This window comes from Streptomyces acidiscabies, assembly GCF_020010905.1.
Classification (GTDB): Bacteria; Actinomycetota; Actinomycetes; order Streptomycetales; family Streptomycetaceae; genus Streptomyces; species Streptomyces acidiscabies.
This window is the reverse complement of record NZ_JAGJBY010000001.1, coordinates 1512989-1570659: the sequence shown is the minus strand read 5'-3', so window position 1 is coordinate 1570659 and position 57671 is coordinate 1512989. Positions and strand designations below refer to the sequence as shown.

The 57671-nt window shown below is 69.2% G+C and carries 51 protein-coding genes, 1 tRNA gene and 1 riboswitch (2 of these 53 running past the window's edge); of the genes, 16 read left to right on the top strand and 36 right to left on the bottom strand.

Annotation, left to right across the window (positions count from 1 at the left end):
• A protein-coding gene (locus tag J8M50_RS07530) for a hypothetical protein (RefSeq protein WP_075661564.1) crosses the window boundary here: on the bottom strand, positions 1-268 show its 5' portion. Its footprint begins 317 nt before the window's first position; 268 of the gene's 585 nt are visible here — the first part of the coding sequence; it begins with the start codon at positions 266-268; its stop codon lies beyond the left edge, outside the window.
• A gap of 674 nt (positions 269-942) precedes the next feature.
• Positions 943-1785: a MurR/RpiR family transcriptional regulator gene (locus tag J8M50_RS07525; RefSeq protein ID WP_010352330.1), complete on the bottom strand. Its 843-nt coding sequence runs from the start codon at positions 1783-1785 to the stop codon at positions 943-945.
• A 220-nt stretch (positions 1786-2005) separates the two neighbouring features.
• Here J8M50_RS07525 and J8M50_RS07520 point away from each other — a divergent pair, with 220 nt between their 5' ends.
• The 3 genes from J8M50_RS07520 to J8M50_RS07510 all read left to right on the top strand — a co-directional run bounded on the left by J8M50_RS07520 (position 2006) and on the right by J8M50_RS07510 (position 4942).
• Positions 2006-2692 (top strand): carbonic anhydrase, encoded by a 687-nt coding sequence (locus tag J8M50_RS07520; protein ID WP_010352329.1) that lies wholly within the window; start codon positions 2006-2008, stop codon positions 2690-2692.
• A gap of 109 nt (positions 2693-2801) precedes the next feature.
• Entirely contained in the window at positions 2802-4469 is a 1668-nt protein-coding gene (locus tag J8M50_RS07515) for a SulP family inorganic anion transporter (protein WP_010352328.1), read from the top strand.
• Between the two features lie 35 nt (positions 4470-4504).
• Positions 4505-4942, top strand: a complete 438-nt coding sequence (locus tag J8M50_RS07510) for a hypothetical protein (protein WP_010352327.1) — start codon at positions 4505-4507, stop codon at positions 4940-4942.
• On the opposite strand, the gene J8M50_RS07505 is transcribed toward J8M50_RS07510, so the two are convergent.
• Together J8M50_RS07505 and J8M50_RS07500 are read right to left on the bottom strand one after the other, a co-directional pair.
• Complete coding sequence (locus tag J8M50_RS07505) at positions 4848-5282, bottom strand: DUF6924 domain-containing protein (protein ID WP_029183655.1); 435 nt, start codon at positions 5280-5282, stop codon at positions 4848-4850. The two genes, J8M50_RS07510 and J8M50_RS07505, sit on opposite strands and share 95 nt — an antisense overlap.
• Before the next feature lie 451 nt (positions 5283-5733).
• Positions 5734-7122, bottom strand: coding sequence for a cystathionine beta-synthase (locus J8M50_RS07500; protein ID WP_010352325.1), 1389 nt, complete (start codon positions 7120-7122; stop codon positions 5734-5736).
• Positions 7123-7260: 138 nt separating this feature from the next.
• Here J8M50_RS07500 and J8M50_RS07495 point away from each other — a divergent pair, with 138 nt between their 5' ends.
• Complete coding sequence (locus J8M50_RS07495) at positions 7261-8256, top strand: SGNH/GDSL hydrolase family protein (RefSeq protein WP_010352324.1); 996 nt, start codon at positions 7261-7263, stop codon at positions 8254-8256.
• Here J8M50_RS07495 and J8M50_RS07490 read toward each other — a convergent pair.
• Entirely contained in the window at positions 8253-8972 is a 720-nt protein-coding gene (locus J8M50_RS07490; protein WP_010352323.1) for a class I SAM-dependent methyltransferase, read from the bottom strand. The two genes, J8M50_RS07495 and J8M50_RS07490, sit on opposite strands and share 4 nt — an antisense overlap.
• A gap of 84 nt (positions 8973-9056) precedes the next feature.
• Here J8M50_RS07490 and J8M50_RS07485 point away from each other — a divergent pair, with 84 nt between their 5' ends.
• Positions 9057-9812, top strand: coding sequence for a maleylpyruvate isomerase family mycothiol-dependent enzyme (locus J8M50_RS07485; protein ID WP_010352322.1), 756 nt, complete (start codon positions 9057-9059; stop codon positions 9810-9812).
• Positions 9813-9871: 59 nt separating this feature from the next.
• Here J8M50_RS07485 and J8M50_RS07480 read toward each other — a convergent pair whose 3' ends face one another.
• On the bottom strand, positions 9872-10378 hold the full coding sequence (locus tag J8M50_RS07480; RefSeq protein ID WP_010352321.1) for a GNAT family N-acetyltransferase: 507 nt from the start codon (positions 10376-10378) through the stop codon (positions 9872-9874).
• 200 nt (positions 10379-10578) lie between these two features.
• Between J8M50_RS07480 and J8M50_RS07475 the strand changes: the two genes are divergently transcribed.
• Positions 10579-11799: an acetyl-CoA C-acetyltransferase gene (locus J8M50_RS07475; RefSeq protein ID WP_010352320.1), complete on the top strand. Its 1221-nt coding sequence runs from the start codon at positions 10579-10581 to the stop codon at positions 11797-11799.
• A gap of 294 nt (positions 11800-12093) precedes the next feature.
• Positions 12094-12891 (top strand): hypothetical protein, encoded by a 798-nt coding sequence (locus J8M50_RS07470; protein ID WP_010352319.1) that lies wholly within the window; start codon positions 12094-12096, stop codon positions 12889-12891.
• Between the two features lie 127 nt (positions 12892-13018).
• Here the strand turns inward: J8M50_RS07470 and J8M50_RS07465 are convergent, their stop codons facing one another.
• On the bottom strand, positions 13019-13330 hold the full coding sequence (locus tag J8M50_RS07465) for a hypothetical protein (protein WP_010352318.1): 312 nt from the start codon (positions 13328-13330) through the stop codon (positions 13019-13021).
• A 121-nt stretch (positions 13331-13451) separates the two neighbouring features.
• Here J8M50_RS07465 and J8M50_RS07460 point away from each other — a divergent pair, with 121 nt between their 5' ends.
• On the top strand, positions 13452-13679 hold the full coding sequence (locus J8M50_RS07460; RefSeq protein WP_010352317.1) for a DUF4287 domain-containing protein: 228 nt from the start codon (positions 13452-13454) through the stop codon (positions 13677-13679).
• 80 nt (positions 13680-13759) lie between these two features.
• Here J8M50_RS07460 and J8M50_RS07455 read toward each other — a convergent pair whose 3' ends face one another.
• The 3 genes from J8M50_RS07455 to J8M50_RS07445 form a co-directional block, all read right to left on the bottom strand.
• A complete protein-coding gene (locus tag J8M50_RS07455; protein WP_010352315.1) occupies positions 13760-14647 on the bottom strand; it encodes a Bax inhibitor-1/YccA family protein in 888 nt (295 codons plus the stop codon).
• A gap of 1233 nt (positions 14648-15880) precedes the next feature.
• Positions 15881-17053: a 4-hydroxybenzoate 3-monooxygenase gene (locus J8M50_RS07450; protein WP_010352314.1), complete on the bottom strand. Its 1173-nt coding sequence runs from the start codon at positions 17051-17053 to the stop codon at positions 15881-15883.
• Positions 17054-17229: 176 nt separating this feature from the next.
• Positions 17230-17313 (bottom strand) — tRNA-Leu (locus tag J8M50_RS07445).
• Positions 17314-17732: 419 nt separating this feature from the next.
• Between J8M50_RS07445 and J8M50_RS07440 the strand changes: the two genes are divergently transcribed.
• Both J8M50_RS07440 and J8M50_RS07435 read left to right on the top strand, forming a co-directional pair.
• Complete coding sequence (locus J8M50_RS07440) at positions 17733-18506, top strand: ABC transporter ATP-binding protein (protein WP_010352312.1); 774 nt, start codon at positions 17733-17735, stop codon at positions 18504-18506.
• Entirely contained in the window at positions 18506-21034 is a 2529-nt protein-coding gene (locus J8M50_RS07435) for an ABC transporter permease (protein ID WP_010352311.1), read from the top strand. Before J8M50_RS07440 ends, J8M50_RS07435 begins: the two co-directional genes overlap by 1 nt.
• Before the next feature lie 118 nt (positions 21035-21152).
• Here the strand turns inward: J8M50_RS07435 and J8M50_RS07430 are convergent, their stop codons facing one another.
• The 11 genes from J8M50_RS07430 to J8M50_RS07380 all read right to left on the bottom strand — a co-directional run bounded on the left by J8M50_RS07430 (position 21153) and on the right by J8M50_RS07380 (position 36655).
• The gene (locus tag J8M50_RS07430) at positions 21153-22442 is read right to left on the bottom strand and encodes an SAM-dependent methyltransferase (protein ID WP_010352310.1); all 1290 of its coding nucleotides are present in this window, start codon (positions 22440-22442) and stop codon (positions 21153-21155) included.
• 361 nt (positions 22443-22803) lie between these two features.
• The gene (locus tag J8M50_RS07425; protein WP_141655558.1) at positions 22804-23289 is read right to left on the bottom strand and encodes a hypothetical protein; all 486 of its coding nucleotides are present in this window, start codon (positions 23287-23289) and stop codon (positions 22804-22806) included.
• A gap of 96 nt (positions 23290-23385) precedes the next feature.
• Positions 23386-25665: a hypothetical protein gene (locus tag J8M50_RS07420; RefSeq protein WP_010352309.1), complete on the bottom strand. Its 2280-nt coding sequence runs from the start codon at positions 25663-25665 to the stop codon at positions 23386-23388.
• A gap of 76 nt (positions 25666-25741) precedes the next feature.
• Positions 25742-26194 carry a hypothetical protein gene (locus J8M50_RS07415; RefSeq protein ID WP_010352308.1) on the bottom strand — a complete coding sequence of 151 codons (453 nt, stop codon included), beginning with the start codon at positions 26192-26194 and terminating at the stop codon, positions 25742-25744.
• Positions 26195-26206: 12 nt separating this feature from the next.
• On the bottom strand, positions 26207-27403 hold the full coding sequence (locus J8M50_RS07410) for an ISAs1 family transposase (protein WP_079187963.1): 1197 nt from the start codon (positions 27401-27403) through the stop codon (positions 26207-26209).
• 616 nt (positions 27404-28019) lie between these two features.
• Entirely contained in the window at positions 28020-28616 is a 597-nt protein-coding gene (locus tag J8M50_RS07405) for a hypothetical protein (protein WP_075661560.1), read from the bottom strand.
• Positions 28617-28658: 42 nt separating this feature from the next.
• Complete coding sequence (locus J8M50_RS07400; protein WP_010357777.1) at positions 28659-30941, bottom strand: DUF6571 family protein; 2283 nt, start codon at positions 30939-30941, stop codon at positions 28659-28661.
• Entirely contained in the window at positions 30938-31372 is a 435-nt protein-coding gene (locus tag J8M50_RS07395; protein ID WP_010357778.1) for a hypothetical protein, read from the bottom strand. The genes J8M50_RS07400 and J8M50_RS07395 overlap by 4 nt, the downstream gene beginning before the upstream one ends.
• Before the next feature lie 161 nt (positions 31373-31533).
• Positions 31534-32826, bottom strand: coding sequence for a type VII secretion-associated serine protease mycosin (gene mycP / locus J8M50_RS07390; RefSeq protein ID WP_223786178.1), 1293 nt, complete (start codon positions 32824-32826; stop codon positions 31534-31536).
• Positions 32827-34433: 1607 nt separating this feature from the next.
• Positions 34434-34922 carry a DUF2563 family protein gene (locus J8M50_RS07385; protein WP_050987355.1) on the bottom strand — a complete coding sequence of 163 codons (489 nt, stop codon included), beginning with the start codon at positions 34920-34922 and terminating at the stop codon, positions 34434-34436.
• 350 nt (positions 34923-35272) lie between these two features.
• Positions 35273-36655 (bottom strand): NAD(P)/FAD-dependent oxidoreductase, encoded by a 1383-nt coding sequence (locus J8M50_RS07380; protein WP_010357782.1) that lies wholly within the window; start codon positions 36653-36655, stop codon positions 35273-35275.
• A 590-nt stretch (positions 36656-37245) separates the two neighbouring features.
• Between J8M50_RS07380 and J8M50_RS07375 the strand changes: the two genes are divergently transcribed.
• Complete coding sequence (locus tag J8M50_RS07375; RefSeq protein WP_010357783.1) at positions 37246-37689, top strand: hypothetical protein; 444 nt, start codon at positions 37246-37248, stop codon at positions 37687-37689.
• 49 nt (positions 37690-37738) lie between these two features.
• On the opposite strand, the gene J8M50_RS07370 is transcribed toward J8M50_RS07375, so the two are convergent.
• From J8M50_RS07370 to J8M50_RS07315, 12 genes are all read right to left on the bottom strand, one after another.
• Positions 37739-38686 (bottom strand): Ppx/GppA phosphatase family protein, encoded by a 948-nt coding sequence (locus J8M50_RS07370; RefSeq protein WP_010357784.1) that lies wholly within the window; start codon positions 38684-38686, stop codon positions 37739-37741.
• A gap of 144 nt (positions 38687-38830) precedes the next feature.
• Entirely contained in the window at positions 38831-39349 is a 519-nt protein-coding gene (locus tag J8M50_RS07365; protein WP_010351408.1) for a DUF501 domain-containing protein, read from the bottom strand.
• Positions 39350-39421: 72 nt separating this feature from the next.
• A complete protein-coding gene (locus J8M50_RS07360; protein WP_010351407.1) occupies positions 39422-39898 on the bottom strand; it encodes an FtsB family cell division protein in 477 nt (158 codons plus the stop codon).
• Positions 39899-39998: 100 nt separating this feature from the next.
• Positions 39999-41285 carry a phosphopyruvate hydratase gene (gene eno / locus J8M50_RS07355; RefSeq protein ID WP_029183526.1) on the bottom strand — a complete coding sequence of 429 codons (1287 nt, stop codon included), beginning with the start codon at positions 41283-41285 and terminating at the stop codon, positions 39999-40001.
• Between the two features lie 278 nt (positions 41286-41563).
• A complete protein-coding gene (locus J8M50_RS07350; RefSeq protein ID WP_010351404.1) occupies positions 41564-42277 on the bottom strand; it encodes a LysM peptidoglycan-binding domain-containing protein in 714 nt (237 codons plus the stop codon).
• Between the two features lie 4 nt (positions 42278-42281).
• A riboswitch (cyclic di-AMP (ydaO/yuaA leader) is annotated at positions 42282-42440 on the bottom strand.
• A gap of 222 nt (positions 42441-42662) precedes the next feature.
• Complete coding sequence (locus tag J8M50_RS07345) at positions 42663-43724, bottom strand: LysM peptidoglycan-binding domain-containing protein (RefSeq protein ID WP_010351403.1); 1062 nt, start codon at positions 43722-43724, stop codon at positions 42663-42665.
• 197 nt (positions 43725-43921) lie between these two features.
• A complete protein-coding gene (locus tag J8M50_RS07340; protein WP_010351402.1) occupies positions 43922-45157 on the bottom strand; it encodes a cytochrome P450 family protein in 1236 nt (411 codons plus the stop codon).
• Entirely contained in the window at positions 45154-48219 is a 3066-nt protein-coding gene (locus J8M50_RS07335) for a tetratricopeptide repeat protein (protein ID WP_010351401.1), read from the bottom strand. Before J8M50_RS07335 ends, J8M50_RS07340 begins: the two co-directional genes overlap by 4 nt.
• Before the next feature lie 603 nt (positions 48220-48822).
• The gene (locus J8M50_RS07330) at positions 48823-49230 is read right to left on the bottom strand and encodes a hypothetical protein (protein WP_010351399.1); all 408 of its coding nucleotides are present in this window, start codon (positions 49228-49230) and stop codon (positions 48823-48825) included.
• Between the two features lie 106 nt (positions 49231-49336).
• Complete coding sequence (locus J8M50_RS07325) at positions 49337-50323, bottom strand: nucleoside triphosphate pyrophosphohydrolase (RefSeq protein ID WP_010351398.1); 987 nt, start codon at positions 50321-50323, stop codon at positions 49337-49339.
• Between the two features lie 93 nt (positions 50324-50416).
• The gene (locus J8M50_RS07320) at positions 50417-51049 is read right to left on the bottom strand and encodes a SurA N-terminal domain-containing protein (protein ID WP_010351397.1); all 633 of its coding nucleotides are present in this window, start codon (positions 51047-51049) and stop codon (positions 50417-50419) included.
• Between the two features lie 184 nt (positions 51050-51233).
• A complete protein-coding gene (locus J8M50_RS07315) occupies positions 51234-52064 on the bottom strand; it encodes a glycoside hydrolase domain-containing protein (RefSeq protein ID WP_029183524.1) in 831 nt (276 codons plus the stop codon).
• Between the two features lie 186 nt (positions 52065-52250).
• On the opposite strand from J8M50_RS07315, the gene J8M50_RS07310 reads away from it, so the two are divergent.
• The gene (locus J8M50_RS07310; protein ID WP_029183523.1) at positions 52251-52658 is read left to right on the top strand and encodes a hypothetical protein; all 408 of its coding nucleotides are present in this window, start codon (positions 52251-52253) and stop codon (positions 52656-52658) included.
• Positions 52659-52661: 3 nt separating this feature from the next.
• Here the strand turns inward: J8M50_RS07310 and J8M50_RS07305 are convergent, their stop codons facing one another.
• Positions 52662-53351, bottom strand: coding sequence for a DUF2625 family protein (locus J8M50_RS07305; protein WP_010351394.1), 690 nt, complete (start codon positions 53349-53351; stop codon positions 52662-52664).
• 230 nt (positions 53352-53581) lie between these two features.
• Between J8M50_RS07305 and J8M50_RS07300 the strand changes: the two genes are divergently transcribed.
• The 4 genes from J8M50_RS07300 to J8M50_RS07285 all read left to right on the top strand — a co-directional run bounded on the left by J8M50_RS07300 (position 53582) and on the right by J8M50_RS07285 (position 56739).
• A complete protein-coding gene (locus J8M50_RS07300; protein ID WP_010351393.1) occupies positions 53582-54280 on the top strand; it encodes a hypothetical protein in 699 nt (232 codons plus the stop codon).
• A gap of 82 nt (positions 54281-54362) precedes the next feature.
• Positions 54363-54893 (top strand): hypothetical protein, encoded by a 531-nt coding sequence (locus tag J8M50_RS07295; RefSeq protein WP_010351392.1) that lies wholly within the window; start codon positions 54363-54365, stop codon positions 54891-54893.
• A 77-nt stretch (positions 54894-54970) separates the two neighbouring features.
• A complete protein-coding gene (locus J8M50_RS07290; RefSeq protein WP_010351391.1) occupies positions 54971-56077 on the top strand; it encodes a sensor histidine kinase in 1107 nt (368 codons plus the stop codon).
• Positions 56074-56739 carry a response regulator gene (locus J8M50_RS07285; protein WP_010351390.1) on the top strand — a complete coding sequence of 222 codons (666 nt, stop codon included), beginning with the start codon at positions 56074-56076 and terminating at the stop codon, positions 56737-56739. Before J8M50_RS07290 ends, J8M50_RS07285 begins: the two co-directional genes overlap by 4 nt.
• Here J8M50_RS07285 and J8M50_RS07280 read toward each other — a convergent pair.
• Positions 56660-57382 (bottom strand): hypothetical protein, encoded by a 723-nt coding sequence (locus tag J8M50_RS07280; protein WP_010351389.1) that lies wholly within the window; start codon positions 57380-57382, stop codon positions 56660-56662. The two genes, J8M50_RS07285 and J8M50_RS07280, sit on opposite strands and share 80 nt — an antisense overlap.
• Positions 57367-57671, bottom strand: partial view of a hypothetical protein gene (locus tag J8M50_RS07275; protein WP_063870998.1) — the final stretch only. It continues 1288 nt past the right edge of the window; only the last 305 of its 1593 coding nucleotides appear in the window; its start codon lies off the right edge, out of view; it ends in the stop codon at positions 57367-57369. Before J8M50_RS07275 ends, J8M50_RS07280 begins: the two co-directional genes overlap by 16 nt.

Below are 57671 nucleotides of genomic sequence, written 5' to 3'. Positions count from 1 at the left end.
TGACCGCGCGGTCCTGGAGGGCGTCGTGCTTGCCTGCGCGTGCCGCGGCTTGGGCGAGGATGGTGTACCGCTTGCGGTGGGTGTACGCGGTGATGGCGGCGGCAAGGATGAACAACGCGGCACCGGCGAACACACCGACCCGTCGCCCGGTAACCCCCGGCACGAGCACCCCGACCCCGGCCGCGAACACCCCACACCACCACCACGGCCCGGCCCCCGCCCTCACGACGACGGCCACCCGTGCCAGTCCCTGTCCTCCACGCACCATGCCACCCGCCTCCTAGTCACCGACGTTCCATTCCACGGAAGCTACCGAGTGAACGTGAGACGAGTCTGAGAGTGGGGGGGGGGGGACGCCTAATAACTCGGGTGGCATCGGTACGTAGGCGAGTGCGGCAGCATCGTGGCTGATCGCGCAGTTCCCCGCGCCCCTTTAGGCCGGACCAGTCCCCGCCACTCACAACGCCCCGCACCACCACAGTCGGACCAGCCCCCGCCACGCACAACCACCCGCACCACCACGGTCGGACCAGCTCCCACCACCCGCACCACCGCCTACCCGCCCCACCCCGCTCCCGCAGCTGCGACCAGCCGCGCCACCCCCACCGCCCCGCACCCGTCCACCCAACCCGCGTAGCTGCGGGCAGTCGGGCCACCCCCCACGGACCCGCACCCACTTCACTCGCCCCACCCAACTGCGGCCAGCCGTGCCGCCCCCACCGCCCCGCACCCGCTCCACTCGCCCCGCGTAGCTGCGGGCAGTCGTGCCGCTAGGGGCGGCACGGGTGGGCGCAGCGGCACCCCGCAAGCGCGGGTGAGCGGCAACGCCCCTACCCCAGCCACCCACCGCACCCACCGCAGCCACCCACCCGACCCGCAGCCGGAAGCCTCAGCAGCACCCCCCACCCCCGCCGCCCGAATGCACACACCCCCCAACCCGCCTCACTCCACGAACAACCCCCGCGCCAACGCCCCCGCATCGAACTCCTCCAACCGAGCCTGCGCATCCGGCAAGTCGTCGCACATCGCCTCCAGCAGCACCCGACCCAGCAACATCGGCGCACACGCCGTGTCGAACGCCAACCCCGTCCCCACCGCCGCCGGCAGCAGCAGATCCGACGCCTTCGCCACCGGCGCGAACGCCGAGTCGGCGACCGTGACGACCGTGAGGCCCGCCCCCTTCGCGTACGTCAGGGTGTCCAGGACCTCCTTCGGGTGACGCGGCAGCGCGAAGCACAGGAGTGCGCTCGCCCCCGCGCGGACCACCGCGTCGATGCGGTCCTGGAGCATCGAGCCCCCCTCGTCGAGGAGCCGGACATCCGGGTGGACCTTGGCCGCGAAGTACGAGAACCCGTACGCCTGGGAGGCCGCCGCCCGCAGACCGAGGACCGGCAAGGGGCGGGACGCCGCGAGGAGTTGACCGGCGCGACGGACGGGCCCGGGGTCCGCGAGGACCTCCGCGAGGTGCCGCAGGTTCTCGATCTCCGCCTCGACGGCCTGCTGGTAGGCGTTGTAGTCCTGGGAGGAGGCCGCCCGGTCACCCGGCGCGACCTCGCGAAGGTGGCGCCGCAGAGCGGGATACCCGTCGAACCCGAGCGCCACGGCGAACCGCGTCACGGACGGCTGGCTCACCCCCGCCAGCTCCGCCAGCTCGACACTCGACAGGAACGGCACATCCGCGGCCCGCCGGACCATGCTGTGCGCGATCCTCCGCTGCGTCGGCGTGAGCCGGTGCCCCTCGAAGAGCGTCTGGAGCCGGGCGGCGGGGCCCTCGGACACGCTCATTCTTGTGCTCCCCCTGGCTATTCAGGCTGCATGGTTCCTGCATGTTGTTATACACCCGGCGCCGAGGCCGTCACCCCGTCAAGCCCCCGTATCGGACCGGCGATGATCTGAACACGAAAACACAAAGTGTCGTTAAACAGGCACACACCGTGATGAATCAGGCGCATACCGTGAACAGACCCTCCGCCGAGGGTTCTTGGTACGACCCCGAGGATGCGTCATGCCCTCCAACCGCCGGGCCTTCCTGACGGCCACCGCCGTCGGCGCCCTGGCCACCGCCCCGGCCGCAGCCGCGACCCGCACCCCGCGAAGAAGCCGCCCCCTCCGCACCGGCCCCCCGACCACGGCGTCCGCAGCCCTGACCGAACTCCTCGCCGGCAACAAGCGGTACGCCGAGGGCCGCTCCAGCCACCCCCACGAGGACCGCCGCCTGCGCCACACCCTCGCGGGCGCCCAGCACCCGTACGCGATCGTCCTGGGCTGCATCGACTCCCGCGTCCCGCCCGAGCTGATCTTCGACCAGGGCCTCGGCGACGTCCTGTGCATAAGGACGGCGGGCCAGGTCCTGGACGAGGCGGTGCTCGGCTCGATCCAGTACGGCGTGACCGAACTCGGCATCCCCCTCGTCCTGGTCCTCGGCCACGAACGCTGCGGCGCGATCGCCGCCACCCTCGACCACCTCCGCACCGGCGACGAGGTCCCCGGCCACCTCGAACTCCTCGTCGAGGAGATCACCCCGGCGGCCCACCGCACCCGCGCGAACCCCGGCGACTGGGCCGAACACACCATGACCGCCCACACGACGTGGGTCCGCGACGCGATCCGCACGGATCCCGCGTTCGCGGAGGCCCAAGTGACGGCGGCGCGCTTCGACTTGGACACGGGGCTGGTGTCGCTGCTGCCGTGACAGGCGGAACGACGGTACGGCGTACGGGAGTTCGCCAACTGCCGTACGCCGAGCACCCGTACGCCCCCAACCCACCCCACCGCTCCTCACCCCGTGAAGAAGCACCCCCATGAACCTCCCCCTCCCCACTCTCACCGACCTCCGCACCCTCACCCACGACCCCCGCCGCAACCTCCTCTGCGGCCTGACCGTCGCCGTGGTCGCCCTCCCCCTGGCTCTCGGCTTCGGCGTCAGCTCAGGACTGGGCGCCGCGTCCGGCCTGGCGACCGCGATCGTCGCCGGCGCCCTCGCGGCACTGTTCGGCGGCAGCGCACGCCAGGTCTCCGGCCCGACGGGCGCGATGACGGTCGTACTGGTCCCGATCGTCCACCACTACGGCCCCGACGGCGTCCTCACGGTCGGCCTCCTCGCGGGCCTGATCCTGATCGCCCTGTCCTTCGCGAGAGCGGGCGCGGCGATGGCGTACGTCCCGGCCCCGGTGATCGCGGGTTTCACGGTGGGCATCGCGGCGGTGATCGCCCTCCAGCAGATCCCGAACGCGCTAGGAGTCCCCGTACCGCACGGCGAACAGGTGGCGGCGGTGGCGGCAAGGGCGGCGGAGGAGTTCGAGGCGGCTCCGCACTGGCCAGCGCTGCTCCTGTCGACAGGTTCGGCGGCGCTGGTACTGGCGGGGGCAAGATGGAAACCGACGATCCCGTTCTCGCTGGCGGCGGTGGGGATCGCGACGGCCGTAGCGGAAACCCTGCACCTGAACGTAACAAGAATCGGCACCCTCCCAGCGTCCCTACCGACTCCGTCGCTCGGCTTCCTGGACGTAACCCGAATCCCAACGCTCCTGGCCCCAGCGGTAGCAGTAGCCGCCTTGGCGGCACTGGAATCGCTACTCTCCGCATCGGTAGCAGACGAAATGTCAAAGAACCGGCGTCCGGAAGGGTCTTTCAGGGGCGCGGGGCTGCATCAATTTGCGGCTCCGCCGCGGGGCGCGAACAACCACGACGGCGCCGCACCCGCCCACAACCCCTCAAAAGAACTCTTCGGCCAGGGAATCGCCAACCTAGCGGCCCCCCTCTTCGGCGGAGTCCCAGCAACAGGCGCAATCGCCCGCACAGCAGTAAACGTAAGAACCGGCGCCACCTCCCGCCTAGCAGCCCTAACCCACGCAGTAATCCTCGCCGGAATCGTCGCAGCAGCCGCCCCCCTGGTCTCCCGCATCCCGCTGGCAGCCCTCGCCGGAGTCCTCCTGGCAACAGCCATCCGCATGGTGGAAACCGGCCCGGTAAGAGCCATGGCCCGAGCCACCAAGGGCGACGCTCTCGTCCTCCTCCTCACCGCAGCCTCCACCCTCGCCCTAGACCTGGTCCGAGCCGTCCTCATCGGCCTGGCCGTCTCCACAGTCCTCGCCCTCAAGGCCGCGGCGACCACCACCCGCCTGACCCCCGCCGCCACGAACGAACACCCCGGCACAGAATCGATCAGCCTCCGCTACGACGGCCCCCTCCTCTTCGCCGGCGCCCACAGCCTCCGCAGAGCCCTCACGGACGTCCACGGAGTGAACGAGGTGGAGCTGAAACTCTCGGGGTTGACGGCGATGGACGCGACAGGCGCGCTCGCGCTGAAGGACGCGGTGGGAGAGCTGCGCGGCAGGGGCGTCGACGTACACCTCAGCGACATCGGCCCCGCGCACAGGCACACGCTGGAGTCCGTGGGCCTCCTCCCGGCGCCCCCCACCCCGAAGAGGGGGGCTATCCCCCGTGCGGCCGAGGCCCCCGCTCCCTAGCCTGGAGAAGGTTCCAGGGGATTGAGGAGACAACGATGACAGCGGGCCGGGACACCGAACTGAAGAAGGAACTGGACGCGACCCTGCACGCGCGCAGGGAACTGGGCGAGGAGTACGACTCGGCGCTGGTCGAGTCGTTCCTGGAAAAGGTGGACCAGCGAATAGACGGCGCGGTGGAACGCCGGGTACGCCGCCAGTTCGCGGAACAGCAGATGTCCGCAGCAAGGGACTCACGCACCCCCCACGCCACGGACTCCTGGGGCGAACGCTTCGGCTTCGGCATAGTCTCCCTGGTCCTGGCGATCCCACTCTCAGCAATCGGCGCGGTAAACGCAGACCTCCCGGGCCTCCTGATCACGTGGACGGGCATCGTGGGCGTCAACGCGGTCCACGCGTTCCGCTCCACCCCCGAGCTGCTGGAGGCGCTGCGGGGACGCCGGAAGAAGCGCGGGGAGGACCGCTGGGAGGACTGACCGCCTGGCACAGGTAGTCCTCCAGCTCGGCGGCGCCGGACGACAGATACGCCGACACCTGCGCGAACACCCCGACCGGCACCCGCAACGTCGCCCCCACCAGATCCGCCAGGTCGAGGGCCAGCAGCAGGTGTTCGCGCTGGGCGAGGCCGTCCGCGAGGAAGACGTGATGCAGATCCTCCGAGAGCAGCGCCCCGACCTCGACCCCGTCGTACCGGACATCGTCCACACACGTGGCATCGGCCCCCAGCACCGCACGCAGCGCTTCCCACGCACGGTCGTCAGTGAAGTCCGTACGCAGGACGAGCGAGGTCAGCCCGTTGGGCTGGGGAAGCGGCATACGAAACATCCTCGCAGCAGCAGAAGACCGGCGAAAAACCCGCAACCATCAATTGAGCAACCCCCACGGCGCCCAGCCACCTCCGCGAGAGCGGCGCCGGTTTAGGCGCAAAGATAGGCGGGGACCGCCGCACCCCCGGTAAGGGGGGCGGGACGACGGCGGTCCCCGCGGGGGACGCGAGCTAGGCCCTGCGTCCTGGCGTCTGTGGAGGTCCGGGAGCCGCTCCGGAGGTCCGTGACGCCGTTTTGGTTGCCGGTTCGGCGGGGAGCCGCTCCCGCCTGCCGACATCCCCTAATGTGCCGGACTCGTGTTAAGCGTGTGCTGCGCGGACGTGACGCGCTCGTACCACTTCCGCGAAGTCCGTCGTGCGGGCGGGCGAAGCGGAAGTCCGGCGGCCGGCCCGGGGGTTCACCGCAGGTTTCCCCGCCGTACACCCCCGGCGCCGTCCGGCTTACTTGCCGCCCTTCGCGAGGAACGCCAGCAGGTCCTGCCTGCTCACGACCCCCTTCGGCTTGCCCTCGACGAGCACGATCGCCGCGTCCGCCTCGCCCAGCACCGACATCAGGTCGGCGACCGGCTCCCCGGAGCCGACCTGCGGCAGCGGCGCGGACATGTGCTTCTCCAGCGGGTCCACGAGCGACGCCCGGTTGTTGAACAGCGCGTCGAGCAGTTCCCGCTCGACGACGGACCCGACGACCTCCGCGGCCATGACGTCCGGGTGCCCGGCGCCCGGCTTCACGACGGGCATCTGCGAGACCCCGTACTCGCGCAGCACCTCGATCGCCTCCCCGACGGTCTCCTCGGGGTGCATGTGCACGAGGGACGGGATCGCGCCGTGCACCTTGTCGTCGAGGACGTCGCTGACGCGGGCGCTGGGGCCCTCGTCCTCCAGGAAGCCGTAGTCGGCCATCCACTCGTCGTTGAAGATCTTCGACAGGTACCCGCGCCCGCTGTCCGGCAGCAGCACGACGACCACGTCGTCGGGACCGAGCTGCTCGGCCACCCGCAGCGCCCCCACGACCGCCATCCCGCAGGACCCGCCGACCAGGAGACCCTCCTCCTTCGCGAGGCGGCGGGTCATCTGGAAGGAGTCCTTGTCGGAGACGGCGACGATGTCGTCCACGACGGTCCGGTCGTACGCGGTCGGCCAGAAGTCCTCACCGACGCCCTCGACGAGGTACGGCCGTCCCGAGCCGCCGGAGTACACGGAGCCCTCGGGGTCGGCGCCGATGACCTGGACCTTGCCGTCGCTCGCGTCCTTCAGGTACCGGCCGGTGCCGGAGATCGTGCCGCCCGTGCCGACGCCGGCGACGAAGTGTGTGATCTTCCCCTCGGTCTGCTCCCACAGCTCCGGGCCGGTGGAGTGGAAGTGGGAGAGGGGGTTGTTCGGGTTGGAGTACTGGTCCGGCTTCCACGCGCCGGGCGTCTCGCGCACCAGCCGGTCGGAGACGTTGTAGTACGAGTCCGGGTGCTCCGGGTCGACGGCGGTGGGGCAGACGACGACCTCGGCGCCGTACGCCCGCAGCACGTTGATCTTGTCCGTGCTCACCTTGTCGGGGCACACGAAGATGCAGTGGTACCCCTTCTGCTGCGCCACGATCGCGAGCCCCACGCCGGTGTTCCCGCTGGTCGGCTCGACGATGGTGCCGCCCGGCTTGAGCGCGCCGCTCTCCTCCGCCGCCTCGATCATCCGCAGGGCGATGCGGTCCTTCACGGAACCGCCGGGGTTGAAGTACTCGACCTTCGCCAGAACGGTGGCCTGGATGCCCTTGGTGACGTTGTTGAGCCTCACCAGCGGGGTGTTGCCGACGAGGCTGATCATCGAGTCGTGGAATTGCACCGTTGTCTCCGGTTGCTTGCAAAAAACGTGGTCGTGATGGTCGCCAGCCTAAACGTGTTCACTCCTGGGTGAGATTGGCCGACGGGTCGTACGGGGCAAGGAGAGGTTGTACGGCGACGAGGGAGGTGGCGGACAGGTATGACCAGCATGTCGAGGGCACGGGTGGCCCGGCGGATCGCGGCGGGCGCGGCTTACGGCGGCGGGGGCGTCGGGCTGGCCGGGGCCGCGGCGATGGGGCTGCTGCTCGCGGAGGCCCGGTGGGCGCGCCGCCATGTGGAGAACGGCACGTCCGCGCGGGTGCCGCAGGCGGACGGCCTGTACGGCGGTGTCTACGCGACCGGCGAGGAACCCCTGCGCCTGGTTCTCCTCGGCGACTCCACGGCCGCCGGGCAGGGGGTCCACCGGGCCTCCCAGACGCCGGGCGCGCTGCTGGCCTCCGGCCTGGCCGCCGTCGCCGAGCGCCCCGTGCTCCTGCGCAACGTCTCCCTCCCCGGCGCCCAGTCCGACGACCTGGACCGGCAGGTGGCGCTGGTCGTCGGCTCGGCCGAACAGGTGCCGGACATCTGCGTGATCATCGTCGGCGCGAACGACGTCACCCACCGCATGCCGCCGACCCGTTCCGTACGTCACCTGTCCTCGGCGGTACGGCGCCTGCGCACCACCGGCGCGGAGGTGGTCGTCGGCACGTGTCCCGACCTCGGCACGATCGAGCCCGTCGGCCAGCCCCTCAGATGGCTGGCCCGCAGAGCGTCCCGCCAATTGGCGGCGGCGCAGACGATCGGGACGGTCGAGCAGGGCGGCCGTACGGTCTCGCTCGGCGACCTCCTCGGGCCCGAGTTCGAGGCGAATCCGCGCGAGCTGTTCGGGCCGGACCACTACCACCCGTCGGCGGAGGGGTACGCGACGGCCGCGATGGCCGTCCTCCCCACGCTCTGCGCGGCCCTCGGGCTCTGGCCGCAGGAGGAGGAGCGGCCGGACGTCTCGCGCCGCGAGGGGTTCCTGCCGGTGGCGCGCGCGGCGGCGGAGGCGGCGGCGGAGCCCGGGACCGAGGTCACGGCGGCCATGCCGACCGGGCCCCGGGGGCCGTGGGCGCTGCTGAAGCGGCGGCGCAGGAGGCTGCCGCAGACGGCTTAGGCGGGGCGCAGGTAGAGGTTCAGTACGCCCGTGTCCTCGCCGGTGACCTCCGTGACCTTCAGGCCGGCCTCCGCCGCGAGGTGCTCGAAGTGGTCGCGGGGGTACCAGTGCAGCACCCACGGGCGGTCCTCGACGACGCTGTCCTCGCCGTGGTGGCGTTCGTACCGCAGGACGGTCGTCTGGGTACGGGCCCGCTCGTCGCGCCGCTCGGACACGATCGATACGCGCAGTTCGGCGCCGTCGGGGGCGGTGACCGTCCGGACCTTGCCGATCTCCTCCGAGGGGGCCGGCGTGAACAGGGGGATCAGGGCGGTGCCGTCCTCGGCGAGGTGCTTTTTTATGCCGCGCAGCGCCGCGAGGGCCGTGGCGTCGTCGGGGAGCAGGTTGAAGGTCGGGCCCGCGAGGAAGACGGAACGGTAGCGCCGGGGCAGGTCGAGGGACTCCATGCGCTGGTGGTACGTGGTGACGCCGGTCCCCTGTACGTCGGCCCTGTGGCGCAGGCGGGCCAGCATGTCGGCGGAGGAGTCGACGCCGTCCACGTCCAGGCCGCGCCGGCGCAGTTCGAGGAGGGGGTCGCCGTCCCCGCAGCCCAGCTCCAGCGCCGGGGTGCCGGCCTGCCGTACGAAGGTGTCGTAGAGGTCGGGGTCCTGGGAGTGCGCCTTCAGGGGGGCGTACAGGTCCGCGACGATGCCGGTGTAGAAGTCAGCTGGGTCCACGCGGGGACCTTACGCGGGAGGCGTTCATCTGCTCACCCGAATAAATCACTGTCTCTTCTGTCATGCCCGGTGCTAAAAAACAGCGTGCACACGACACTCGCCTTCCCCGACCTGCTGCGCCTCCTCGACGAACGCTCCACCGCGTTCCGTACGGCCGTCGCCGCCGCGCCCAGCCTCGACGTACAGGTCCCCACGTGCCCCGAGTGGACGCTGGCCGACCTGGCCCACCACATCGGGGAGGGCCGCCGGCGCTGGGCGCTGATCGTGAAGGCGGGTCCTGCGGACGGTCCGCAGCCGGTGACGGCCGAGCTCCCCGAGGGCCGGGAGGCCATCTCGGAGTGGCTCGCGGAGTCGACCCGGCAACTCCTGGACGCCCTCGCGGAGGCGGGCCCGGACCAGGGCTGCTGGACCTGGTGGGGCCCCTCCCAGTCCCCGCCGACCACGGGCGCGGTGGCCCGGCACCAGCTCCAGCAGCTCCTCATCCACACGTACGACGCCCAGCTCACCGTGGGCGCCCCGCACGCCCTCCCGGCGGAGATAGCCCAGGACGGCGTGGCGGAATTCCTGACGACCTGCTGCGCGACGACGGGCCCCTGGCCGCACGCACCGGCCACCCTGGACTTCCTCACGACGGACGCCCCGGCCTGGCGCCTGACACTCTCCGCCGAGGGCGCGCAGGCCACCACTCCACCTCCGGCCACCCCGCCGACGGCCTCCGTCGAGGGCACCGCCGAGGAAGTGGTCCTGTACCTCCACGGCCGTAACCCTGTGACGTCCCTGAAGGTCTCCGGGGACGTCAAGGTCTTCGGGCAGCTGGAGGAGTGGGAGCCGGAGGTCTAGAGCGGGTCCCGGTGTGCGGTGCGGGCGGACCCACTGGGCCGCCCGCACCGCTGTGTCCGTCAGGCCCGCCGCCCCGCCCTCGTGTCGAACGAGATCCACGTGTCCGGCGGCAGGTCGGGGTTGCCCACCCGGTGTTCCTCCGTCCAGGAATCCGCGGCCGTCGTGGCCACCCGGCGCCAGAAGTGGACCGCCTTCCTGTTCGTGTCCTGGAAGGCGATGTCCCAGCGGCCCGGGTGGCGGGAGATGACGTCGAGGGCTGTGGTGAGGCCGAGGCCCTGGCGGCGGGCCGCGCGGACTATGAAGAACGTGTTCATGATGGCCGTGGGGGTGTCGAGGGCGCGGACGAAGGAGAAGCCGAGGGGGCGGTCGTCGGGGGTGAGGAATAGGTACGGGGCCCAGCCGGGGGCCGTGAACGCCGAGTGCACGCGCTCCGCGCGGAACGTGCCGTCGGGGAAGGGGAGGACCTCGTGGAAGCCGGAGAGGTCGTGGCGGAACATCAGCCAGAGGCGGTCGATCAGGGGGCGGTCGGAGGGGACGGCCGTACGGATCTGGATCTGTGTAGGCATGAAAAAAGCCTCCGCGGCGGGGAGTTCACGCCGGGAGGCTTGTCGGTGGCGTAACCATAGCAGTGCGGCTCGGGCTCGCACCGTCCAAGCAAGCGCTTAGACAATTGCGGCCAGGGTCACACCACCACCCCCGTGACCAACCCCCTACGTACGGGTAACTTCCAATCACCAGCTGATCCGTGAACGTCAATGGAGCCGTGATGCCCGAAGCCGTGATCGTCTCGACCGCCCGCTCCCCCATCGGCCGCGCCAACAAGGGCTCCCTCAAGGACCTCCGCCCGGACGACCTCACCGCGACGATCATCCAGGCCGCGCTCGCGAAGATCCCCGAGCTGGACCCGCACGACATCGACGACCTGATGCTGGGCTGCGGCCTGCCGGGCGGCGAGCAGGGCTACAACCTGGGCCGCATCGTCGCCGTACAGATGGGCATGGACCACCTCCCGGGCTGCACGGTCACCCGTTACTGTTCGTCGTCGCTCCAGACGAGCCGCATGGCGCTGCACGCGATCAAGGCGGGCGAGGGCGACGTCTTCATCTCGGCCGGCGTCGAGATGGTCTCCCGGTACCGCAAGGGCAGCTCGGACGGCCTCCCGGACACGACCAACCCCTTGTTCGCCGAGGCGCAGACGCGTACGGCGGAGGTCGCGCAGTCGACGGGCTCGACGTGGCACGACCCGCGCGAGGACGGCCTCGTACCGGACCCGTACATCGCGATGGGTCAGACGGCGGAGAACCTGGCGCGCGTGAAGGGCGTGACCCGCCGGGACATGGACGAGTTCGGCGTCCGCTCGCAGAACCTGGCCGAGGAAGCGCTCAAGAACGGCTTCTGGGAGCGCGAGATCACGCCGGTGACGCTGCCGGACGGCACGGTCGTGTCGAAGGACGACGGCCCGCGCGCGGGCGTGACGCTGGAGGGCGTGGAGGGCCTGAAGCCGGTGTTCCGCCCCGACGGCATGGTGACGGCGGGCAACTGCTGCCCCCTGAACGACGGCGCGGCGGCGGTCGTCATCATGTCCGACACGAAGGCGCGGGAGCTGGGCCTCACCCCGCTCGCCCGGATCGTCTCCACCGGCGTCTCCGGCCTCTCCCCCGAGATCATGGGCCTGGGCCCGGTCGAGGCGAGCAAGCAGGCGCTGAAGCGCGCGGGGCTCGGCATCGGCGACATCGACCTCGTCGAGATCAACGAGGCGTTCGCGGCGCAGGTGATCCCCTCCTACCGCGACCTCGGCATCGACCTGGACCGCCTGAACGTGAATGGCGGCGCCATCGCCGTAGGACACCCCTTCGGGATGACCGGCGCGCGGATCACGGGCACGCTGATCAACTCCCTCCAGTTCCACGACAAGCAGTTCGGTCTGGAGACCATGTGCGTGGGCGGCGGGCAGGGCATGGCGATGGTCGTCGAGCGGCTCAGCTAGCCGGTGTCCCGACGGCCGGATGACAGCCGTACGTAGTCGAATTGACACTTGACGTAGTAGTCGGCCCGGAGTATGGGATTCCCCCGAACTCCGGGCCGATTTGTGATCCAATCTCACCCAGGATGTGACCTATCTCCCTGGCCGCCACAATTCCCCAGCTCAGGGCCGTTCCACCTACCCTCCCCGGGCCCAAAGTCCTGTCCGTTTCGTGACGTTACGCACTGACAGTGGGAGAGTCCGCCCGCCAAGCTGAGGTAGGAAGTCGGGGGTCGACTTTGAACCGGGAGTACGTCAGTGAGCGCCTTGCCGATCGCCCTGCTGGTCACCACGGCCGCCACCGGTGCCGTGGGTGTCGCCGTCCTGCGCACCCTGCTGGCGCTGCGCCGCCAGGTGAAGGAGCTGAGCCTCCAGCTCGCGGACGACCACGCCGCCCTCGCGCATGGTCTCGTACCCGCCGCGCGCAGCTCCGACACCGACGGGATACGCGCGGCTGTCGCCGAGGCGCTCGCGGAGGAGCGGGAGCGGGAGCTGGCCGAGGCGCGGGCGTTCTGGGCCGCGCAGGAGGCGCGTGACGTCTCCGACGCGCCGTCGCTGCTCGGGCTGCCGGACAGCGAGCTGTTCCTTCCCCGGCAGAGCGACTTCGTCGGCTTTGAGCCGCTGGGTCTGGAGCCGGTGGGTGAACTCCCCTCGGACGCGGACGAATTGACGGCGGGCGACTCCCCCGAACTCGCCGCCGCGCGACGCCGTCACCCGTCCCATCCCGACTTTGTGCCGGTCCAGTCTCCGGTCATGGGTGACCACGAGCGGACGGTCAGCACGCTGGAGGAGTTGGCGGCGGCGCGAGTGGAACTGACGGACGTCCGCCCCGGCCCGCTGGGCACGCTGGACGTCTACGTCTTCGCCGACGGCACGACCCTGTGCATGACGCCGGGCCACAGGGAAACAGCGGAACGCCTGGCGTCCGCGCTGACCGCCGGGTACGCGCCGATCCTGCTGGGCGGGTCGGGGATCTCGGGGGCGTACACGCTGACGTTCGAGTGCGGGGAGGAGACGGTGTACATCTTGGCGGACAGGGTGATAGCGAGCTTGTGAGGGGGGTGGGGGAGGAGGTGGGGGGGGTAAGTGACCGTCGCTTTTCAACACACGGTGACCATCGTTTTTTAGGGGCGCGGGGAACTGCGCGACCAGCCCCCCACGGCGGGTCAGCCGCGTACAAACCTCAGACCCCCGCCCTCTTCCGCGCCTCCTCCACCACCCGCACCGCCTCCTCAACCTCCTCCGCACTCCCCAGCACCACCGCCAGATCATGAGCCGCAACAGTGATCTGATCGGCAACAGCGAACATCCCCGCATCAGGCATCACCCGAGCCTCAACCCCCGGCTCCTCAACAGCCTGCGCCCACGAGGCCAACTCCTGACCCAACCGCAGAGCCTCAGCGGCAGCGCCCCGCTGGAGCCGACTCTGCGGCGCAGCCCGAAGCCGATCCGCAAACAAATCAACCGCACGCAACAACGGCGTCGTATCCACCACGCGGCGAGCCTACGCCACGCCTCCCCACCACTCCCCCGGGACGGGACTGTTGCCAACAGGCGAACCCTCAGGCACGGTGACTTGAAGGACCGGCTTACACCCGAACGCCCCGGAGGCGCCGATGTCCCAAGTCTTCTCCGAGGAGACCCATCGCAACCTGCTCGCCCGCATCCCCCACTGCACCGGTCGTGAAATAGCCGACTGGCTGCGCACCGTAGACGAAGGCCCCGCTCTCCGCTTCGAGGAGAAGGTCAGCTGGCTGCGCCACGAACACAACCTGGCGTACGGCCACGCGAAAGCCCTCATCCATGAGTACGACCTGAGGAGGGCCGCGCGCAAACTCCGGTAGCCACGCGCCCACGTACGAAGGGACCCCGCGGATCGCTCCGCGGGGTCCCTCTCAGGTACTACCTACCGACTACCCCAGGACTAGTCGTCCCCGCCCTGGAGGATCGCCAGGAGCCGCAGGAACTCCATGTAGATCCAGACGAGGGTCATCGTGAGCCCGAACGCCGCGAGCCACGCCTCCTCGCGGGGCGCGCCGTACGCGATCCCGTCCTCGACCTGCTTGAAGTCCAGCGCGAGGAAGCACGCGCCGAGCAGGATGCCGATGATCCCGAAGACGATGCCGAGGCCACCGCTGCGGAAGCCGAGGCCGTCACCGCCACCGAAGACGGAGAACAGCAGGTTGATCGCCATCAGCAGCACGAAGCCGAGCGCGGCGGCCATCACGAAGCCGTAGAACCGCCGGTTGACGCGGATCCAGCCGGCCTTGTAGGCGACGAGCACACCGGCCGAGACGGCCATCGTGCCGAGCACGGCCTGGGTGACGACGCCGGACGAGATGTACGTCGACACCGCCGCCGAGATGACGCCGAGGAAGACGCCCTCGAAGGCGGCGTACGCCAGGATCAGCGCGGGGGCCGGACGCTGCTTGAAGGACTGGACGAGCGCCAGCACCATCGCGATCAGACCGGCGCCGACGGCGATGCCGTACGACTTGTTGAGGTTGGCCTCGTCGACCGGCAGCAGGAGCCACGCGAGGACCGCGGTCACGACGACCGTGCCGAGCGTCATCGCCGTACGCGAGACGACGTCGTCGATCGTCATCGCTCCGGACGCGGCCTGCGGCGGGGCGCCTTGCTGGGTCTGCTGGGCGTACGGGTTCGTCGCGTAGGGGTTACCCGCCTGCTGGGCATACGGGTTCGCCTGCGTGGCGACAGCGGGTCCCCCGGCCTGCGGCGCGGCGTTGAAGCCCGCATAGCCGTTGTCGCGGCTGAAGCCCCGTCGCGAGAAGACCGGGTTTCTGCTCCTCATTTCACTCCTCCATAGGCCACCTGGCGCGGCCGTTGGCCTCAAGAGTAATAGAACGGCAAAGAAATGACCCTAATGCTTGAGGAGGATCTTTCTCCACCACGCTTGCGCCAACACGCTACGCGGTCCCGCGATTCCCTGACCTCCCACCCTCCCTTCATGACCAAGTCGCGACACGTCCGGAACCGGGGGGAGACCATCCACTTATCCGACCAGTACACGCATAACCCCCGACACCCGACGCCCCCCTACCTGGCCTGCCTCCCGAGACGACGGGAAACCATCCGGGTGACGTCCGACGGGACGGCGAGGCTGTACGACGCTGACGAGCCCACCAGCGTCCAGAAGCGCCTCCGCCCCACGCGAGGAAGCGAGGTCAACCTCGGTTCCGGGGCACCGCCAGTTCTGTTCAGCCATCGCGTCGGGGGCAGCGAGCCGGTCAACTGCGAGGCCCTGCGGTCCCGCGTTCAGCCCACGGGGTGTTCCCCCGGGGAACACCCGACTCCACTGTCGGCCAGCCCCCGCGCGCGGGGGGCGCCGTGGCCGACAGCATCGCGTCGAGAACGTCCGCCTCAGCCCCCGCGCCCGGGGAGGGGTGCCGCTGGTCGTCGGGCGACACCCTGTTCCGCACCGTCAGTCCGCGCGCGGGGAGGCAGCCCAGCGAACTCACCCTCACCCAGCACGGAGCAGCCAACCCCCGCGCGCGGAAGGGACGGCCTGCCCCACGCTCCGACCCTCGGCTCAGCCCGCCGCGCGCGGAGCGACGAGTGCCGTCGCGCCCCGCCCGCATGGTGCCCGGCCGGCGGCACAGCCACAGCCCCACCGGCCAGGCACCGTCCCGACGGAGTCGCACCTCACGTGAACGCCGCCCCCCTGCCGGGCACCGGGGCCGTCCCCGGCGCGGGGCGCCCCTCGGGACCGGAGCCTCCCCGGAACGCCCTCGCCTCCCTCGGATCCTCCGCCGAGCGGCATCACACGCCGCGGCCCTCTCCGCCGCACTCCCCGGGCCACTGCCTCAAGATGCCCCGGACCCGGCGACGCCCAACGCCTCAGATCTCCCCGCCGTACGCGCCCCTCCGGCCGCCGCCCTGAGACACCCCGGCCCGGCAGCACCCAACGGCCACAGCCTGCCTCGCCGTACGTCCCTCCGACCGCCACCTCGAAGATGCCCCGCCCCGGCATCTCCCTAGCCCCGCAGCCCCCTCCCTCTCAGGTACCCCCCACCCGAGTCACCCCTCAGTACGGGAACCCCGTGTACCCCTCCGCCAGTTCCGCCTCCGCCGGAGTCGACTCGGTGATCCGCTTCAGGCGGGCCAGTTGGAGGCGGTCGTCGAAGGCGTCCGCGTCCGGTCCCCGGTGGAGCATCGTCGTCATGTCGTACGAGAAGCGTTCGGCCTGCCAGACGCGGTGGAGGCAGTCGGCGGAGTACGTGTCGAGGAGTTCGGGAGAACCGGTCGACTGCTCGTGGGCGAGCGCCCGCGCGAGGGTGACGACGTCGCCGACCGCGAGGTTGAGACCTTTCGCACCGGTCGGCGGGACGATGTGCGCGGCGTCACCGGCGAGGAAGAGACGGCCGTACCGCATGGGCTCGTGGACGTAGGACCGCATGGGAGTGACGGACTTCTGGGTGATGGGACCACGCCGGAGGACCCAGTCGTCGTCCGTTTCGAGGCGCCGGTCGAGCTCGTCCCAGATCGCGTCATCGGCCCAGCTCTCCGCATCCGTACCCGCCGGCACCTGGAGGTAGAGCCGGGAGACGGACGGCGACCGCATGGACAGCAGCGCGAAGCCGCGTTCATGGCGGGCGTAGACGAGTTCGTCGTGCGAGGGGGGTACGTCGGCGAGGATGCCGAGCCAGGCGTACGGATACGTCCGCTCGAAGACCCGGGCGTAGCTCTCAGGTATGACCTGCCGGGCGATACCCCAGAACCCGTCGCAGCCGACGACGTACTCGCACTCCAGCGTCTCCTCGACACCCCCGCGCCGGAACCGCACACGGGGCCGAGCCCCCTCCACATCGTCCACGGCGATCGCCTCCGCCTCGAACAACAGCGGCCCCCCGCCGTCGAGTTGAAGGGCGATGAGGTCCTTGCAGACCTCGGTCTGGGCGTAGACGGTGACGGACCGCCCGCCGGTGAGCGCGGGGAAGTCGACGCGGTGCCGACGGCGGTCGTACCGCAGCTCGATGCCGTCGTGCCGCAGCCCTTCCCGGTCGAGCCGCTCCGCCGCACCGGCCGCGCGCAGGACGTCGACGGTCCCCTGTTCCAGGATTCCGGCGCGCTGGCGGTGCTCGACGTACTCCCGGTCGTGGCTCTCCAGTACTACGGAGTCGATGCCGGCGACGCGCAGCAGCCGTGCGAGGAGGAGTCCGGCGGGTCCGGCTCCGATGATGCCGACGGTGGTGCGCATCGAGCGTTCCTTTCACCCAAGTCCGTTCGCACAGTGAAGTTTTCTTCACCAATCTCTGCCCATGAGTCTGCGCCCGCGTTCAGGCAGTGTCAACGGTTCACGGGGGTGCGGCCAACGCCTTGATGGACGGCGCAGTCAACCAAGTGGGACCGCGCGGCCGACGACGGGAGCGGAGGTGCCCAGAGCCGGACTTGAACCGGCACGCCCGCTTCGGGGCAGCGAGGTTTAAGCTCGCCGTGTCTGCATTCCACCATCTGGGCTGGCCAAGGGCTCCGCGTCGTCGCGCCCCGAGCCTATCGGGACGCCCCTCCCCAACAGCGGCCGGGGGAACCGATGTTGTCTTATTTTATTGATGTCTGAGGGAGCATCAGACCATGGAACAGGCCATCCGCACTTGCCAGTAGCCTTACCGGCGATCACCGCGCGTGTACGCGGAATGACGGAATTTCACCGTCTGAACGAGGGCGCTCCACCGGTTCTCGACAAACGCTTCCCGCCGCACACCGTGTTCTCACCGTCACCTCCGGTGTCAGGGTCGGTGGTCATACCCAGGTATGACAAGACCGCCCTGTGTCACTCCGGAGTCTGGTGCGGAAAGCAGAACCGAGGAGTGACTACAACCACGAGGTGCTCCGCCGACGATGGACGAGTCCCGACCCCGTCCTCAGGAGCGACTTCCGTGACCACCACTCCCCTCGCAGCTCGGCCGACCGCCGCCGTGGCCGCCCGAGCCACGGATCTCTCGAAGATCTACGGACAGGGCGAAACCCGGGTGGTCGCCCTGGATCAGGTCTCCGTCGACTTCCACCAGGCCCAGTTCACCGCGATCATGGGCCCCTCGGGCTCCGGCAAGTCGACGCTCATGCACTGCGTCGCCGGACTCGACACCTTCTCCTCCGGCTCGGTCCGCATCGGCGAGACGGAGTTGGGCTCACTGAAGGACAAGCAGCTCACGAAACTGCGCCGCGACAAGATCGGCTTCATCTTCCAGGCGTTCAACCTGCTGCCGACGCTGACGGCGCTGGAGAACATCACGCTGCCGATGGACATCGCAGGCCGAAAGCCCGACAAGCAGTGGCTGGAATCGGTCATCGCGATGGTCGGTCTGTCGGACCGTCTCAGCCACCGCCCGTCCCAGCTCTCCGGCGGCCAGCAGCAGCGCGTCGCCGTGGCCAGGGCGCTGGCCTCCCGCCCGGACATCGTCTTCGGCGACGAGCCGACCGGAAACCTCGACTCCCGCTCGGGCGCGGAGGTCCTCGGCTTCCTGCGCAACTCCGTCCGGGAGATGGGCCAGACGGTCGTGATGGTGACGCACGATCCCGTAGCCGCGTCGTACGCGGACCGCGTGATCTTCCTGGCGGACGGCCGGGTGGTCGACGAGATGTACGGGCCTACGGCCGACTCGGTCCTCGACCTCATGAAGCAGTTCGATGCGAAGGGCCGTACCAGCTGATGTTCCGCACCGCCCTGCGCAACGTCCTCGCGCACAAGGCCCGCCTCATGATGACCGTCCTCGCGGTCATGCTCGGCGTCGCCTTCGTCTCGGGGACCCTGGTCTTCACGAACACCCTGTCCAACGCCCTGGAGAACAGCTCCGCGAAGGGCTTCGACCAGGTCGACGTCGCCGTACAGCCCCGGGCCCAGAAGGCCACGGACAACCAGGTCGCCAAGGACCCCGAGCTGACGGACGCCCTGCTGAAGCGGGCCGCCTCCGTGAAGGGCGCCGCGTCCGCGACCGGCGTGGTGACCGGCTTCACCGCGATCGCCGACAAGGACGGCGACCTGATCGGCAACGGCTTCTCCTCCCAGGGCGCCAACTACTGGGGCGACGAGGACACCCGCTACCCGCTGACCAGCGGGAAGGCCCCCCAGGGCGCCGCCGAGATCGCGATGGACGCCGGTACCGCCAAGCGCGCCGGCTACCAGGTCGGCGACACCGTCCGCATCTCGGTCGACGGCCCGGTCCTGACGCCGACGATCTCGGGCATCTTCACGACGAAGGACGGAAACGTCGCGGCGGGCGGCAGCCTCACCCTCTTCGACACGGCGACGGCCCAGAGGCTCTTCGGCAAGACGGGCACGTACGACGAGATCGACGTCAAGGCCGCCTCCGGCGTCTCGCAGACGGCTCTGAAGTCGGCCCTCGACAAAGCGCTCCCGGCGGACAAGGTCGAGACGACGACGAGCGACCAGCTCGCCGCGGACCAGGCGGAGATGATCTCCGCGTCGATGAGCGGCCTCAAGCAGGGCCTGCTGGTCTTCGCCGGGATCTCCCTGTTCGTCGGCACGTTCATCATCGCGAACACCTTCACGATGCTGGTCGCGCAGCGCACGAAGGAGCTGGCGCTGCTGCGCGCGGTCGGCGCCTCCCGGCGTCAGGTGACGCGGTCGGTGCTGATCGAGGCGTTCGTGGTCGGCGCGGTCGCCGGGGTGACCGGCCTGGTCGCGGGCATCGGCATCGGCGCGGGCCTGCGCGCGCTGCTGGAGCAGACCGGGGCGATCATCCCGGACGGCCCGCTGATCATCTCGTCCGGCACGATCGTCTCCGCGCTGGTCGTGGGCGTCGTCATCACGATGTTCGCCGCCTGGCTGCCGGGCCGCCGCGCCGCGAAGATCCCGCCGGTCGCCGCGATGAGCAGCCTGCACGCGCAGGCGACGACGCGCTCCCTCGTCGTCCGCAACACGCTCGGCGCGCTGGTCTCGGCGGCGGGCGGCGGGACGGTCCTGTCGGCGACGACGATGAGTGGCACCGGCGCGCGGACCGCCATGGGGATCGGCGCCGTCCTGCTGATCATCGGGGTCTTCATCCTCACCCCGCTGCTGTCCCGCCCGCTGATCGCCGCCACCGCCCCCCTGATGCGCGGCTTCGGGATCTCCGGCAAGCTGGCCCGCCAGAACTCCGTGCGCAACCCGCGCCGTACGGCCGCCACGGCGTCCGCGCTGATGATCGGCCTCACGCTGATCACAGGCATGACGGTGATCGCCGGAAGCCTCCAGCAGGCGATCGAGAGGATGGCGTCCGACTCGATCCGCGCGGACTACGTCGTCTCCATGGTCAACGGCAACAGCCTCACGCCGGACGTGGAGAAGAAGCTCAGGACCGCGTCCGGCGTCGAGGCGACCAGCCCGATGCGCAACTCGCCGTCCCGGATCGACGGCGACCAGGAGTACCTGACGGGGGTGGACGGCTCCACGATCGGCGGGCTGGTCAGCCCGAAGGTCGCGGAGGGCCGCTTCGAGGTCGGCGGGACGAAGGTCGTCGTCGACAAGTACACGGCCGACTCGCACGACTGGAAGCCGGGTTCGGCGTTCACCGTCCACTACGAGGACGGCAAGAGCCAGCGGCTCACGGTGAACGGGGTCTACGAGGGCAACGACTTCCTGCGCGGCATCCTCCTCGACACGGCGACGCTCGCGCCGCACCAGACCGACATCACCGACATGAAGGTCATGGTCAAGGCCGACGGGGGCACGTCGGCCGAAGCGAAGTCCGCCCTGGTGAAGGCGCTCGGCGAGAACCCCGGGATCCAGGTCCAGAGCAAGAAGGACATCTCCAACCAGATCGCCCAGTTCTTCACGCTGCTGCTGAACATGCTGTACGGGCTGCTCGCGATGGCCGTCATCGTCGCCGTCCTCGGGGTCGTCAACACCCTCGCGATGTCCGTCTTCGAGCGGTCCCAGGAGATCGGGATGCTCCGCGCGATCGGGCTCGACCGGCGGGGCATCAAGCGGATGGTCCGCCTGGAGTCCCTCGTCATCTCCCTCTTCGGCGGGGTCCTCGGCATCGGCCTCGGGGTGTTCTTCGGCTGGGCGGCGGGCGAACTGATGGGGACGAGCCTGCCGACGTACGAACTCGTCCTCCCCTGGGCGCGGATCGCCGTCTTCCTCGCGCTCGCGGGTGTGGTGGGCGTCCTGGCAGCCCTGTGGCCGGCGCGGCGCGCTGCGCGGCTGAACATGCTGGGGGCGATCAAGTCGGAGTAGCGGGGGCGAGGTGGGGCGGGGCGGTCTCCCGAACGGGGGTGGAGACCGCCCTGCTTCCTTTATGGGGGCGAGTTATGGGGGCGGGCGTCGAGGGCTCGTGCCCCTCTTCCGGCTCCGGCTAGCCCGCCCAGACCCGGGACCGTAGCGACAGCCCGGAGTCGCCGGTCTCCGAAGGCCGTACCGCCAGAACCTGGTTGACCCCTATGCGGTTACGTTCGAAGGCGAGGGCGGAGGCGGCCATGTAGAGCTGCCAGACTCTCGCCCGTCCCGGCCCGGCGAGCTTCGCCGCCCGTTCCCACCCGGCCTCCAGGTTCCGCACCCAGCGCCGCAGGGTCAGCGCGTAGTGCTCCCGGAGCGACTCGACGTCCCGCACCTCGAACCCGGCGCGCTCCAACTGCGTGACGGTGGTGCCGATCGGCGCGAGTTCGCCGTCGGGAAAGACGTACGCGTCGATGAACGGGTCGAGCTGGTACGAGGTTTCGTCGCCGTGGGGCCGCCGCGCGATCTGGTGGTTGAGCAACCTGCCGCCGGGGGCGAGGAGTTGGTGCAGCTGACGGGCGTACTCCAGATACTTCTCGGCGCCCACGTGTTCGGCCATGCCGATGGACGAGATCGCGTCGTACGGGCCGTCGTCCACATCCCGGTAGTCCTGCACCCGGATCTCGACGAGCTCGGTCAGCCCGGCGTCGGCTACCCGCTTGCGTGCGAGCGCGGCCTGTTCCTGCGAGAGCGTCACGCCGACGACCCGGGCCCCATACTCGCGCGCGGCGTGGATGGCGAACGACCCCCACCCGCACCCGACGTCGAGCACCCGCTGCCCCTCCCGGACCCCCAGCTTCCGGCAGACGAGGTCGAGCTTGTCCCGCTGGGCGTCTTCGAGGGAGGCCCTCTCGTCCCAGTAGGCGCAGGAGTAGACCATGGAGGGGCCGAGGACGAGCGAGTAGAACTCGTTCCCGACGTCGTAGTGGTGGCTGATGGCTCGGCGGTCCGTGTTCCGCGTGTGCAGATGCCGTACGCGCCGGGCCTCTTCCTTCGGCGGCGCGGGCGGGAGGGGCAGTCCGCCGAGCCGTACGAGCCCGGCCACGCCCCGCCGGACATCCCCCCGGCGCATCAGCCGCCCCAGCCCCGGCGCCTCCTCGTCCCGCTCCCACACCACCCCCGACAGCAACTCCAGCGCCTGATAGAAATCCCCCTCGACGGCGATGTCCCCCGCCACCCAGGCCCGGGCCAGCCCCAGCTCACCCGGCTTGAACAACAGCCTGCGCAGGGCCCGCCGATTGCGCACCACGAGCGTAGGCGCCCCCTCCTTCCCGGCCTCGGACCCGTCCCAGGCCCGGACCCTGACCGGTACCTCCCCACCCATCACCAACTCCAACGCCTCCACCAGCCGCACAGCGGCACCACGCATGGCCACCCACCTCCGTGACAACACTCCCGGAACGACCTGTCACCACGTAAACACACCACGCCGCCGCTTCCAGTCCCACACAACCACCAAGCCCCAGTAAATCTGTCAGATCCGGCCAGGGCCGCCCCTCCCGAGCGGCGCGGACCCTGCGCCTGGCGCCCAACCACTGCCCCACGGCAGACTCTTGAGCGGAGTTTCCCAGGGACGTCGGACATCAGGAGAGAACGGACTGGTCCTGGCCGCGGTGCTCCTGCTGATGGCCTGCATCAAGACGGACCGCGTACGCGCCTGGCGGGCTTGATGATCTACATGGCGATCGACGGGTTCGCCGTTTCAAGCAGGCAGTCATAGAACGAGCTGGTCAACCGCATTCGGCTGACGCCTCAAGGCCCTGAATGTAGGCCGCGATCAGTTCTTTCATGGCCTCCGGATCCGACCGGCCGGCAGCGAATACCTGGACCACGCCGTACAGGTCCTGATCAGGATGCTCCGTCGACTTGCAAGCTTCTGAGGTCTTACCGACAGCTCCGACGCCTGAATAGAGATAGCGTTCGTCGTCGGTCACTTTTCCGTCGTCGGTCTTCGCATATGCTGCGGCGACGGTGGCGACAGTTTCTCTGTCACCCCACCATACAAGAATCTCTCGAACGGCGATCTTGCCATCGACTGTCACATCGCATCGCTTTGTTCCACCGTTGGGATTCGATGACTTCACCGCGAGGGAGTCACCCCCCGGCAGGAACGGATCAATCAGTTTGGGATCTGCCTTAATCTCGCACAGGGCGCTAGGAACCGTATATTTCTTCTCACCTTCTCCGTTTCCATTCGAGCATGCCGACATCACCAATGCCCCAGTCAAGACTGCGACCGCGAAAGGTGGAAACCGGAAAGGGTGCGAGGATCGAGTAAATCGGAGGTGGGGCACGAGAATTTCCTCTCGGTTTCAGATATCGGTCTTCAGGTGTGGCGTCATGAACTGGGAGTTATCTCCCGCCGCCCTGAAGCCTTCCTGAGCGGCAACACGCGCCTTCTCGTCGATACTGCCATCTTGCAGATCGGTTCGGTTGTGGGCCTTGGCCGCAAGTTCGGCCGCCCGCTCCGTGTAGGTCACATTCTGGTCCATGCCCAACTCCCACTGCTCTCCCATAGCAGCCCCCGCATCATCTTTCGCGTGCCCTTCCGCATCCTGGAACAGCTCTTCGAGGACCAAGCTGCTGACAGACCCTGCGACACCACCGGCAACTGCGCCACCCACTGGACTTGCAATGAATGTGGCGCCGACACCGATGCCCGTGCCGATCACACCCGAAGCGGTGTTCTTCCATTGAGCGACGGAATGCTCATAAGCCTTGTCTTCTTCGTCCGCCGGACCGGCGATCGCCTCTTGCCGACCGATGGCGAGTGTTCCTGAAACCTCACCCGATCCGTGAGCAATCTGTTCGATGGCGAACTGTGTGTCCTTGGAGTATCGATTATCGGAAGAGAGATCCGGATTCATGTGGTAGTCCATCAGGTTGGCCATGTAGGACTTGTTCCCCACTTCGACCGCCGCATACCCCTCAGGGTTCTGGCCGACGGAGATCAGCAATGCCGTCACGTCCCGATGATTGAGCGTGGCGGACGCTCCGGACACCGGGAACAGCCTGTCCGTGTCTCCGTCGCCATCGTCCGCCATCGCGCGATTGATATCAGGGAGATATTCGGAAGCGATCTGTCCGATACTGTCCGACATATATCCGTTGTCCGTGAGCCTTTCAGGGCTGTCCGCGATCGACGAGACGACGGATTCGAAGAGTCGGGTCTGTTCACTGGTGTGTGCCGGCGTGTCGATGGTCGGCATCTCCCCCGCCGGATGTCCGGTCGTCGCCGCCTCCAGCGCCATCGCCATGTAGTTCTGGCCGGTATGCAGGTCGTCGCCTTCAAGGCTGGTTTCCTGGGGCCAGTCTCGTTCTTCGAAGAGGTACTGGAAATTCGACAGCCCGGTTTTGTGTGAATCCCGCTCGAAGGGGTTGTCGGGGTCGTCCTTGGTGACGTAGTCCTCGTTGAAGAAGGCGGTCGCGGCGTCGGGGCTGTTGGCGAGGCCGCGCATGTAGCCGGTGAGGGGGTCGGCGCCCATGTCGTCGCCGAGGAAGTTGAGGCGTTGGGCGGTGCCCATGGCGCCGCCGAACTGCCAGAAGCGGTTGGGGTGTTCACCGTTGCCGGTGATCTTCCTTTCCGTGGCCATCATCCGGCTGCCGTAGTCGGTGAGGAACTTGTCGTCGTAGTCACCGACACGCATCAGGTTGCTCATGACCTGGAACCCCATGGGCCCGCTGTCACTGCCGAACCTCTTCTCGCCAAGGCCGGTCATGTCGTTCTTCCACGCGTTCATCGCGGCGGAGTCGCTCTGCGAGGCACCGGCCAGAGTGAGGCTCAACCCGCGCTGAAGGTCGTCGAGTTGGTCGCGCCGCTTGTCGACGACGTCGTAGTTACGGCCGTCCGTGAGGCCGGACCAGAACTCCAGCGTCTTCTGCGGCCCGAGACTCGTGGCGAACCGTTCGGCGAACAGCGGATCGGCGCCGTACTTCTTGAAGCCCGCGTTGAGCTGGTCGAACTCCTTGACCGTGAGGTCGTGGGGGTCCTTCTTCGCGAGCCTGGCGAGGTCGTCGGCCTCTTTGACGGCTGCGGCGGCGGTGTCCCGGTCCTTGTAGTCGGCGCCCGAGAAGCCCAACTCGCTCTGGTCCGCGAGGGCCTTGAGGACAGTCGCCGCTGAACTGTCGCTCGTGGACGCCTGGTTGAGGATCTTCTGGATGTCGTCGCGGACGCCCGTCATCTCCGCGGTGCGGTCGGGTTCCTTGCCGGCGGGGTCCTGGGGGCGGGTCGCCAGGGTGACCATGAAGCCGTCGCCGGAGGTGAGGACGGCGAAGCCCTTGGTGCGGGCGCCCTCCACCGCCGTCGTCAACTGCTGGTGGAAGCCCTTGAGTTCGCCGAGGGTGTCGTTCAGGATCCGGTAGATGCTGTTCGCCTGCGTGTGGGCGTCGGCGAACTCGCCGGCCGTCTTGCCGATGAACTCCCTGCTGATCTGGGAGTTCACACCGGCCCAGTTGGCCTTGTTGGCGGCCTTGTGCAGGCCGTCCTCCGCGTCCTTCTGGAGCTGTTCGAGGCTCTTGACGAGGGTTCCCCAGTCGGTGACGGCGGCGGAGAGCAGTGCGAAGTTGGCGTGGTACAGGGCGTCGAATTTCACGAAGGGCCAGTCCTGGGTGCGGAGTTCGGTCGGCGGCGGTGTGGGACGGCTGGGCCGTCCGGGAGTGCGCCGCTCCTCACTCCTTCTTCTTCGGCTCGCCGTAGACGGGGTTGGGGGCGCCGGGGGCGCCCACCCGTTCGTCGAAGCCGGCGTCCAGGACGCTGATGCTGCTGGCCATCCGCGCGATGTAGTCGTCGTCCCCCGCGTGCAGGTTCTTCGTCACGTGCATGTGGTTCGAGATGTGCGAGCACGCGTCCATCAGGGACTTGAGCTGTGCCTCCCAGCGGTTCGACACGTGCTGGAGCGCGCCGCCGAGCGCGAAGCCCTGCTGGGTGAGGTCGGTCGCCGCGGAGTCGCTGGACGGCACCGAGACGCGGGCCTTGTTCCAGAGGTCGTCGAAGAGGGTGTGCGCCGACTTGCCGATCGCGGCGAGGTCTTTCTGGGAGACCGCGAGGACGCCGTACGAATCCGGCAGCGACGGTGTGTCGCCCTGCCGGCCTGTGCCGTTGTCCACGCTGTTCAGCTGCATCCCAGGGCTCGATCAAGTTCCGTGAGTGTCCGGGGTGTTGGTGATGCCCAGGATGGCGAGTGCTCGTTCGGGTTCGTGGCGGATGGCGCGGGTGGTCTTGGCGATGTTGTCGGCTCCGAGGATCTTCAGGGTGCCGATGGCGAGGTTGCGGATGGTGGCCATGGCGCGGGGCGTGGTGCCGGCGTGAATGGTCGAGGCGTCCTCGGCGAACGTGACGTCTCGGATGTAGTGGGAGGAATTTTCGATTCCCCAGTGCCCGCGAATGGCGGTGGCGAGGTCGGCGGGGCGGGTTTGGTGGGCGGCGAGGCTGGTGACCGCGTAGACGTTCTCGCGGGTTTCGGGCCGACCGGTGGGCTTGCGGCGGCGGTGGACCCGGATGGCGAGGTGGGCGTGGGGGAAAGCGATGCCGCCGAGGTTGTCGGCGATGGCGCAGGTCTTGATCGAGCGGGACTCGCGGCGGCCGTGGGCGGTGGCGGAGGTGGTGTGCTGGACCTTGATCGACGTCCAGGGCAGGGCGGCGAGCTGGGCGTAGGCGGTGGGCTGGTTGGTCTTGATGACGGCGATGTAGTGGGCCTTCTTCGTCTCGGCCAGCCAGGTGATGTTGGCCTTCACTGAGTGGAGGGCATCGAAGGTGACGACGGTGCCGGCGAGGTCGAGTGGCGCCAGCAGGGGCTTGAAGTGGCGCACTTCGTTGGTCTTCGCACCGACCTCGACCTGGGCAATCGTGGCGACGCGGTCGTGGGTGACCGCCGAGAGCAGGTGACGGCGCGGCGCGGCCAGGCGGGCTGAGCCCCTGAGGGCCTTGCCGTCCACGGCGATGACCTGCCGCGATCGGGCCTCGGGCACTTCCGCGGACGCGGTGATGCGGTGCCGGTCGGCCAGGTAGGCGCCCACAGCCTGGTCCAGGGCGTCGCCGTCAAGTGCCGAAAGAACGCGTCCGAGAGTGACCGGCCTGGGGCTGCGCCGCCAGCCGAGCAGGTGACGGCGTACCCCGAGGGATGCCAGCAGCGAGTTCGTGGCCCGCTCGCCGAACTCGGCGAGCTCGTCGATGCTCTTCGCTCCGCAGACGGCCGCGCAGGCACACACCAGCAAGATCGCCGTCAGCGAGTACCACCGGCCCCGGCGCGAGCGCGGATCCGGAACCGATTCGAGGTAGGGACGCAGGTCAGCGATCCGGTCCGCATCCAGCGGACCCAGCTTCTCCAGCACGGCAGGGATAGGGGAAGATGCAACAGCAGGCACGGGACGTCCTCGTGATCATCTGGCTTCGACACCACAATGATCACGAACCCCCGTGCCTGCTCTGCTGTCCGCCCCTACCGGCCTGATCGCCAACCCTCCACGCAATCACGGAACTTGACGGAGCCCTGGCTGCATCCCGGAGCTCTGCTGTCGCTCCAGCGCGCCCGCCTTGAGCTGCTCCCACTCGTCCCAGGCCATGGGCCTGCCACCTTCCCCGTGTGCGGCTCGCCGCCGCGGCTGTCCTCCGTACGGCACCACTCACGTGGCCACGCGTCCCCGGGCTCCGGTACAAGTTAGCAACTCGGTAAGAGAATCAGCGATGGGCGTTTGGGACGGATCGGATCGCGGATGTGAAGTATTCGGGGAGGGGGCGCGTGGGGTCCGGTCAGGGAATCGGGTTCGAGGTGGACGGTCTTACCCGCACAAGTCTGCCCATGCAAGGAAACCGCGTACCCGGAGTTCAGCTCCCGCATCGCCGTCGACGCTCGACTCACAGCTCTCAACGGAATCGCTCGCAGGACTGGCGCTCACCGCTGCACCCACCACAAGTCCCAGCGCCGCACCTCTCATGTCGCGTTCTCCTTCAGCGTCCGTCCCCCAGCTTTTCCGGGACTTCGGGCTGGTTCGCGCAGCCGATCTCATCTCGCAGCACCTGAGCCAGATGGACCGCCAGCCGCTCCTGGAAGGCGTCCGTGAACTTGGGATACCCGGCCCGTCCCACACCGACCTGGAGCAACTCCTGCTCCTGCGTCTTCTCCGCACCCGGGACAACGCAACGAAGAACCATGTCTAAAGGCTGCCCGCTCTTACCGGACGTGTAAATGTCCGAGGTGACTCGCCGCCAGACGTCGGTATCGGTCCGTACTTCCTTCGCGGACGCCGGAGACCATCTCACACTGGAGGAGAACCCAGGGTTACCGGAAAATCCGCATACCTCGTAGCTGTCGAACCCTCGGATTTCGTCGTACGACTCTCGCGCCTCGCTTGTCAAACTTTCCGCGATATTCTCGGCGGAACGTTCCGGGCTGGAAAACCGAAGGTCGTCGGAGTCGTGCATGCTCAGCAGTGAATCCATGTTCTCGGCGCCGAACAGCTTCCCACACTCCTTCCACTGCACCGAATACTTTTCCTGAAAGGCCGGCTCACCGGAACAGCCGGTCAACAGAAGCAATGCGGACATGGCACCGCACCACACCAAGGAGAGTGGAACTCCGCGCATCCCTCAGCCCACCTTCTCGTTGCTGGAGACGGCATCCTTGCCTGCTCGGTAGGACCGCTCGATGTCATCGACGAAATCATTCATCTCGATCCCGCCGACATTCTGCGCGTACCGCAGAGCCGGCTGCACCGTCGCCCACTCCCCTACGCGTTCCAGCCCCTGCACCGCGCCGAGAGCTTCCGCGTCGTTCTTGTACTCGTTGTCCTTCAGGTAGTCCATCGTGTGGTTGCTGTATGCGGTACTGAGCGCCGCCCCGCCGCTCTCCAGCATCAAGGGGACAGCGGTAGCCGCTACGACACCTGCGGCCGGGCCTACGAGAACGGCCGCCCCGGCCGTCACCGCGACCGTGACCCCTCCGTCCAGGAGCGCCTTTCTCCATTCCGCTTCCTGCTCCCTCTGCATCTGCCCGGCTTCTTCGGCTTCCTTGAACTCTTCTCGAATCCCATGGGATCGCGCCTCGTCGAGGATCCCATGAACCTTCGCCGCGTTCTGGGCGAAGGCGACGCCTTTGTCTCGATCTCCCTCGAAAGCCGTCAGGCCACTGGCCATGTGAATCTGCTGAGCCGCGGTCAGTGTCTTGTATCCGTCTTCGTCCCCGGCGATCAGCATCATGAAGTTCCTGGCCTCCAACTCCCCGAAAGAAACGCGGGTCGAACCGTCGCTGCTGTGTGCGAAAAGAGCGGAGCGATCCAGCGTGTCACCCGATCCGCCGAAATCCTTGATCGAGTAGTTGAGATCGTCGATATAGGCAGCCCCCATCCGGGCCAGGCTGTCCTTCATGCTCTCGGGAGGTCCGTCCTCGTTGGCGATGTTGTAACGGAGGATGACTTCCTTCATGATCGCCTGGGTTTGTTCGTCACGGTGCAATTGCGGAGGGTTCGCGTCCCAGGCATCTCCGGTGACAGCGGCTTCCAGAGCATGCCCCAGCGCCTCGGGCCCATGACCGGCGGCGGATTTCGCCTCGTCGCTACCGGGACGGCCCAGACTGTCGTACGACCAGTCGAAATCGGGTTTGGTGAATTCGTCGAAATACTTGTAGTCGAGCGTGCCGTTCTTGTCGACGGTGCCGTCTTCGTTGTAAACGGTCGGCGGGGCGGAGAAGAACTGCTTCGCCGCCTCGGGGCTGTGCCCCAGGGCTTCGAGAACGCTGTTGAGGGGGTCGTAGCCGACGCCGGTCCCGCCCGAAGGGTTGAAACCCCGGTTGTTGTCGGGGTCCATGAGCATCGGCTTGTTCTGGATGAAACGGTGGGGATCGTCGTGGTGAAGCTGGGTGATGTGCTCGGCGATCGGCGTGAGGAAACGGGGATCGTACGTGCCGTACCTCAGCAGCCCGCCGAGAACCTGATAGCCGTACGGCGACGAGCCCGCACCGGGCTGCAGGACGATCTCCCGAGTCCCCAGCCGACGGAACTCCGTACCCCAACTCGCCGGAAGATGCGGCTTGTTGTCGGGGTCGGTCGCGGAGGCCAGGGCGATGCCCAGGTTCTTCTGGAGCCGCTGAGTGAGAGCGAGGCGCTCCTTGTCGGCGCCTGCCGTGCCGTCCAGCGCCATACGGCCGTAGAACTCCAGGGACTCCTTCGGGCCGCCGAGGGAGGTGTAGAAGGCGGTCGAGAAGTCCGCGTCCCTCGCGTTGAACGTCATGATGGAGTTCAGCTCGGTGAACTGCGCGTCCGTCAACTCCGGTCCCCGTGCGGCGAGTTCAGCCGCCCGGTCGGCCTGTGCGGCGTCGAGGGACGTGTACGAGCGGTGCCCCGCGTTGTGGGCGTCGTTGCCGTGGCTCTTGGTGAGGGCTCGGTTGACGGAGGTGTCGATCTCGGTGGCGTGGGCGAGGATCCGGTTGATGCGGTCCTCCAGTTCCTGGCGGGCGTCCAGCTGGTCCTGGGTGCGCTCGTCGGAGTCGCCTCTGGTGTGGGGGTAGAAGCAGCGGACCTTGCCGTCGCCGAGGTCCTGGACCTTGATGCCGAGGTTCGCCGCGTCCACCTCTCCGGCCGTCCTGATCCGCTTCTGGAGCGCGGTGAGTTCCGTGTGCGCGTCGTCCAGGACCCGGTGGATGCTGCTCGCCTCGGTGTGGAGGTCCGCGATCTCCTTCGTCGTCTCGGCCACGAACCCGCGCGTCACCGTGGCGTTCGCCCCCGCCCAGCGGGCCGTGTCCGACTTGGCCAGCATGCCGTCGCGGGCGCTCTCCGCCAGGGTCTTCAGGCCGTCGACCGTGCTCTTCCAGTCCGCTACCGCGGTGGCCAGTGTGCCGAGGTCGACCTCGGTCAAGTCTGCGTACGTGATGCTCATGTGAAGTACTTGCTCAGTTCGGAGACGGGGAGGGCTCCGCCGTCGGTCGCCGCTACCTGTGCGCCGATCTTCGCGTCCTCGTCCTTGTGCAACCGTTTGCTGTAATCCAGGTGGTTCGAGATGTGCGCGCAGGCCTGGAGCACCGACTTCGCCTGTGACGTCCAGATCTCCAGCGTCTTCGTGAGGCCTGTGCCAGTCGTGAAGCCGTGCGACGTCAGGGTTGTGGCCGCCCTCGCCGTCGAGCCGTTCCCCGAGCCGTCCGCGCCGGCTCCCTGGAGGTCGGCCACCGTTCGCAGGTCGTCCCAGAGCATGTACGCGTCGTGGCCCACGGCCCCCAAGTCGTCCTGATACACGATCAGTTCGCCTGCTGGGGGCGCGCCTTGACGCTCCGCCGCCGCGGTCTTCGACCGCTCCCACTCAGTCCACGTCATGGCCGTCCGTCCCCGTGTCTGTGGTGTGGGGTGAGGTCGGGGCGTGCGTACAGTGCCGCTGCGCCAACTCTCACTGCCCGGGGGCACATTACTCCTTCTTTGCATTCCCTTGCGTCAGAGAAGGAGGAGTGCCGGGGAGTTGGAGGCTGGTGGTTCGGCGCTCAGTTGGGGCCGGGGTTGTGGGGCGGATGCGGGGGGACGCTTGTCGGCATGGTGGGGGGTGGGCCGAAGCCCTGTTGGGGTGCTGGGTACGGCTGGGTCTGGGGTTGCTGTGGGGTGGTGCGGAGCTTTCGGGCTACGACGGTTGCTGCCGCGCCGACTACTGCGAGGGCGGCTACGCCGAGGCCGATGCCGAGCCAGGGGGTGCCGTCGTCGTTCTTCGTCGCGGCGACCGCCTTTGCCGGTTCGCTTGCCTTCGCCGACGGGGTCGGGGAGGGGGAGGCGGATTTTTCCGCTGCCGCGAGGTCGGGGAGGGGGTAGACATCTGCCGGGCCGGGGTCGCCGGGGTTCTGGAGGGCGATGCGGGGACGGACGATGCCGTAGCCGATGGCGTTGTTCCACTTGGCGCCGTCGACGGGGGCGCCGATGGTGTTGAGCATGACGCGGAGGATCTGGTTGTTGGTCCAGGTGGGGTGGACGGACCAGATCAGGGCGGCGCTGGCGGAGGCGAGGGCAGAAGCGGCACTGGTGCCATGTCCAACACAGAGGCCGGTCTTACCGCCACAGGCATGGACCATGTCCTCCCCTGGAGCCGCCATGTCCACCTGTGGACCGAACTCGGACTCGCCGGTCCTGCCGAGGTTCTTCCCGACGGCCGCGACACCGACGACTCCGGGCGTGGCCGCCGGGTACATCACCGGATTGCCGTTTTCCCCGTCATTGCCGACACCCGCAAAAATCAACGAGCCTTTCTGCAGGGCGTATTTGACCGATTCAGCGACCTGCAATGAACTCTGCGACATAGCCATGGAGATGTTGATGACCTTTGCACCCTCATCAGCGGCATAGCGAATCGCCGGAGCCAACGCGTCGTTGAAAATCCTTTCTCCTTCGGCCAGATTTGCCGCCTTGGCTGTATTGGGCATACGAATCGGAAGAATCTTGGTCCCTGGCGCGAGGCCGAAGGCTCCGTTTCCTCCGTCGTATGCGCCTGTGCCGGCGATCAGACCAGCCATTCCGGTGCCATGGCCCTCGTAGTCCGTGTGCTCATCACCGGACTCGTTCGTGGCGAAGTCCTTGCCCGAGAGAATGCGCCCTACGAGATCAGGGTTGGTGGGGTCGACGCCTGTGTCGATGACCGCGACCGTGATGCCTTTGCCGGTGCTGGTCTTCCACATCGTTTCGGCCTGCATCCCGTCAAGAAACCACTGCTTCTCGCGGGTCGATCCAGCACCGACCGCCGGTGTCCCCGCAGCGCCCACCAGCAGCAGGCCCAGAGCTGTCGCCGTGGCCATGCGGCGAACCCTGCGTCGAGTACCACTGAAGCGCATGAGCTTCGCTCTCCCTAGGTCCTGAACACGTCAGTCGACAACCGGCGGCACGGTCGGACGATGATTCCGCCGCCAAGTCTCTTCGTCCTCGGTCACACCGTACGGCCGACCGCTTCCACTTCTCGCCTGAGTCCCCTGAGGCGGGCGGGACGCGGTTCCTCCCGCGACGTGCCCTTCGCTGGAGCGTCCCGTAGCAGTCGTACCGCCCGTGATCCCGTTCCGGGGACCTGCGGCACCGGAACCGACCGCTCCGGAGCCGGGCGCCCGTCCACCTGCCCGTCCCGGCTGCTGAACAGAACCACCACCCACGACACGAGCGTTGGATGTCGGGTTCCCTCCGACGATGCCGCCGGCAGGAGTCACGGGACGACCGCCAGGAGTCATGCCAGGTGCACCCGCCGCTCGGCCGGCAGAGCTAGCCATACCCGGGGTCTGGCCCATCCCCATGGGACCGCGAGCGGGTGTGCCTTCTCCGCCCACGACCATGCCACGCGGAATGGCTCCGGTCGGCCTACCTTCGGCGGGAAGCACTGGCCGACCGCCGATGATGCCGTTGCCGCCCCCACCGGAAACACCTGGGACACGGCTGAAAGGCGTCGCGGTGCCGGGTTCCTGACCGGCTAGAGGCATGGGCGCTCTGCCCGCGCCAAGTCCCCGACCCTGGAACGACGAGTTGTTGACAGGAAGTGCCTGTCCTCCACCGAACAGAGGAGACACAGGGCCGGGCGGCACCGCACCCCTTACAGGGCCGGGGTCGACAGGAGTACGCGGGGTCTCCACCGGAGTCTGTGTCGGCAAGGTGGCGACTGAGTCGATGGACGTCCGTACCGGCAGCGTCTCGCCGGAAGTACGCGGTTGGACCGTCGAAATATCGGAGACATTACGGACAGAAGTGACCCCACCCGAGTCAGATTGTCCCGCCGCGGATGTAGACGCAGTTCCAACAGCAGAGCTCACGTTTGTCGAGCCGCCGGACCGAGTCAGGTCCCTTGTATTTTCAACCGCAGCAGCATCCGTAGGCACGAATGCCTTCGGCGGCGGTGGAAACTGTGGTCTCTCCAGTCCGTTTATCTGCGTGGCCGACCACGAATACGACTGCGCCAGCTTTGTCATCTGGGCCGCCGCCTCCTGGCGGACCTTCTCCTTGTCCGCGGTCAGGGCCGCCAGGTTCTGGGCGGACTTGGTGCGGATCGCGGCGGAGTCGGGGTCGTTGTGGTACTTGGTGGCCGCGTCGAGGTTGGCCTGGGCACCGGGCATGTCGCGGGGGATGGAGGACTGGGCGAGGGCGATGGCATCGGACGCCTGGGAGAGCCAGTCCGAGGCGCCGGTGCTGAAGTCGGCCAGGTGGCGGGTGGCGCTGGTGAGGTCGGAGGCCCAGGCGCGGAACGTGTCGGCGCCATCGCCCTTCCACTCCACCCACTGGGGGCCGATCCGCAGCTCCTCGGCAATCTTTGTGATCTCGTCGGCCGCGTATTTCAGGCGGCTGGCCGCGCCGGCCACCGTCCCCGCGTTCGCCTGGTCGAGCCATGCCAGCATCTGCTCGTGGCTCATGTCCTCGAAGGACGTACCCATCAGAGCCCACCCGTCGTCTGGTCGGCCGAAGCCGGCGCGGCCTCGGTCTTCGGAGCGCTGCCGGGGACCTCGGGGACGTACTCCCCGTCGTAGTGCTGCCGGGTCTCCGTGCTGATCGCGGCCATCCGCTGGCGGACGTCCAGGTCGACGTTGTCGTACCCCTTGTGGGAGGCGAGCACGGCGATGCTCATGCCCTCCATGGAGTCGGAGAGGAGTTTGGAGAGGCTCTCCAGGTCGGTGATGACCGACTGGTACGCGGTGAACAGGCCGGCGGCCTCGGTCCACGCGCCGTGGCCGCCGCCGAACTGGTTGCGGACGACCTGGTCCTGGCCGAGCTGGGTCGCGCCGGCCGGTGACTCCTTGAGTGTGCGGATCAGCGCGTCTATCCGGTTGCGGAAAGCCGTGAACGACTCGTACTTCGCAGCGAGAGCCTGCACTTGGGCCTGCCGCGCGACAGCACTTGCCGCCGCATCCCCGTCTGCCAACATCCCGTCATCCTCCCCGTACGGATCACACAGCCAACTCTAACCACCACCACCGACAGCCGACCCCCGAGGGCCACCACCGTCCATCCAACCCCCACATCCGCGCCCCCGTATGAGCACTCCTACTCAGCTCACACCACCCCACGGGAGAACGCCAGCACGTTTCGGGTACGGCACCCCGGCCACACCCCACACCCCCGGACACGCCAAAGGGACCGCCCGCACCACGGATGGCGGACGGCCCCTCAGGCAAGGCCAATAACAGACCCCCGAGCCCCGGAACAGGGCTCACGGACCAACTGTCTTGAACAGAAGGGGAACTCAGGAGCCCGCGCCCCCGAACTCCCCCTCCTTCAGGAAGCCTTCGCCTCGGTCTTCGCCGCAGCCGCAGCAGGCGCCGGCGCCGGCTTGGCCGCCTCGTAGAACTCCTCGCGAGGAGTCTCCAGCGCACCGAGCGCGACGACCTCACGCTTGAGGAACATCCCGAGCGTCCAGTCGGCGAAGACGCGGATCTTCCGGTTCCAGGTCGGCATGGCCATGCCGTGGTAGCCACGGTGCATGTACCAGGCAAGACGCCCGCGCACCTTGATCTTCATCTTGCCCATGACGATCATCGCGACGCCCTTGTGCAGGCCGAGCCCCGCGACAGCGCCCTTGTTGGAGTGCGCGTACGTCTTCTGCGGGAAGCCCCGCATACCGGAGACCACGTTGTCGCCGAGGACCTTGGCCTGACGCAGCGCGTGCTGCGCGTTCGGCGGGCACCAGGCGTTCTCGACGCCGGCCTTGCGGGCGGCGACGTCCGGGACCTGGGCGTTGTCGCCGGCGGCCCAGATGTAGTCGGTGCCCTGGACCTGGAGGGTCTCGGAGGTGTCGACGTGACCGCGCGGGCCGAGGGGCAGGCCGTAGCGGGAAAGGACGGGGTTGGGCTTGACGCCGGCCGTCCACACGATCGTGTTGGAGTCGACTTCGAGGCCGTTCTTGAGCACCACGTGGCCGTCGACGCAGGAGTCCATCGAGGTCGAGAGGTAGATCTCGACGCCGCGGCTCTCCAGGTGCTCCTTGCCGTACTGGCCGAGCTTGGGGCCGACCTCGGGGAGGATCTTGTCGGCGGCGTCGACGAGGACGAAGCGCATGTCCTCGCGGGAGACCGTCTTGTAGTACTTGGCCGCGTCCCGCGCCAGGTCCTCGACCTCGCCGATGGTCTCCGCGCCGGCGAACCCGCCGCCGATGAAGACGAAGGTGAGCGCCTTGCGGCGGATCTCCTCGTCGGTCGTGGAGTCGGCCTTGTCGAGCTGTTCGAGGACGTGGTTGCGCAGGCCGATGGCCTCCTCGACACCCTTCATACCGATGCCCTGTTCGGCGAGGCCGGGGATCGGGAAGGTACGGGAGACGGCGCCGAGCGCGATCACCAGGTAGTCGAAGGGCAGCTCGTACGCCTCGCCGACGAGCGGCGCGATCGTGGCGACCTTGCGGTCCTGGTCGATGGTGGTGACCCGGCCGGTGAGCACCTCCGCCTTCGGCAGCACGCGTCGCAGCGGGACGACGACATGGCGCGGGGAGATGTTGCCGGCGGCGGTTTCGGGGAGGAAGGGCTGGTAGGTCATGTACGACCGGGGGTCGACGACCGTGACGGTCGCCTCGCCGTAGCGCATCTTCTTGAGAATGCGCCGAGCTGCGTACAGGCCTACGTACCCACCGCCTACTACGAGGATCCTGGGACGCTCCGTGGTGCTCATGCCATCGAGTATCCACCCGGGTCAGGGGGGTCGCTCGTGCGCCCCTTCACAAGCTTCATCGGGGGGTGTGTTATCCTCCGCAACCCACGTGATCCATGTCATGTCCGCGAGCGGGAACCCACTCCCCCGCGGTGCCGTTGTCAATGGCCCCCGACCTGCCTCTCCGGCCGCCCGAGAGGTCCGTGAGGGACCGGTACGATGCCTCCGCGACCCCTTCGCGATACGTCCCCGTACCCCCGTTTTGAACGTGTTCACACGGGTGTTGGGCCCCGGAAGGGCCAACCGGGCCACGTTCCTCGCCCAACGGGACCCTTTTCCTTGTGAAGAACTTCACGAACTTTCCCGCCGCGACGTCGCCGCACCCCCTCGAACCCCGCTCAAACGGCGTTCCCCCAGCTCAGCGGAGCCTCGTCGACGAGGCTCACAGTCGATGCACAACTCCCCCGCCCCATGGGGGGTTTCGCCACCCAACAGACCGATTTCGCACCCACCGTCTCCACACTTGGCCGAAAATCGCCTCTCTTTCCAGCCGCACCGGCCTGAATGATGTGGCTCCTTCACAACATCAACTCTGTGAGACGAGGTCACACGTGAAGACACGGGGTAGGAGAGCGGCGTCCATCGCCGCCTCAGCATGCGCACTCGCGGCCGGTCTGGTCCTGGCCGGTCCGGTGAACCCGGCGAGCGCCGCGCCGAACGTCTATTTCGCCAGCTACACGTTCACCGACGGCTCCGGCCGCATCGACGTCTACAACGACGGCGACTACGCCGGAACCGCCGAGTGGGCGGCCGATCCCGGTGACTTCGGCTCCTCCACCGGGGACACCCTGATCGCCTCCGACCAGCTGGCGGACGGCTACGGCATCGTGGCGCACCTCAGCGACGGCCGTACGGCCTCGACGCGCGGCTACTCCTCGCCGTTCACGGACAGGACCACCGGCGACCTGGACGAAGGCGCCGACCGCACGATGTGGGTCTGCTACGTCCAGGACACGTACAGCAAGTGCAGCGACAAGATCGCCGTACACGCCTGACGTACGTACGAGGCCCCGGCACCAAGCGCTGCCGGGGCCTCCCCCTTGTCTAACCCTCCGCCACCTTGAACGCGATCCCGTCCAGAATGTCGTGCTCGCTCACCACGACCTCCGCCGCGCCGGTCCGCTCCATGATCGACAGGAGTACGAGGGCCCCGGCGCCGATGACGTCCACGCGCCCGGGGTGCATGGAGCCGATCGCCGCGCGCTCGGCGTGGGTGGAGCGCAGGAGCCACTCGGTGAGGTCGCGGACCTTCTCGTAGCCGATCCGGGAGTGGTGGATCGCCTCGGAGTCGTACGCGGGCAGGTCCTGGGCGATCGCCGAGAGCGTCGTGACGGACCCGGCGAGACCGACCAGCGTGCGCGCCTCGCGCAGCGGGACCGTCTCCTCCGCGAGGTCGAGGGCCGCCTCGATGTCCGCCCGCATCGCCGCGATCTGCGCCTCGGTGGGCGGGTCGGTGACGGTGCCGTCGTGGACGAGGTGGCGCTCGGTCATCCGTACGCAGCCGACGTCGACGGAGCGCGCGGCGCGGACGTCCGTGTCCCCGACGACGAACTCCGTCGAGCCGCCGCCGATGTCGACGACCAGGTAGGGCGTCGCGAGGTCCGCGCGCCCCGTCAGCTCCTTGGTGGCGCCGGTGAACGAGAACAGGGCCTCGTCGTCCCCACTGACGACCTCGGGCTCGACGCCGAGAATCTCCAGCACGCCCCGTACGAACTCATCCCGGTTCTCGGCGTCCCGAGAGGCGGAGGTGGCAACGAACCGAACCCTCTCGGCGCCGAGCTCCTTAATAACGTCCGCATACTCCCGACAGGCCGCGAACGTCCGCTCCAACGCCTCCGGCGCGAGCCGCCCGGTCCGGTCGACCCCCTGCCCGAGCCGCACGATGGTCATCCGCCGGTCCAGATCGACGAGTTCCCCGGTAGCGGGTTCGACGTCGGCGACGAGCAGCCGAATGGAGTTGGTACCGCAGTCAATGGCGGCGACACGGGTCACGAAGACGCCTTTCTTTCAGCCCGTCCGGCGCTTGAGGACGAGGCCCTTCGGGCCGAACGGGGTCCAGGGGCAGAGCCCCTGGCGGGGTCGAAGGGGCAGCGCCCCTTCAAAGGATGGGACGGGTAGGGGCGGCGGGGGCGAAAATCACTCGCCGGTGACCACGCACGCACCCTTACCCCACCACTCCGGCAACATCGCCAACGCCTCATCCCCGAGCGGATTCACCCCCGGCCCCGCAGCCAGCGAATGCGCCACCAGCACATGCAGACACTTCACCCGATCCGGCATCCCCCCCGCACTCGGGAACCCGACCAGCACCTCGATCTCGTCCCGCCGCCGGATGTAGTCCTCGTGCGCGGCGCGATACGCAGCCGCCAGCTCGGGGTCCTGACCCAGCCGCTCGGTCATCTCCTTCATGACCCCGTTCGCCTCCAGCGTCCCGATCGCGGAGTTCGCCTTGGGACACGTCAGGTAGTACAGCGTCGGGAAAGGAGTCCCGTCGGGAAGACGGGGAGCGGTCTCGACGACGTCCGGCTGCCCACAGGGGCACCGGTGGGCGATCGCGCGCAGCCCACGGGGGGGCCGGCCCAACTGCTGCCGGAACGCCTCGACGTCCACGTCGGTCGGCTCGGTGCGCTCGGTGATCGGGGGAGGCGTTTGCATGGCGTACGGAAGTCTCTCTGCTGTCGGTAAGAGGTGGGGCGGCATCCAGTATCGCGGGCGCCGCCCCCGGCCTCACCTGCCGACCGCGTCGGCCTTGTCCACGCCGTCCCACACGTTCGCGTACCAGGGCCGATCGGCGGCGCCGGCGTCGACGCGGGCCTGCTTCGCGGCGTCCGGATCGATGACGACGTACCCGGTCTCCCCCGGCAGGACGTAGTGGAGCCGCTGCCGGATCTGCTGCTCGGCATACGTGTCGTCCTGCCAGCGGGCCTTGAGGTCGCGGAGCTGCTCGACCTTCTGCCGGGCCTGCTCCTGCTTGCGTTCGAGGTCGGCGATCTCGGCGCGCTGGGAGACGTACTGCCGCATCGGGTAGGCGAGGGCGACGACGAGGGTGCACAGGACGAGCGCGAGGAGCGCGGCGCGGCCGGTGAGGCGGGAGCGGCGCTGCTGGCGTTTCGTCTGGGAGCGGTAGACGCGGGCGGCGGTCTGCTCGCCGAGGGCGCGGAGCCTGGTCGCTGTGGAGAACCGGTCCTTGTCCTTGACGGCCATGCCGGCGCCTCCCGTTCCCGTTCATACGTGCGTACGTCCCCGCACACGGTACGGGACCGGGTACGGGGACGTACGAGCGACGCCTCTAATACGAGAAGCCTCAGCCCTTGAAGCGCGGGAACGCAGACCGACCGGCGTACACGGCCGCGTCGTCCAGGATCTCCTCGATACGGAGAAGCTGGTTGTACTTGGCGACCCGCTCGGAGCGGGCCGGGGCGCCCGTCTTGATCTGGCCGCAGTTCGTCGCCACCGCGAGGTCCGCGATCGTGACGTCCTCGGTCTCGCCGGAGCGGTGGGACATCATGCACTTGAAGCCGCTGCGCTGGGCCATCTCGACGGCGTCCAGCGTCTCCGTGAGGGAGCCGATCTGGTTGACCTTGACGAGGAGCGCGTTGGCGGCGCCCTCCTCGATGCCGCGGGCGAGGCGCTCGGGGTTGGTGACGAAGAGGTCGTCGCCGACGATCTGGACCTTGTCGCCGAGGCGGTCGGTGAGGACCTTCCAGCCGGCCCAGTCGTCCTCGAAGAGCGGGTCCTCGATGGAGACGAGCGGGTAGGCGGCGGCCAGCTCCTCGTAGTACTCCGTCATCTCGGCGGCGGAGCGCTCCTTGCCCTCGAAGAGGTACTTGCCGTCCTTGTAGAACTCGGAGGCGGCGACGTCGAGCGCGAGGGCGATCTGCTCACCGGGGACGTACCCGGCCTGCTTGATCGCTTCGAGGATGAGGTCGAGCGCGGCGCGGTTGGAGTCGAGGTTCGGCGCGAAGCCGCCCTCGTCGCCGAGGCCGGTGGACAGGCCCTTGGTCTTCAGCACCTTCTTGAGGGTGTGGTAGACCTCGGTGCCCCAGCGCAGGGCCTCGGAGAAGGACTCGGCGCCGATCGGCGCGATCATGAACTCCTGGATGTCCACGTTGGAGTCGGCGTGCGAGCCGCCGTTCAGGATGTTCATCATCGGCACCGGCAGGAGGTGCGCGTTCGGGCCGCCGAGGTAGCGGAAGAGCGGCAGGTCGGACGCCTCGGAGGCGGCGTGCGCGACGGCGAGGGAGACGCCGAGGATGGCGTTCGCGCCGAGCGAGCCCTTGTTGTCGGTGGCGTCCAGGTCGAACATGGCCTGGTCGATCAGGCGCTGCTCGGTCGCGTCGTACCCGACGAGCTCCGGGCCGATCTGCTCGATGACGGCGAGGACGGCCTTCTCGACACCCTTGCCCTGGTAGCGGTTGGGGTCACCGTCGCGCAGCTCGATGGCCTCGAAGGCCCCGGTGGAGGCGCCGGACGGGACGGCGGCACGACCGGTGCTGCCGTCGTCGAGGCCGACCTCGACCTCGACGGTGGGGTTGCCTCGCGAGTCGAGGATTTCCCGGGCTACGACGACGTCGATGGACGGCACGAGCATCTCCTTCAGTGTGACGCGGGTACGCAGACCTCGTGGGCGCTGCGAGGACGAGCCTAACCGGCTCCGGGGCTCAGGCCAGCCGACCGCCCGCCCCATGGGACAGAACCGACCGTACTCATTGTTCATACTCGGAACAAAGAGGGGGTGGCCGGACGGCGAACAAAAAGAGCGGCAGACAAAAAACCCGCTCCGGTGCGTACGGGGGAACACGCACCGGAGCGGGGGCCCGTGGGGTCCACGGATGTGAGCGGCCTGTGGTTCGGCTGAGCGTCAGCCGGTCACTTGAGGTGGAGCTGCTGACCCGGGTAGATGAGGTCGGCGTCCTGGACGATGTCCTTGTTGAGCTGGAACAGCTTCTGCCAGCCGCCGGCGACCTTGTGCTTCGCCGCGATGGAGCTGAGGGTGTCGCCCTTGACGACCTTGTACTCGCCGTCGCCCTTCTTGACCTTCTGGCCGGTCGGGGTGGTGACGGTCTTGGAGGACGTCGTCTTCTTCGGGGTGGCCTGCTTGGGGGCGGCCTGGCGCTCGGTGGAGCGGGAGGAGGCGGACGACTCCGTACGGCTGCTGCTCGAACCGCTCGACGACGAGCCCGAGTTGGAGGACGAGCCGCCGCTGTAGGACGCGCCCGACAGGCCGACGCCGCAGCTCGGCCAGGCACCCTTGCCCTGGGAGGCGAGGACCTTCTCGGCTATCTCGATCTGCTGCGACTTGGTGGCCAGGTTGGCGGTCGAGGCGTACGCGGTGCCGCCGTACGCGGCCCAGGTGGAGGCGGAGAACTGGACGCCGCCGTAGTACCCGTTGCCGGTGTTGATGGACCAGTTGCCGCCGGACTCGCACTGCGCGACGGCGTCCCACTCGGAGGCGGTCGCGGCGGAGGCGCCGGACGCGGCCATCAGGGGGGCGGCGACGGCGACACCGGTGACACCGGCGAGCGCGACGACACGGGTGGCCTTGGACGGGCGGCGGTGCTTGCCCTTGCCGGAGAACAGCATGGATCGATCCCCTCACCGACGCCTGCGAGGTGAGCTGTCGGGTTAGGGCCGGTTGAGTTGCCCTGTCACGTCCGTGACTTCACCCCTAGCCGGGCACGGCGTCAACCACCGTTCCCAGCGCTTACCTTGGGTCCCCCGCTCCTGCCTACGGCGCTTGCGCGACGAATGTTCCCGGACGGCCGCTGGCAGGATTCGGCGTTCGCGGCAGCCGGTGCTCGGGGTGCCGAGCGATCACGACCGTAGACATGCGCTCAGCGGATTTTCAAAGACGATCAGGGCTTCTGAGACTCATCCCACACTTTCATCAAACCGGGACATTCACCGCGAACGGGTACGTCGAACTGCCGTGGTTCCGCCCGCTTTTACGCCTTTGCCGCACGCCGGGTCACTTGCCGAGAGACAGGGTCTGACCGGGGACGATGGCGCTCGGGTCGGCCCCGATGAGGTCCCTGTTCGCGGCGTAGAGGGCTCGCCATCCGCCGTCAAGCTCAAGGGAGTCGGCGATGGAGCTGAGCGTGTCGCCGACGTGGACGGTGTACGACTCCGGTTCGTCCGCACTGACGCCGCGATGCTTGCCGATGCCGGCGGCGGAGAGGGTCGACACGGGCGCGGGCGGGGTGATGAGGATCGGCGAGGCTCCGACGGCCGCGCCGACGCTGGTGTCGACGAGGCTCCAAGACTCGGCGGGCTGCTGCACGTTGCCCGACTTGTCCCCGTACGACGGTTCTGTGGGCTTGCTGTCCGGGGCCTGTGGGGCGTCCGGGGTGACGATGCGGCCGGAGCCGCTGTCCTTGCCCGCCTCGGCCGAGTTGCCGGTCTCCGCCGCCTCGGGGGCCTTGGGGGTCTGCGGGGCCACAGGCGTCTTGGGGGTCGCCGGGGCGGGGGACGGTGCCGACGGGGTGGGGGTCGGGGACGGCGAGGCCCCCGGGTCCGTGCTGCCGGAACCGGCCGTCGAGCCCGACCCGTTGGACGTACCCGACGTACCGGACGTATCGGTCGAACCCGTGCTGGGGCTCGGACTCGGGGTGGTGTCCGTCGCCGCCGCGCCGCTCTCCTTCGTCAGGCCCGAGGTGAGCGCGCAGATGGGCCAGAAGCCCGGGCCCTGGTCGGCGAGGATCCGCTTGCCGACCTCGATCTGCTCGGCGCGGCCGGCGAGGTCGGGGCGCTCGGCGTAGGTGAGGCCGCCGTACTTCTTCCAGTCGTCGAGCTTGATGTGCAGCCCGCCGAACTGGCCCGAGCCTGTGTTCTCGTCCCACGCGGCGTCCGTCTCGCAGTCGGCCACCTTGTCCCAGACGGTCGTTCCCTCGATCCCGGCCGGATTGCCTGCCGCACTCGCGCCGCTCGCGCCGAGCAGCGGGATGGCGATCGCGGTGCCGGTCACTCCGGCGGCCACGAGGAGCGCCGGAGCCTGGCGGGGGCGACGGTGACGGCCGTTCCCGGAGAGCATGCGGACACCTTTCTCACGACAGTGGGGGGCGGGGGCGGCTGGTGGGCCGCTCCGGCTTGCGAACGTATCGGCATACGATCACTTGTCACAAGTTCATGCCGCGCGGATCACGTGAAGATCACGGAGGTGAGGGCGTGTCATGTTTGCGCTCCGGGGGAGCCGTTGTCGGGTGCTCCGGCGGGCCCGCACGCGGCTGATCAGGGCATTGGCGTGAAGGCGACCGGCAACGTCCGCAGCCCGCGCATGATCAGGCCGCCTCGCCATCTCAACTCCTCGGGGCTCACGGCGAGTTGAAGATCCGGCAGGCGTGTGAGAAGTGTCGCGAGCGCGGTCTGGCCCTCCAGGCGGGCGAGCGGGGCGCCGAGGCAGTAGTGGATGCCGTGGCCGTAGCCCAGGTGCTGGTTGTCGCGGCGGGTGAGGTCGAGGGTGTCGGGGTGCTCGAAGCGGGCCGGGTCGCGGTCGGCTGCGGCGAGGACGACGAGGACCGGGTCGCCGGGGGCGATGTGCCGGCCGCCGAGGGTGAGTTGCTCGGTGGCGAAGCGCCAGGTCGCCAGCTCTACGGGGCCGTCGTAGCGCAGGAGTTCTTCGACTCCGGTTTCGAGGAGGTGGGTTTCTTTCTGGGCCAGTGACTTCTGGAGGAGGTCGCGTTGGCCGGGGTGGGTCAGGAGCGCGAGCGTGCCGTTGCCGATGAGGTTGACGGTCGTCTCGAAGCCGGCGAACAGGAGGATGAACGCCATCGCCGCGGCCTCGTTCTCCGTGAGGTGCTCGCCGTGGTCGGAGGCGCGGATCAGGCCGGAGATGAGGTCGTCGCCGAGGTCGCCGCGTTTGCGGTGGATGAGGTCGAGGAGGTAGGCGCGCATCTTCTTGACGGACCGTGCGACGCCGCCCCTCGGGCCGCCGCCGTGCCGGATCATCATCCCGGCCCAGTCCCGGAAGTCGTCCTGGTCCTCACGGGGTACGCCGAGCAGGTCGCAGATGGCGTAGATCGGGAGGGGGAAGGCGAAGTCGTGGATGAGGTCGGCCTCGCCCTTCGCCGCGAAACGGTCGATGAGCTGGTCCGTCAACTCCTGTACGCGGGGGGCGAATTCGGCGACCCTGCGCGGGGTGAACGCCTTGCTGACGAGCCGCCGCAGTCTCGTGTGGTCCGGCGGGTCGATGTTCAGCAGGTGCGTCATCAGCTCGGCCTTGCGCTCACCCGGGATGCCGGTCTTGCCCTTCGCGTGCGCCGGTTCGTCGTGGTGGGCCGGGTTCTTGGAGAGGCGGGCGTCCGCGAGGGCCTGTTTGGCGTCGGCGTACCGGGTGACCAGCCAGGCGTCCACTCCGCTGGGGAGGGTGGTCCGGTGGACGGGGGCGTGCTCCCGCAGCCAGGCGTACGCCGGGTACGGGTTGGAAGCGAACTCCCAGGTGAAGAGGGTGGGGGTGCTGTCGGTCACTCGTCGACGGTATCCCGTTCACGCCGGAGTGCTTCGGCTCGGGCCTGGGCGAAGGCGTCCCCTTGCGCGGCGGCCTCGTCGTACGTCTGTAGCGCCTCGGTACTACGACCCGACCTCTCAAGTACTACGCCGAGGTGCGCGAGGTCCTGGGGGTCGGTACTACCCCTGAAGTACGACTCGGCGTCCTGGAGGGTCTGCGGGCCGGCGCGGAGGTCGTCGAGGATGCGTACGGCTCTGTCGTCGCCGTCGTGGGCCGCGCGCTCCAGGTAGGGCTGGGCGGTCTCGGGCTCGCCGCGTAGGACGTGGTAGGCGGCGAGGTTGCGGGCGAGGGGGGTGGGCTGGTCCTTGCGGAGGTAGTACTGCGCGGCTCGGGAGGCGTCGCCTAGGCGGAGTTCGAGGTCGCCGAGTTGTCCGGCCGCGTGCCTGTCGTTGGCCTCGGCGGCTTTGTGGAGAGCTTGTTCGGCGAGGGTGAGGTGGGCTTCGGCGAGGAGGCGGTGGGCTGTGGGGGTGGGGGCGTGGTCGGTGGCCTGGCGGAGGTAGGGGAGGGCTTGGTCGGGGTGATTCTTGCTGAGCAAATAGGCGCCGACCCGTTCCGCGACCTCGTGGCACCCGGCGTCTGCGGCCTTCCGGAACCAGTGCATCGCGCCGTTTGGGTCGCCCTCGGCCTCCTTGAGCAGGCCGAGCATGTGCATCGCGTCGAGGTCGCCTTTCGCCGCCCTCGGGGTGAAGTGGGTGCGCGCGTTGATGTGGACGGTGTGCCGGTCCTCGGCGTCGTACGAGGTGTCCGCGAGGGCTTCGCGCCAGATGCCGACCGGTATCGGCCTGTCCTCGCGCAGCGCTGCCGCGACCAGGGCGCCGTGGGGGCGCCACGTGTCCTTCCGGTTGCCGGGGACCAGCAGGCCGGTGACGCCGTACCGGCGCTCGGACGCCCAGGCCAGGGCCTCGTCCACAGCCGCGGTGTGGCCGTAGCAGGCCGTCTGTGCCCTGGCCAGCAGGTCCCGTGTCAAGCCGCCGCGCACACCGCACCGTGCGAGGTCGACCGACGCCAGCAGCAGGTACTCGCGGGGGTCGCGCCGGCTGCGTGCGACGAGCATCCGGCGCCAGGTGTCCGCCAGCAGGGGGGCGACCGCCAGGTACTGCGTGACGCCGGTGTCCCCGCGCCACTCCAGCGCCTCGGTCAGCCTCGGGTCCTCGCTGTTGCGCGCCCTCGCCAGTTCGGTGTCGCTCCACGCCGTGCTCAGACGTTCCTTCGTGGCGCGGACCAGGACGCGGTGCGCCGGGCTGTCCGTGTCGTTCACGTACGCGTCGTACACGTCGTCGTTCATCGTGCCCACGATCTGTACGCGGGCCCTGGTCAGCTCGGTCAGCAGCTTGATGTCCAGGTGGCGTTCGCTCAGGTGGGCGTCCAGGTCGTCCAGCCACAGGACGTGTCTGCCGGGGTGGTCCGCGAGCAGGGCGGGCAGGGCACGCAGGTCTGTGCCGGGCGAGGGCGCGAACACCCGTGTGTCCGGAGGCAGTTCGAACAACGCCTCCCAAGCGGTACGGGTCTTCCCCGCGAGCTTCCTCCCGGTGAGCACCAGCAGCCCGCCGCCCCCGAACCAGTCCCGTCCCGTCTCCACATCCCGCACGACGTACAACGGCAACTCGGCCCCATCCTCCACCCGCCGCGCCTCCCGCACACCGTGGCCAAGAGCCTCGGCGTCGGTGAGGTCGGCGAGGGTGGGCCAGGTCGTGGGGTCGGGGTGGGTGGGGGTGGGGTGGTTGAAGTAGACGTTGCCGCCGACAGCGCCGGTGACGGGGCCGTGGAAGGTGCCTCGGCTGAAGTCGACGTGGTCGCGGGGAGGGGTGGCGGAGGCTGGGGGGAGGTCGGGGTCGGAGGGGGTGGGGGTCGGGTCGGGGTGAGCGGCGTCCTCGGGGGCGAGGGACGGGGGGTCGTATTGCTGGGGTGGGGTGGGGTGGGCGTCGGTGGGTGCCGAGGGGGCGTGCTCTTGGGGGCGCGTGTGGGGGGATGCCGGTGCCGGGAGGCTGAAGGGCGAGGTGGCGGGGAGGTGGGTCGAGGGTGGGGCTTCCGGGTTGGGGAGCTGGGTGGGGTGGTGGCTATTGCGGGGGTGGTCAGTGCGGGGGGTGTCTCCCGGCTCCGGGGTCTGGGCGGAGTGGGGGCCGCTGCGGGGGTGATCAGCGCGGAGCGCGTCTCCCGGACCTAGAGAGGCGGAAGCGTTGCCGGGAGGGGTAAGTGAGGCTTCCCGCTCGGGAGTTCGGGCGGTACGGCGACCGTTCCAGGGCGCGTCAGCTCGGGGCACGTCGTCCGGCTCCGGCGCCTGGGCGGAGTGGTGGCCGTTCCGGGGGTGCTCGGCTCGGGGGGCGTCTTCCTGGCCGGGAGGGGTGAGTGAGGCTTCCCGCTCGGGTGTGTGAGCGGGGCTGTGGCCGTTCCGGGGCGGGGCTGCTTGGGAGGTGTCTTTCGGCTCCGGGGGCGGCTCGTGCTGAGCTGCCGGGGGCGGTTGTTCCAGCTTCGCGCCTACGAGCATGGAGGTGAGGGTGGCGACCCGGTCCGTGCGGTCGGGGGACGCGGGGTTCGGCTGGGCGTCGGGGGCTGTGTTCCGGCCCGGGTTCCTGAGGGCGTCGGAGATGGTTCGCCAGTCGACGGTGAGGGTGCCGAACGCGGCGCTTCCCTCAGGAGTGCCGGGGCCTGCCTGCGGGGTGAGGCCCGCGTGGCGGTCGGTCAGCTCATGGGGCAGGTCGGCGGACGGAGTGCCGAGGCTAGCCTGCGGGGTGAAGTCCGCGTAACTCTCGTAGCGGTCGGTCAGGTCGTGGAGCAGGGCGGCGGCCGAAGCGGTGTCCTTTGCCTGGGCGAGATACCTGCGGATGTGACGGGCACAGGTCTCGACCGACCCCGTCGAGGTGACATGAAACGTCACCAGACCGACACGGCGGTGCGGGCTCACGGCATCGAACCACTTATGGAACGCGCCCCGAACCTCCGCCCCCACCTCGGTCTCCGACCCCAGCGCGGCACTGAACACCACCGCCGCCCTGACCGCCAACTCCTCCAACTCCCGCTCCATACACGCCCCCGCGCCCCGCGAACCGGATCAGAAATCCCACCGTACTCGTCCCCGCCGCCGAATTCCCGCCACGGAACGCCTCTCGCGGAACACTCCGGCAACACTCGGAAACGTCCTCCCCACAGACGGCTCCACCCGAACCACCCTCCCCACACAACGCGCCCCGAACCACCTCGGAACCACACCCACGCGGCTCACCCCGACCCGCCCTGCCGCCCTGCCGCCCTGCCGCCCTGCCGCCCTGCCGCCCTGCCGCCCTGCCGCCCTGCCGCCCTGCCGCCCTGCCGCCCTGCCGCCGCGAAGGTACGACGACAGCCACCTTGCCGACCTGGAGTTCACCACCCGGCGTTCCACCGAAGGCGCTCTCGTGCCCCCGCAGACTCGCGCCCCACCGCGTGAACGCAACCGTTCGAGCGGCCGGCGTCCAGAACTCACGGCATACCCCGAACGCCCAACTCGGCGTAGCCACCACCCCGGCCCGCCGATCCCGGCTCCTCGCTCTCCCCCACCTCCCGGCAGAGCTGCCCCCTGAACAACCAGCCCAACGCCCCGCCCACCGACCCCTCGGTGGACAGGGCGTCCCCAACTACCCGCTCGCGGCGATCAGTTGTGGATCGTCACGCAAGCCTTCGTCCCGGGGTACTTCTCCCACCAGCCGCACGCCTTCGTGTTGTTGGCGAAGCTCTGGTTGACGGCGGAGCCGACGGTTACCGTCTCGGTGCGGGAGGCGTTCTCCAGGGTGCCGTAGTAGCCGTACGTGCTGCCGATCTCGAAGATCGGGCGGTCCGTCCAGGCGCGGTTGTTGGACTTCTTGGACAGCTTGAAGCTGTCGACGTGCAGCTTGGTTCCCTTGATCTCCAGGCAGACCGAACCCGAACCGTCCGTCGACCCCGCGTTGCCGGCGCAGCCGGTCGCGCTGAGGATCCCCGCATCGGCGGCCTGCGCCGACCCCGACATCCCGGTCAGACCGAACACCGCGACCGCGGCCAACGCGAGCGACGTCCTGGACACATGACGAAACACAAGATTCCCCGTTCTCGAACTGACTGACGTACAGCCTGACGTCACGGGGAGAGGGGGCCTATCCGTGACGACACCCATATCCCGCCGGGCCCCGTCAGCCCTCCACCCCCTCGACCCCCCGAACCGCCTCCCGGTACACCCGAGCCGCCGCCCGCAACGCCGCCTCCGGGTCCACCCCCTCCGTCTCGGCCCGAGCCGCGAGCGCCAGCAGCTCGTACCCCACGCCCTGACCACCCGGCAGCGGCACGTCCAGCCCGGCCGTCCGGACCCGGGACGTCAGCTTCGCCGCGAGGGCGAGGGCCGGCTGGTGGAGGGGGACGCCGTCCGTGACGGACGCCCGGCGTTTTTCGATCGCCTTCGTGCGCAGCCAGTGCTCCTTGACCTCCTCGGGCGTCGTGGCGACCGCGTCACCGAAGACGTGCGGATGGCGATGGATCAGCTTCGTGACGATCGTCGCGGCGACGTCGTCGATGGAGAACGCCTCCTCCTCGGCGTCCTCGGCGATGCGCGCGTGGAAGACGACCTGGAGCAGGACGTCGCCGAGTTCCTCGCGGAGTTCGTCGTAGTCGCCCTCCTCGATCGCCTCGACGAGTTCGTACGACTCCTCGACCGCGTACTTCGCGAGCCCCTTGTGGGTCTGCTGCGAGGACCAGGGGCAGGCGAGACGGATCCGGTCCATGACCTGGACGAGGTCGAGGAGGCGGGCGCCGGGAAGGTCGTAGGAGGCGGGGAGGAGTTCCAGCTCGGGCATGGCGACCCGCCCGGACCCGGCGAGACGGGCGAGCCCGTCGGTGAGGGCGGGCTCCCCCTCACCGGTGGCGACGACGACCACGGTCCGCCCGCCGGCACACTCGGCCACCAGCTCCTCGGCACCGGGCGCCTCCGCGGAGACGTCGACACCGGCCTCCCGCAGATACGGCACCTGAGGATGCGCGCCGTCCGCACAGACGACCAGGTCCGCCGTACGGAGCACCTGCCAGGCGGACCAGGAGAGCAGGCCGGGGGCGACGCGGTGGCTGGTGGTGAGGAGGACGATGCGGCCGGTGGACCGCGCGGGATCTGCGGGGCTGGTTTCGTTCACACCTCGAACGTAACCCACCCTCCGATCCCGCCCGGAAAGTTATCCACAGCCTGGGGATGAAAGTCGTACGACCATCTTGTATGCCGCCACCCCCTACGCCCCCGCAGCGATCTCCCGCACCCAAGGCGTAGCCGCATCCACCCGGCTCACCTTCTTCACATCCCACCCCCCGTACCGAGGATTGAGATCCACCCCCAGCTCCTTCGACGCCGTCGACAACGCGTTCCAGAACGCCGGCTGACTGGTGTCCGTCCCCAGCTTCGCCGCCAACTTCTGCGCCTCCAGCTGGAGATGGAGGTTCTCGTCGAGCCGCTGCGGCGGCACCCCGTACTGCTGGAGCCAGGCCGTCTCCAGCCCCTCAGGCCCACCGGCCTGCTGCTCCAACCCGGCCCGCATCTGCTGGACTTCACGCCGGCTGACGGCAACTCCCGCGTTCTCGGCGGCCTTCTGGAGGACCTTGTCGAGAACCATCCCGTGCAGCGTGTCCCGCGTGAGCGTCCCGGTCTGCGCGATGGCCTGCGCGTACTGAGCGTCGTCCTTGACGGACGCACGCTGGGCGGAGCGGACCTCGTTGACCCGGTTCTCCAGCTGCGAGACGGTGATCCGCTGGCCGCCGACGACGGCCGCTGCACCAGGGTGCGCGTCGTTCCCGCAGGCGGTCAGGAGGGGGGCTGCCGCGGCGATCGTGGCGGTCAGCAGGAGCGCGGTGCGACGACGGCGGGGCAAGGGGACCTCCTGTAGGAGCTTGTGCGGCGGTGCACAAAGTCTTGCGGTGATCGATGGTAGGCAGTGGTACGCCTGGGGCCAACCCATTCGACCAACGATTCACCGGGACTTGGGGCACCGCCGCGCCCGCGTCACGCGCTCAGGGGGTGCAGTCCGGCGCGTGTTCGAGAAACTCCCCTGGACATCAGCCCACGATCGCGACCGGCGCGTCCCACGTGTCCCGGTCGACGGTGATCGTGTAACCGCCGCGCGTCTCCTTGCTGTTGACCTGGTACTGGTGGCCCCGGCTGTGGTCGGTGAACTGGTCCTTGCCCCAGGGCCAGTCGGCGGTGGTCGTGTCCTTCCCGTCCCACAGCGCGTACCAGAGGTTGCCCGGCAGGTCGGTCTTGTTGGTGGCGGTCGCGATCGCCTTCGCGCTGGACGACGTGAACCCGTAGTACCCGGCGCGGTAGACCTTGCCCCGCAGCGTCTTCGTGAACGACCGCACATACGCCAACACGGCGTCGTTGCACGCCTTGTTGGTGACGTCGTACGCCTCCATGTCGAGGTAGATCGGGCTGCCGGCCTTCATGCCGAGCGCGGACGCCTTGGTGACGGCGTCGGCGGCGTCGGTCGCGCCGAGCGAGGTCGCCGTGGCGGCGGTGATCTTCTCGGGGCTGGACCCGGTCTGGCACGGCGGCTGCGCGCCGACGTACAGCGGAATCAGCTTCCAGCCTTGCGAATTCACCGACTTCACCCAGGAGTTGGTGAGGTTCGGCTGGGCGCAGCCGCGGTTCTTGCCGCCGATGTAGACGGCCGCGCCGCCGTAGTAGCCGTTGGCCTTCCACGCCTTCATCGCGGCGAGCGAGGGGGCGGTGCACGTGTCGAACGCGCGCCCCGTGTACGTCTTCTGCGCCGGCCAGACGGTCGCGGCCATCGACTGCTGCGCCGCGACCGCGCCCCCCGCGACCACGACGGCGCTCGCCACGCCCCACGCGATGTATCTGCGCTTCCTCGACTGCCGGTGCTCTGCCATTCCCACCCCTTGATTCGTTCAAACGTGCGCGTCGCAAGGTAACCGATCGCGTTCCCGCGTCCCGGAAACACCGGTTTCCGATCGTCACAAGAATCCCCCATGCCACAGTAAAGGGGAGCCGCGCGTCGGACCCGGCGAACCCGGTGTCCTACGCTGACCGGACACGAGGGCGGGATGGGAACGGGCATGGCAGGCATACCAGGCGGCTACAACTACTCGACGCCACCGCCGAGTTCACGTTCCCCGAAGCGTCTTGAGGCGGGCTGGGGGCAGCGCATCGCCTGGACGCTGCCCGTGTGGGGCACGTTCGGCCTCTTCCTCTGGATCCCCTTCCTCTACCTCGCGCTCCGCCGCGGCCTGCCCTCCGACTGGACCGCGTGCGCGTCCTTCGTGACGTACGAGGCCGCCGTCTGGACCTGGCTCATCGCCCTGGAGGACGGCGTGGGCGACGGCGTCTTCGGCTTCGTCCTCCTCTTCGGTACGGCGATGGGGACGGCGCTGCTCCTGTTCGCGGCGTTCGACCCCAAGTCGCGGCAGGCACCACCGGTGCGGTACGGGGCGCCGGCGCCGTACGCCCATCCGTACGGCCGCTGAGGCTCACACGTCGCCGAGCGGGCCGGGGTCGGCCGATTCCCTCCGTAGCGCGAAGTCGCGTTCGGTGTCGAGGAGTTGGCGCATGGGTACGGGGGTCCGGGTGACACCGGCGGGGTTCTTGTACGCCACGACGGTCCACAGGTGCGGGTACGTGGAGATCCCCTCGTCGAGCCCGAGCCCGGCGATCTCCTCGCGCCAGCCGTCCCACCGGAACCTCTTGTAGAACAGCTCCAGTTGCCCGGACAGCAGCCAGAACGCCCAGGTGCTGTAAGGCAGTTCCAAGGGCTCCCACCGGAGGCTGTCGGGAGCGAAGTAGCTGATCGCCTCCGGTATGCCGAGCGGTCCGGCGTCGGCGGGATCGGCGAAGTTGAGCGCGAACACGCCGCCGAGGACGTCGTACCCGACGATGAGCCTGGCGGGGGTCTGCCCGGGCTCGACGGGGCCCGGAAAGCCGTTGACGCGTCCGATGTCCGGGAGTCCGTCCGCCCCGCCCCCGAGCACCCTCACCCATCCCCCGTCGACGACGAACCCGCCGCAGTTGGAGATCACCGCCCCGAGCACGGACTGCGAGGTGAACCCCATCTGCTTGACGCAGCGCCGCCGGCCCACCTCGTCCCCGTCCAACACCCGTACGTCCACGGGGCTTTCGGCGACAGCCTGCTGGAACGCCTCCCAGGCGCCGAGACGGGTCACCGCTTCCGCCGGTTGTCGGGGGTGGCCATCAGATACCTCACAGCGCGCTCGGGTTCGAGGGACATCGGCCCCACCCTAGGGAAGAGCGGGCGGTGAAGAAATCGCACCCCCTTTGATCCACCTTTGGGAATCCGGAGACTTTTTCATGTCCTTTACCTTCTTATGATCAACCCTTCGGGCCTGGCGACCGTCAGGCCCACACGTTTGTGTACGACAGCTCAAGGACATCCATGCGCTCCCGCACCCTCAAGACGCTCGCCGTCGCCGCCGCCCTCCCCCTCGCCCTGGCGGCCTGCTCCTCGAACTCGGACTCGGACTCCGCTCCGGCCGCCGCTGCGAACAAGGCCAAGCCCGCCGACCCGAACAAGGGCATCCTGACCGGCGCCGCACTCAAGAAGGCGCTCGCGCCGGCGACGTACTTCGCGTCCGGCTTCGAGGTGGACCCGACGGCGACGCGGGACACGGGGGACACGTACAGAGCCCCGGAGACGACGGCGGCGAAGCCCGACTGCGCCGGTTTCGGCGGCACCGCGTGGATCGAGCTGACCGGCATCAAGGGCGTCTCGTTCGCGCAGGCGTCGTACATGAACAAGAACACGACCGCCGAGCTGGACCAGGAGATAGACGCGTACCGGGGCACGACGTCGGCGGACGTGATGACGGCGCTGAAGAAGGTCGTGGCCGCCTGCCCGAGCTACACGGACGCGGACACGAAGAGCAAGGTCAAGATCACCGGAACCGCCGGCCCCGCCCTCGGTGACGAGGCGTACACGATCACCCTCACGAGCGACGCCTGGGAGACCGGCACCACCCTGATCGCGTCCCGCGTGGGCACGAACGTCGTCAGTGTCCTCTCGACGGACGGCCCCTCCAACGGTGCCGGCGGCGCGAAGAAGCTGACGGAGAAGGTCGTGGCCGCCCTGAAGTAACCCTCGCAGCACGGGTTTCTCCACCCCGATCTCCACCCGTGGGTCCAGGTGTCGCGAGCCCCCTGACAGCAGGCTTGGGGGCATGACAACGACCGAGTGGATCACCGACATCGCCCTCCTTCTCGTCGTCTTCCGGCAGCTGCGGGAAGGCCGGCTGGACCTCAGGACCTTCCTGATCCCGCTGGGGATCGTGGCCTTCGTGGCCCACACGTACCTGGACTCCGTCCCCACCGCGGGCAACGACCTGGTCCTGGTCGGCGCGCTCGTGGGGGTGGGGGCCGTACTCGGCGTCGCCGGCGGCGTCTACACCCGGGTCAGGACGGCGGGCGGGCACATCCTGATCAAGGCGGGGGCGGTCTCCGCGATCCTGTGGGTGCTCGGCATGGGGGCCCGGATGGGCTTCCAGCTGTGGACCGAGCACGGCGGCGCCGACGACGTCGCCCGGTTCAGCCTCGCCCACCACATCACCAGCGACCAGGCGTGGGTGGCGGCCTTCGTCCTGATGGCGCTCACCGAGGTCGTCACCCGGCTGGCCACGATCTTCGTCCGCAGCCGGATGCTGACCGCCGGGCAGGCCGCCTCCGCCGCGGACCGGGTCGCGGTCCGGCCGTGAGCTATGGTCTGGCCGTGCCTCCCGCCGCCTCCCCCGCACAGGTCCCGTCCCGGCCGGTCCCGGGCCGGGACCCCCGGGTGCAGTGGGCCCTGACCGTGGCGGTCGTCGTCGGCGGAGCCCTGACGATCCGGCCGATGGGCGTCAGCGGGCAGGGACTGCTGGTCGCGGCCTTGTTCGTCCTGAACAGTGCGGCGCTGCTGGCCCGTGGCCTGCCGCAGGACAAGGTCCCGCCGCGTGCCGCCGTCGTCTGGCTGTCGCTGGGGGTCCTCGCGGCTGCCGCGCTGATCGGCGCCAGTCGCAGCGGGACCGGTTACCTCTTCGCCTTCTTCCTCTCCGGTCACATCGGGTACCGGCTGCCGGCCAGGCAGGCCGCCGTCCTGGCGCTGGCCTGCGGTCTGCTCTGCGGCGGCGTCCTGTACTTCGAGATCGGGCCCGGTCACCATCTGCTGCCCTGGGCCGTCGGGCTCACCACCGGCGCGCCGGTCCTGATCGGGATGCTCAACCGGGTCCAGCACCGGGCCGTGGCCGCCGCGCTGTCGGCGGCCGAGAGCGCGGAGCGCGCCGCCAGGGCCGAGGCGCGGACGGCCGTACTGACCGAGCGCGGCCGGATCGCCCGGGACGTGCACGACGTCCTCGCGCACACGCTGGCCGGGATCAACATGCAGCTGGAGCTGGCCGACGCACTGCTCGACACCGGCGACCTGGAGAAGGTCAGAGCGGCCAACGACAAGGCCCACAGCCTCGTCAAGGAGAGCCTGAAGCAGGCGCAGTGGACGGTGCACGCGCTCCGCGAGGACGCGCTGCCGCTGGTGGAGACCCTCACTGCGATGATCGAGTCGTCCGGCCACCGCGACGCCCTGACCGTCCACGGCGCCCCCGTGGAGGTACCGGCCCGGGTGACCCAGAATCTGCTGCGGATCGCCCAGGAGTCCCTGACCAACGCCGCGCGGCACGCGCCGGGGGGTGCGGTGCGGGTGGAGCTGGCCTTCGCGGCGTCCGCCACGGCGCTGACCGTCCGCAACCGGCCCGCCACCCGTACGGTGGACGCCGGGGCCGGCAGCGGAATGGGGCTGATCGGCATGCGCGAACGCGTCGCCCTGCTGGGCGGCACCCTCACCGCCGGACCGGTCACCGAGGGACCGGAGCGCGGCGGCTGGCAAGTGAAGGCGGAGATCCCCCGATGAGCGAACCCACCGAGAGTTCCCGGCCGTTGCGCGTGGTCGTCGCCGACGACCAGGCCACCATCCGCGAACCGCTCGCCGCGGTGCTGGGTCTGACCGAGGACATCGACGTCGTCGCGGCGGCCGGGGACGGCAACGGCGTCCTGGCCGCGGTCGCCGCCGGGCCGGTGGACGTCGTGCTGATGGACCTGCGGATGCCCGTGCTCGACGGGATCGAGACCACCCGCAGGCTGAGCGACGAACACCCCGAGGTGGCCGTCGTCGTCCTCACCACGTTCGCCGACGACGACTCGATCCTGGCCGCGCTCGGCGCGGGTGCCCGCGGCTATCTGACGAAGAACGCCGGACGCCAGGACATCGTCCGCGCGATCCGCGCCGCCGCGGCGGGCCAGTCCGTCCTCGACCGCGAGGTCCAGGACCGGCTGCTGGCCACCGTCCGCGCCAGGCCGACGGCGTCCGGACCTGAGCTGCCCGCGCATCTCACACCCCGCGAGCGCGAAGTGCTCACCCTGATCGGGCGGGGTCTGCCCAACCGGGCCATCGCCGAGAAGCTCTTCGTGAGCGAAGCGACCGTCAAGACCCATATCAACAACCTCTTCGCCAAGGCCGACATCCGGGACCGGGCCGACGCGGTACGCCGCGCCATCGCGGCGGGCCTGACCTGACCCCGGCGCCCGTCCGGTGAAACCGCTCCCGCAGCAGGACCCCCGACAGGACGACGAGGGCGACCAGCGCGAACGCCCACACCCTCCGGGACGCGTCCCAGGACTCGCCGTACGGCAGAGCGAACAGGCGCGGCCGGGCCGGGCTCAGGGCGAGGACGAGGAGCAGCAGGACGCTCCCGGGCGCGGCGAGCGCGCTGCCGCGTTCACCCCCGGTGATCCGCAGGCCGAGCGCGGCCAGCAGCAGCACGGCGGACGCGAGTACGGCCGTCTCCAGGAAGAACCCCGGCAGGGGAAGCCCGTCCGGGTACGCCGCTCCCCGGAGCAGGACCGCGCACACCGTCCAGGTCACGGCCACCGCCGCGCAGACGGGTACGAGGCGCAGGAGCCGGCGCAGCGCGACGGGGTACGGCAGGGTCGCCGTGATCCGCGCACCGGGATCGTCCAGGGCGAACGCGACGGGGAGCGCGCACAGGGCCGCCGTCAGCCTCAACAGCAGCGCGGCGACGCCGGGTTCGAGGTGGAGGGAGAGGGCCGGCGGCAGGGCGGCGACGGCGAGGGCGGCTCCCGCGCACAGGGCCAGGGGGAGTCTCGGCGCGAGGCGGAGCAGGTGCGGGACGAGGTGCGGGGTCAGTCGGTGTCGCATCGTGTGTCCTCCGCTCCCTGTTCGGCGTCCGGCGGGGCGGTGACGCCCAGCAGCCGCGCGGCCCGTCCGGTGCTGGTGCGTTCGTCGGCGAGGGCGGGCCAGGACGCCTTGAGGCGGTCGGCGACCTCGGGTGCGGGCAGGTCGAGCAGGTCGCGTACGACCTGGACCTCGGGGGCGCCGAAGCCGAGCGCCTGGGACGAGCCGAGTGTGTCGAGGGTGACGCCGTTGATGCTGCGCCGCTGGATCGAGCGCAGGGCGTCGGCGGTCTGCGGGGTGGCCTGCGCGGCGA

What these genes read in the sequence shown, in the direction of transcription:
- mycP (WP_223786178.1), bottom strand. Translation starts at nt 32,826, where the DNA reads ATGGCCACGGCGACAGCTCTGGGCCTGCTGCTGGTGGGCGCTGCGGGG.
- J8M50_RS07345 (WP_010351403.1), bottom strand. Translation starts at nt 43,724, where the DNA reads ATGCTCTCCGGGAACGGCCGTCACCGTCGCCCCCGCCAGGCTCCGGCG.
- J8M50_RS07520 (WP_010352329.1), top strand. Translation starts at nt 2,006, where the DNA reads ATGCCCTCCAACCGCCGGGCCTTCCTGACGGCCACCGCCGTCGGCGCC.
- J8M50_RS07415 (WP_010352308.1), bottom strand. Translation starts at nt 26,194, where the DNA reads ATGCAGCTGAACAGCGTGGACAACGGCACAGGCCGGCAGGGCGACACA.
- J8M50_RS07480 (WP_010352321.1), bottom strand. Translation starts at nt 10,378, where the DNA reads ATGCCTACACAGATCCAGATCCGTACGGCCGTCCCCTCCGACCGCCCC.
- J8M50_RS07460 (WP_010352317.1), top strand. Translation starts at nt 13,452, where the DNA reads ATGTCCCAAGTCTTCTCCGAGGAGACCCATCGCAACCTGCTCGCCCGC.
- J8M50_RS07475 (WP_010352320.1), top strand. Translation starts at nt 10,579, where the DNA reads ATGCCCGAAGCCGTGATCGTCTCGACCGCCCGCTCCCCCATCGGCCGC.
- J8M50_RS07350 (WP_010351404.1), bottom strand. Translation starts at nt 42,277, where the DNA reads ATGCTGTTCTCCGGCAAGGGCAAGCACCGCCGCCCGTCCAAGGCCACC.
- J8M50_RS07505 (WP_029183655.1), bottom strand. Translation starts at nt 5,282, where the DNA reads ATGCCGCTTCCCCAGCCCAACGGGCTGACCTCGCTCGTCCTGCGTACG.
- J8M50_RS07400 (WP_010357777.1), bottom strand. Translation starts at nt 30,941, where the DNA reads ATGAGCATCACGTACGCAGACTTGACCGAGGTCGACCTCGGCACACTG.
- J8M50_RS07300 (WP_010351393.1), top strand. Translation starts at nt 53,582, where the DNA reads ATGCGCTCCCGCACCCTCAAGACGCTCGCCGTCGCCGCCGCCCTCCCC.
- J8M50_RS07450 (WP_010352314.1), bottom strand. Translation starts at nt 17,053, where the DNA reads ATGCGCACCACCGTCGGCATCATCGGAGCCGGACCCGCCGGACTCCTC.
- J8M50_RS07365 (WP_010351408.1), bottom strand. Translation starts at nt 39,349, where the DNA reads ATGCAAACGCCTCCCCCGATCACCGAGCGCACCGAGCCGACCGACGTG.
- J8M50_RS07315 (WP_029183524.1), bottom strand. Translation starts at nt 52,064, where the DNA reads ATGGCAGAGCACCGGCAGTCGAGGAAGCGCAGATACATCGCGTGGGGC.
- J8M50_RS07310 (WP_029183523.1), top strand. Translation starts at nt 52,251, where the DNA reads ATGGCAGGCATACCAGGCGGCTACAACTACTCGACGCCACCGCCGAGT.
- J8M50_RS07525 (WP_010352330.1), bottom strand. Translation starts at nt 1,785, where the DNA reads ATGAGCGTGTCCGAGGGCCCCGCCGCCCGGCTCCAGACGCTCTTCGAG.
- J8M50_RS07395 (WP_010357778.1), bottom strand. Translation starts at nt 31,372, where the DNA reads ATGACGTGGACTGAGTGGGAGCGGTCGAAGACCGCGGCGGCGGAGCGT.
- J8M50_RS07495 (WP_010352324.1), top strand. Translation starts at nt 7,261, where the DNA reads ATGACCAGCATGTCGAGGGCACGGGTGGCCCGGCGGATCGCGGCGGGC.
- J8M50_RS07295 (WP_010351392.1), top strand. Translation starts at nt 54,363, where the DNA reads ATGACAACGACCGAGTGGATCACCGACATCGCCCTCCTTCTCGTCGTC.
- J8M50_RS07430 (WP_010352310.1), bottom strand. Translation starts at nt 22,442, where the DNA reads ATGCGTGGTGCCGCTGTGCGGCTGGTGGAGGCGTTGGAGTTGGTGATG.
- J8M50_RS07380 (WP_010357782.1), bottom strand. Translation starts at nt 36,655, where the DNA reads ATGAGCACCACGGAGCGTCCCAGGATCCTCGTAGTAGGCGGTGGGTAC.
- J8M50_RS07405 (WP_075661560.1), bottom strand. Translation starts at nt 28,616, where the DNA reads ATGTCCGCATTGCTTCTGTTGACCGGCTGTTCCGGTGAGCCGGCCTTT.
- J8M50_RS07360 (WP_010351407.1), bottom strand. Translation starts at nt 39,898, where the DNA reads ATGGCCGTCAAGGACAAGGACCGGTTCTCCACAGCGACCAGGCTCCGC.
- J8M50_RS07385 (WP_050987355.1), bottom strand. Translation starts at nt 34,922, where the DNA reads ATGTTGGCAGACGGGGATGCGGCGGCAAGTGCTGTCGCGCGGCAGGCC.
- J8M50_RS07435 (WP_010352311.1), top strand. Translation starts at nt 18,506, where the DNA reads ATGTTCCGCACCGCCCTGCGCAACGTCCTCGCGCACAAGGCCCGCCTC.
- J8M50_RS07280 (WP_010351389.1), bottom strand. Translation starts at nt 57,382, where the DNA reads ATGCGACACCGACTGACCCCGCACCTCGTCCCGCACCTGCTCCGCCTC.
- J8M50_RS07510 (WP_010352327.1), top strand. Translation starts at nt 4,505, where the DNA reads ATGACAGCGGGCCGGGACACCGAACTGAAGAAGGAACTGGACGCGACC.
- J8M50_RS07285 (WP_010351390.1), top strand. Translation starts at nt 56,074, where the DNA reads ATGAGCGAACCCACCGAGAGTTCCCGGCCGTTGCGCGTGGTCGTCGCC.
- eno (WP_029183526.1), bottom strand. Translation starts at nt 41,285, where the DNA reads ATGCTCGTGCCGTCCATCGACGTCGTCGTAGCCCGGGAAATCCTCGAC.
- J8M50_RS07335 (WP_010351401.1), bottom strand. Translation starts at nt 48,219, where the DNA reads ATGGAGCGGGAGTTGGAGGAGTTGGCGGTCAGGGCGGCGGTGGTGTTC.
- J8M50_RS07455 (WP_010352315.1), bottom strand. Translation starts at nt 14,647, where the DNA reads ATGAGGAGCAGAAACCCGGTCTTCTCGCGACGGGGCTTCAGCCGCGAC.
- J8M50_RS07515 (WP_010352328.1), top strand. Translation starts at nt 2,802, where the DNA reads ATGAACCTCCCCCTCCCCACTCTCACCGACCTCCGCACCCTCACCCAC.